This is a genomic window from Paenibacillus sp. 2003, from assembly GCF_031455635.1.
GTDB lineage: Bacteria > Bacillota > Bacilli > Paenibacillales > Paenibacillaceae > Paenibacillus > Paenibacillus amylolyticus_B.
Map to the genome: position 1 here is coordinate 230,687 of NZ_JAVDTB010000001.1, position 57,671 is coordinate 288,357.

Below are 57,671 nucleotides of genomic sequence, written 5' to 3' on the forward strand. Positions count from 1 at the left end.
CGCAGGACACCGCACAAGTGATATTGCTGTAGACAAGAGCACAGCGATCAGCACGACCGAAATGGGCGATTTGATCGTGGCGGCTATTCAGAAACAAGCGTAATTATATTACCAACTACAGGCAGCCCTTTGTTTCCAGTTATGGAATGTACAGAGGGCTGTTCCTTTATCATTTTTGCCACGAAAAATCCTTATTTATAATGATTATAAAAAAATAATGTTTATAATCTTGACTTTGGGAAGTCCGGATGATAACATTTTACTTGTACTTGTTATCAAGTATCAGATCATTTTAATTACAGGAAAAACGTTCGCGTTTTTCTTGATGATGAGCAATCCGCAAGGATGCTTACATAATCCCAAAGGAGGAATTTTTAGTTATGGCAGAACGTTTGGTAGGTAGACCAGCACCGGATTTCGCAATGGAAACAGTATCGGGAGACGGACAAGATTTCGGTTCCGTTAAACTGTCCGATTATCGTGGCAAATGGCTTGTATTCTTCTTTTATCCTTTGGACTTCACATTTGTGTGCCCAACTGAAATTACAGCTTTGAGCGTTGCTTCCGAACAATTCAAAGCTTTGGATACAGAAATCCTTGGCGTGAGCGTAGACTCCGTACACAGCCACAAAGCATGGATTAACACACCAGTAGACAGCAGTGGTCTGGGTCAATTGAACTTCCCGCTGGCTTCTGACATCACGAAGCAAGTGGCTAAAGATTACGGCGTTCTGATCGAAGAAGAAGGCGTAGCATTGCGCGGTCTTTTCATCATCGATCCAGAAGGCGAATTGAAATATCAAGTGGTTAACCACAACGATGTAGGCCGTAGTGTTGAAGAAACACTTCGCGTACTGCAAGCACTGCAATCCGGCGGATTGTGTGCAATGAACTGGAAACCAGGCGACACTAACCTGTAAGCCAGGTTAACTTGAACGGTTTTTGTTCAAGCCCTCATCCCGTTAGGGATTGAGGGCTTTTTGCACCCTTTTGCCGGAAGTTATCACGAAGTTAATTAAAAGTGTTTGAACAAGCAGCTAAGCGTGTTAATAATATATTAGAAGAAAGTCTTCTTTTTATCTGTTGAAAGAGGAATTGATGGCCTTTAAGGCGAATAGGGTATGGAAACCCGGTAAATATTCCGGTGCTCTGCATTTATAATCTGTACATGAATGTGATACACTGATGGAACTATTCCTTTTCGGAAGTGCTGGAAGTGTACGGGATGGCATTTTAACGAAAAGTCCCGGCACGTAATAAGGAGGGTGAACAAAAATGAGTTACTGTTGTGGGGCAAGTATGGTTGGAACGAAGGGCACGCTGAAGCATTACCGCACCCAGGTTCATAATGTTCCCCTGCTGTTTTGCCCGGTGTGTCATCGGGTTGAGGTGCATTATAAAGTGGAAAACGAATACGAAATTCTGGCTGAATATGCGCATGGAGACGGTGCATCCGAGATCGACTTTCAAGATTATGTTACAGAAGATGAGGATGCCATTTTCGAAAATTGTGTAAACCGTGAGAGCGAGGATGCCATGGTCATTGTGCAGCGCCAGATTGATATGGCTCTGGATTTGCTCAGGCTCGCCAAGGAAACCAAAGACGAGAAGTGGGAAAGCGAACTTAAACGTCGATTAGCTGTGATGAGTCAGCGCAGACTGAAAATTCAGCATAATAAGACCGGACTATAGATGATCTCGGATATATCACAATTTAAAGATATTAAAAACGAAGCTGATTTGCCCTTTGGGTGAAACGGCTTCGTTTTTGTGCTTTGTTTCTGGAACTAATTCGAGGTTTTTTTTAAAATAATTTCCATTCGACACTTTCTCCGATTGACTCTCTTCTATAAACTTGTCTATGATAAAAGCAGACTTGCAAAAGAGGCGGAGCAAAAAATGTTCGTGTTTGGGAATAGGAGAAGGTCAGAATGGAACAAACGTATATGATTTTCCGGATCGACTGTTGGTTACCGGGAATAGACCAGCTTGAGTTCCGGACATGCCATCCATATTTTCGGCGCTCAGCCCCCCAACGAAAGGGCACCGGTAATGAAAAATAAAATCGGCCCTTCCTGTTTCTGTGATGATATGATGTCCGAATGGCAAGTTTATCATTTACGTGAAAAGGAGGAACCTGACATGATTAGTGAATTTCAGGATACAGTGCCTCAACCAACGGATGGATTCCCGCCTGTGCATCTGGATAACAACAAGTACGAGAATGTACTGGAACATCTGGATAGCGGTATTATGTTGTTTGACAGTCACGGTGTATTGACGTTTATTAACGTTCAGATGGCAAAGTTGTTGGAACTTCCAAGAAGTCTGTTGAGCGGCTGCACCCTGATGCAAATGCTGCATCATCCGCAGATGAGCCGATTCAAGAAAAAGAAAATTTTACGTATTTATCGGGAAACCATTTTTCACCGTAAGCGCTATCATGAGTTGATCGATGAATACGGAAGGCATTGGCTGGTTACTGTGACGTACGGTGATCAGATGGATGGGGACTTTTTGTTCAGCGTCAAAGATGTATCTGATTATAAACAAATTGAACAGACCGCTTATCAAAATGACAAACTTGCGATGCTGGGGCGGATTTCAGCATCTATTGCTCATGAAATTCGTAATCCGTTGACTGCAATCCGTGGGTTCATCCAATTGCTCAGACCCCATTTGCTACAGCTCGGCAAAGATGAGTACGCGCGGATCATACTGACGGAGATTGATCGGGCGAACGACATCATCTACGAATTTTTGAATTCTTCCAAACCGTCAGCTCCACAGAAGACCGTGATGTCAGTCGACTCTTTGCTCAAAGAGGTGGTCTTGCTGACGGAAAGCGAAGGTTTGATGAAAGGATGCGAGATCGTACTGGATGAAGGGGATGCCCCGTTGAATGTGTCCATTGATGTCAAACAGATTAAGCAGGTTATTTTGAATATGGTGAAAAATGCAATGGATGCCATTGAGGAAGTTGGCGAAGAACATACGGGTCTAATTCGAATATCTACCGCCACGGAAAACAAGTTCGTGCAGATCTCTATCGCGGATAACGGTCATGGAATGGACCATAACACGCTTGTACGTCTGTTTGATCCATTCTTCACGACCAAGGAGAGCGGAACGGGGCTTGGACTTTCGGTGAGTTACCGAATCATCAAGAACCATGGAGGTACCATTTCTGTGGATAGCAAAAAGGGCGAAGGTACGCGGTTTATGATTATGTTACCTTTGGTATATTGAGAAGAGCGGGGAGTTCAGGAGTTGGCCATTTGCCAACTCCTTTGTTTTATGTTGCCAATAAGGGTTATAGTTAGTAATGAATGCGAATACATAAGCTCCATAACGGAAGGATGAGATGCAGATGGAAATCCAAGGAATGGAACAAATGAATCAACAATTGATGGATCACGTGGGAAAAGTGATTGTGGGAAAAGAGCATACCATAGAGCTGGTGATGACAGCGATCATAGCGTCAGGACATGTGCTGCTGGAGGATGTACCGGGTACCGGGAAAACGATGCTTGCCAAATCGGTAGCCTCTACATTGGACTGCACATTCCAGCGGATACAGTTTACACCGGACTTGCTGCCCTCTGACTTAACAGGAATTCATTTTTTTAATCAAAAAGAAGGGGATTTTGAATTCCGACCAGGCCCCTTGTTTGCTAATCTCGTACTAGCTGATGAGATTAACCGTGCTACACCGCGTACACAATCGAGCTTGCTGGAGTGCATGGAAGAGCGCCAGATTAGTATCGACGGTTCAACGAGACAGCTGGAACGGCCATTTATCGTTATCGCTACCCAGAACCCTATAGATAACCAGGGAACTTTTCCGCTACCTGAAGCTCAGATGGATCGTTTTATGATGAAAATTCGCATGGGTTATCCAAGCAGTGAAGAGAGTGTAGAAATTTTGAGACGTACGGTAGCCAGCCGTTCTGTTGATGATCTCACAGCAGTGATCAGTCGCGAAGAACTTTTAAAGGCGCAGGATACGTATAAAACAGTGCAAATCAACGAAGATTTGCTACGATATATCATTCAGTTAACCGAAGCGACAAGGCAACATCCCGAGCTCTCGCTTGGTGTAAGTCCACGAGGGGCTCAGGCATTACTCAAGGCAAGTCAGGCATGGGCTGCACTGCATGGCAGAGACTTTGTTTTGCCTGATGATATTAAAGTACTGGCGGAACCTGTGCTGGCCCACCGACTGGTATTCCGTAACCGGATCAGACAACAAGAGGGCTTGGCTGAGCGTATCATCCAGGAACTTCTGAATCAGACAGAAGTGCCTACGGAGAATCTCGCTAGAAGCGGGCGTTAATCTTATGGCATTATTATGGCTTGTCCTTGTTGGAGGCATTGTCGTAGTTATACATGGTGTGTGGTTTGGACGACCAGCACTGCGAAAGCTCAAGTACAGCAGACAATTCAGCAAGCTGCGTTGTTACGCTGGAGATGAACTTGAGATGGTGGAGACGATATCAAATGAGAAACGAGTCTCCGTTCCGTGGCTCAGACTTGAATCGATGATGCCAGTGTCGTTTGTATTTCGTTCCGGTTCAGGTATGGATATTAGTCAAGGCGAAATCTATCAGAACCATAAGAGTATTTTTACGTTAAAACCGTTTACTCGTATTACACGTAAGCATCCTTTTACATGTACTCAGCGTGGAATTTATCCATTAAATACAGCGACGATGACAGGTGGGGATCTCTTTGGCGTGTGGCGTTCCACCAAACCGATTCCTTTGCAAATGTCTATGATTGTGTATCCTTCATTAGTGAATGCAGAGGATCTTCCTGCAATTTATCAGGTATGGCAGGGAGAAGTTGAAGTATCACGATGGATCGTTGAAGATCCTTTCTTGATCCTGGGTGTTCGGCCTTATGGTGCAGGCGACCCCATGAATCGTATTCACTGGAAAGCGAGTGCACGTACAGGTGAATTACAAGTCTACAAGCAGGGATGGACGGCTGATCCGCAATCCTGGATTGTAGTCAACATTCAGGAATCTGCAGATATGTGGAGTGTTGTCACTCGACCGGAGAAGATTGAACGGGCACTTCGTTACGCTGCCACGGCTGCAGTGGATGCCATCGGTAGAGGGTTGCCGGCAGGTTTCGCCCATAATGGCTATCATGTGGGTGGTGGCCGAGATACACTTCGGATTGAGCCGGATTATGGCACGCCCCATCTGGAACGGTTACTGGAAGCTATGGCTGAGACAGAGTTGAAATGCATGGTGCCCATGGAGCAATTTCTGAACGATGAAGTACGTTTGAATGAAGAAGCACAGCAAATCCGCAGCTATCTGCTGATTACATCCTATGTATCTGCCGCTATGGAGCACGAGATTGCACGTCTGCACGAACAAGGACATCGTGTAACGATTCTCCCGGTAGAGGACGTGAAGGGTAATACAAAGGCGGTGAGTGCATGAGGAACAGACCGGTAGCGACGACCAAAGGACTCATAGCAATGCTTGCCGTCTTGATGGCTGGCATATACCTTTTTCCGATATTTACGCTTGCTTCATTCTACGCAATGGAACATTTGCCGTTCACATTATTCATCCTGGTCATTCTTGTAGGTTGGTTAGGACAGTTCATTCAGCATAAAATTCCAGGTTTTAGCGAGAAGAATACATTCATTCGTGGAGTAACGGCACTCGTTATAGGAATTCTCTTCGCACTCGTTGTTGGGATGAGCCTCATTCTCCCGTTGCCGGATATCATCACATTGGTACTGTGTGGAGTCATCTCGGCTTATGCAGGTCTGACCTTCCAGCCAGTCTTTCATTCTGTGTTGTTATGGCGCTTGCAGATTATGGGTGTAATCAGTGCAATCGTGCTTATGATTGCTTCGAATTCGTTAGAATTCATGCAGCCGATACAAACCTATACCCTATGGATTTATATTGCGGGAGTGATCAGCTTTGCCTTTTGGCTGGTTGGACGATATATGCTGCAACTGGATCAGGCAATACTCAATGATGGCAAGAGAAGATTGGTATTAAGAGATTTTGCACGTGCGAATCATCAGCGGTTCATGTGGATGTTTATTGTTATCGTCGCGATCGGTGCTTTCCCAAGTCTGGCTGCCTGGCTGGGGCCGCTGCGTGACCGCTTGCTCGCATGGATCAGGGGATGGTTTGGTCCGATTTCCGGCGAGGAGCCACGATTACCAATGGACAACCCCAATCAGCCGCTAAATATACCGAATGACTGGAGAGAGCCGCCATCCGAGCCCTCAGTCTTCTGGAACATCCTCGGGTGGGTAGTGATGTGTGCTGTAGCAGGAGCTATCCTGTGGCTACTTATGAGGTTGGGACAAAAAACGATAAACAGACTTATGGATCGATTCAAGGGGATGTTACAACCAGGTGAAAAGAAGGCAGAACCACGGACGGAGTATATCGATGTCAGTGAGACGCTTGATGCGCCAGCAAAAGTCCGAAAGAATTGGTTTCGGAAGAAAGAAGCGCCACCTGCACAAGATGCTGAACGTGTTCGGTATTACTATCGGACTTGGATTGAAAGAGCCGCTCATCGAGGCGTGGAAATACAGGGGAAGCACACTCCGCTGGAGGCTGCACAGACCATTATTCAGAATGGTGTGAAGTTAGAAGAAGATGAGCTGTCTGCGAGACTGCCAGATACGTATAATGCCGTTCGTTATGGAGCGAAAGCTCCCGATCGTTCCGATATGGTTGAGATTGACCGAATCTGGAGATCTTATCGAAGTAAATAAGTCCGGAATCCCTTTACTTTTCTTGTCACGTTCAAGTATCATGAGAGGAATACACAAGTTGGTCAGAAAAGGAGCAGACATTAATGAAGACAAATCATTGCAAAATTGTAGATTGTACGATCCGTGATGGCGGATTGGTGAATAATTGGGACTTTAGCGTGGACTTTGTTCAACAGCTATATGCTGGATTGAATGAAGCTGGCGTTGATTATATGGAAATTGGATATAAGAACTCTCCGAAGTTGCTTAAAGGTGCCGAGGAAGCAGGACCATGGCGTTTCCTGAACGATGATTTCCTGCGCAAAGTTATCCCTCAAAAAGGAAATACCAAACTGTCTGCACTGGTTGACGTTGGACGTGTGGACGAAAATGATATCTTGCCTCGCAGTGAGAGCATGCTGGATCTGATCCGGGTTGCCTGCTACAGCAAAGATGTGGACAAGGCACTTGCACTGGTTCAAACATTCCATGATCGTGGATATGAAACTACACTGAATATTATGGCACTCTCCAATGTTATGGAGAATGAATTGCTGGAAGCATTTGAATTGATCAAAGAAAGCGCTGTGGATGTTGTCTACATTGTAGATTCTTACGGTAGTCTGGACCATAATGATGTGAAATATCTGGTAGAGAAGTTCAAGACTCACTTGCCTAACAAGCGTCTTGGTGTTCATACACATAATAATATGCAACTTGCGTTTTCTAACACATTGGTTGCGGCAGAACTTGGCGTTGAGCTGCTTGATGCTTCTGTGTATGGTATGGGACGTGCGGCAGGAAACTGTCCAACCGAATTGCTCGTAGCTCATCTGAAAGGAACGAAATACAATCTGCGTCCAGTACTTGGTGTATTGGAACAGTTGATGGTTCCACTGAGAGAAAAAGAAGAATGGGGTTACATTCTGCCTTACATGATTACAGGTGCGTTGGACGAGCATCCACGTTCAGCGATGGCGATTCGCTCATCGGAAGACAAGGATAAGGTTGTTGATTTTTATGATAAATTAACAACACCAGAAGTGAATTTTGATAAGTAATATAGTCTGAAATACAGTTGTAAAATAGGAAAACATGGACTCTAACTGGAGATCCATGTTTTTTTAGTTCTTAATGCCTTGTTTTTCTCTATATTTATGAATAAATATTCCTAGGAGTAACTATTTTTTAGTTCACGTATACAAAATTAAATGTTATTATGTACCAGATAGCATGTGTATGCATGTGAATTGAACGTTGGTTAATATGTTTTTTGTCGAATCGTGTAGTAAGCTGTTAAGTTTGGTTAATGTAATTCAGGATAGGTGATCCCGGGAAGGAAAACACGGCATGAAGGTTAATCTGCAAGATCAGAGAAAAATAAGTTGGGTCGCTGTGTGCGGCTTATTGTGTTTCCTCGCAAGTCAATGGTTTCGTTCTTCTTCAAGCTCTGATCTGATCATTTCGGGTTACCCGGTTTTGACACTCTTGGGTGGATTCGCTGCGGCAGCGGCTTGTATCGGCATCTACAATCAAAGCTGGTTGTTTCGGACACAGAAGCTAACTCTTCGGAGGACATTATTGACAACACTCTTTTTATTGATTGGTCTGTTTGAACTGGTTCATATTGTTTCATTTGCAGAAGAGATTCCAAATGGAGCCATGATGGAATCGGAGTTCTCCTTAATGATGTCAACCATGGGATCTTTGGTATGTTCCGTAGGTTTACTGCTCGTGTATACCTTAAATGAGAAAGAAATTGCATTACCACGCAAATTCTTACTGTTCAGTGGGACATTGGGTACCTTTGTTATTTTGTACATACTGGCTATTCAGGAATGGAGCATGTTGCCAAGTATGCTTGATGGCGAAGTGCTTGGTGGTATCTTTACCCGAGTTCATCTTATGGTCGGATTGCTCTATGGCATTATTGCAGTTCTTTTGTTTGTTCAATGGAAAAAAACCAAAGACGGTGATTTACCAACCATTCTATGTGGCATTCTGTGTTTCTTTTTTGGTGAATGTTATTTTGTTTCAGCAACTGGGGTGAACGATCTCAATCTGTTATTAGGATTGCTGAGTAATTGTATGGCATATTTTTTTATTCAAAAAGGGCTGTATACGTCCGTAGTGGACACGCCTTTCCTGCAACAGCAGGTCGCGGAAGCCAAGATGAACTATATTGCTCATCATGATGATGTAACGGGACTTCCAAACCGTCGTCGCCTTTCACAGCGGTTGAAAAAGATGATGGATGATGCCGTGGTGCAGGAACAGCTTGTTGGTGTATTGGTCCTGAATATTAATCGGTTCAAAACCATTAATGATTCGCTTGGACAGCAAGCAGCTAACCGGGTTTTGCGTCAGGTAGGTCAACGACTGAAACATTTGTCACTTCCAGGAGAAGAAGTCTTTGGATTGGGAAGAGATGAGTTTGCATTAACGATGACAGATTTCAGTTCAACCGATACGGCGCTGCGCCGGACAAGATCCATTTTGCAACTTTTTGAGAAGCCCGTCTTGGTTGATGGCAATGAGTATCATCTTACACTTGGGATCGGGATGGCCATTTTCCCGCATGATGGGGAGTCACCACTGGAGATTATTCAGAATGCAGATACGGCTTTGCACAGTGCTAAGGAACAAGGAATGGAACTGAATCGTTTTGCCCATGCGATGCAGATGAAGGCACAGGAGCGTTTGCAGCTTGAGAATGATCTGCGCAAGGCGTTGGATCGAGGTCAGTTCTACCTGGTCTACCAGCCGCAGGTTAATCTGCAAAGTGGGCTAATCGTTGGCATGGAAGCCTTGGTGCGTTGGCAGCATCCGCAGCGAGGCTCGGTATCTCCGGCGGAATTTATTCCTCTGGCAGAAGAGAGTGGGCTCATTGTGCCACTTGGCGAATGGGTGCTTCGTGAAGCGTGTGCACAGAACAAACAGTGGCAGGAAGCCGGTTATCGTAAACTGTGTGTTTCGGTGAATCTGTCGATGAGACAATTCAGGCACTCCCATTTGTTGGACAATATCAATGGCATTCTCAAAGAGACGGGACTAGAACCTGTATGGCTTGAACTGGAGATTACAGAGAGCATGACATTTGATAAAGACCGGTCATTCGAACAATTGCGCAAAATCAAAGAAATTGGTGTGCATATCAGTATTGATGATTTTGGAACGGGATACAGCTCGTTGCACTATCTGAAGGACCTGCCGATTGATCGGCTCAAGATTGACCGTTCATTCGTTAATGAAGTCATGGAGGACAGTAATAACGCTGCGATCGTATCTACCATCACTTCAATGGCGCATCATTTACAACTGAAAGTCACAGCTGAGGGTGTGGAAAACGAAGATCAGATGGTCTTTCTTCGCAATCAACACTGTCACGAGGCACAGGGGTATTTCTTCAGCAAACCGATTAAAGCCGCTGAATTTGAAAAGCAGTTTTTGAGGGATGTGGATAAGCCTACAGGCTAGGGAACAGCGGGGGCGCGAGGGTGCTCCTGCTTTTTTTGATGCATGCGTAATGAAAAAAATGGGAAATATGACTTGCATGCTATAGAGGATCATGGTATATTATTATTTGTAAAATCACTGTTAAATTCCTAAGGAACTTAACATTTAAATCTTCAATCATGCGGGTGTAGTTCAATGGTAGAACTTTAGCCTTCCAAGCTAATAGCGTGGGTTCGATTCCCATCACCCGCTTAACGAAGCAGTACCGGAGTCCTTGCGATGCAAGGGCTTTTTTTCTGTCTTGAAAGAAAATTGAGAATAAAAGTAATCAGAAGGTTGTTTTGTCATCGGAGTGGCGAGTAAGTAAGTATTCTTTAGTTTAATTTATATAACCTTTGCTTTTTTACAATGATCTGGTACAATAACGGAGAAATTGATACTACACATGAATGAGAGGTAACCATACGTCCCATGAAGTAAAACACATGAATTGAACCCCAGTTAACTGCAGACGGTTTTATGACGCAGTCAGCCAGAGCGGCTGAGCAATGAGGGGATTCGTGTGTCCAAATTCAGCTATGGGAAAAGGTATGGAACAAGTGAGCCTTGAAGGTTTACGTGTACCCTGTGTTTGGGGTTTATTTGTTCATGCCGTAGCTTACCTTAGATCTGTCTTTGAATGCTTGGTCCAACCCTGAATTGCCAAACCGCCGGCTGATGCCAGCGGTTTTTTTTGTTCAGCAAAAAGGATGCAGGAAGGATGAGGCCTCATGATGACATTGGTACGCTTACATGAAGTATCAAAAGAGTGGAACGGTAATGAATTGTTTACAGGATTGAATTTGGAGATTAATGAGGGCGAACGACTCGCCATTCTGGGTCGAAACGGATGCGGCAAGACAACGTTGTTACGCATCATTTTGGGTGAGGAGCATGGTGGCGGAAGGATTGAACGTCATATCCCTCAGCAGGAATGGGGGTTCATGCGCCAGCGCTCGGAGATTGAGGCCGGGATGAATGTACTGGATGCGGTCCGGCGTGAGAGCGGTCAGATCTATGAAGTAAAACGGAACTTGGAAGAACTGGAACAACGTCTGAGCATCAGCACTGAAGCGGATGAAGAGCTGCTTGCAGCTTATACACAAGTGATGGAGCAATATGAACAGTTGAACGGTTATATGTGGGAGACTGAGGTAGAGAAAGTACTGACTCGCCTTGGATTATCCGCAGAGCATTGGAATAGACCCTATCATTCCTTGAGCGGTGGACAAAAAACAAAGGCTCGTTTGGCAGGACTGCTTGTCAGCAAACCCAAATTCCTGATTCTAGATGAACCGACGAATCATCTGGATGAGGGAAGCATGCGCTGGCTTGAAGAGTGGTTATCCTCATATGAAGGTACGCTGTTATTTGTATCACACGATCGTACGTTTATTGATCAGGTAGCAACAGGAGTCATTGAGTTCAGTCCAGATGCCCTGACCAAATACAAGGGCGGATACTCCGACTACAAGATCCACAAAGAGCGTGAATTACGCGAACAGGAAACGATCTACCGCAGGCAGGAATTGGAACGTAAGGCGCTGGAAGAAACGATTCGAAATTATCAGGAATGGTTCCATAAAGCGCATAATTCGGCAACCGATGTGGAGGTGAAGATCACCCAGAGCTTCTACAAGGCCAAAGCCAACAAAAATATTTCACGATACCATGCGAAACAAAAACAGCTGGAGCGTTTGGAGCGGGAACGGGTGGATAAACCTCGTGAAGCTGCAAAGTTGAACATGGAATTACAGATGAATCCACTCGCTGCACGCCAGCTTCTTGCACTCGAAGAGGTGAGTTTTTCATATACGGGAGAGAAACCATTGCTGCGTGATCTTCGAATTACTGTGGAACGCGGAGACCGTCTTGCCGTAAGAGGCCCCAATGGAACAGGAAAAACTACACTGTTGAAGCTGATGATTGGTGAGCTGGAACCTTCGCAAGGCAAGGTCACACGGCATCCACAGCTGAGAATCGGTTACTTTTCACAGGAACTGGAGGGACTTCCCGAGCATCTGACCCTGCTGGACAGCTTGCTTACCCTTCCATCCATGACACAAAGTGCGGCACGGACCATTCTGGGATGTTTTCTGTTTTCCAGAGATGATGTGTTCAAGCGCATTGGGGATTTGAGCATGGGGGAAAAGTGCAGAGTGGCATTTTTGAGATTGTATTTTGGCGGAGCAAATCTGCTAGTGCTGGACGAACCGACGAACTATCTGGACATTGATACCCAGGAAGTCATGGAGAATGTATTAAAACAGGCTTCAGGTGCTTTGGTGCTTGTATCCCATGACCGGATGCTGACAAAGACACTCGCGAATCGATTGTGCGATCTGGAGGCTGGAGGCACAGCAACTCTGTTTGAAGGAGGCGTGACGGATTGGGAGCAGTCCACCAAACTTCGGAAGGTGGCGCTGGAGACTCGGGAATCCGATGACGAGAGGTTGCGATTGGAGATGCGCCTGTCGGAGTTGCTGTCTCCTGTGAGCAATGCTGGAAAAGACATTCTGACACAGCGCGAGCAATCGAATGAGCGAGCAGTCGAGGCAGCTGAGATTCGCGAAATCCAGCAGCGCCTAAAACAATTGAAAGATAAGGGTGCAAGCATAAATTAGAACATGGACGGCTTGCTATTTCGATCTATTTTGCATATAATTATGAACGATCATCGATGATTATATCGATATGGGTATGTGTTCAAAAAGATCGGTTTTCAGGACCAAGAAGATGGGATGAAGATAGAAATGGAGTAGCGGAGCGTAGGGAAAACTACGTGAGCAACGGACATTTCGGCTGAATGCCATATTCGATGCTGATGATGCCGCCAGGCATCATTCGTAATCAAAAGCGGACTTTTTGACAACCTCTAGAGGTTTAACTAACAAGTAAACGTGATGATGGAGACAAGTAAGCAGTGCCTCTGGACAGGGAGGAAGCGCCGTAGATTGAGAGCGTTTCTGTAGAACAAGGCTGCCGAAATTCACTCCGAAGCGGTTCCCTGAACCTGTTTGTGTGCAGACACAGAGGCAACAGTAGGGGCAAACGGTTAACGGTCGTTATTCCGTACAAAGTGAGACAGAACCGGTTGCAGGCCAGAAGGGCCACGCAGCAATGGATGTCTAACAAGGGTGGTACCACGGTCTTTTCGTCCCTTCAGGGGAGAGAAGGCCTTTTTTTGTTGCAAAAACACCACAAAAAGGGGGCAATTACACATGAAAGAACGTTTAGAGGCATTGAAGATCGAAGCGCTGGAGCAGTTGTCTGGTGTGAATGATCCGCAGACGCTCGGTGATCTGCGTGTAAAGTATTTGGGGAAAAAGGGTGCATTAACTGAGATTTTGCGTGGTATGGGTGCGCTTAGTGCGGAGGAACGTCCAGTTATTGGTCAAGTAGCCAACGATGTTCGGGCTGCCATTGAGGAAGTCATCGACAGCAAGCAGGATCAGTTCCAGAAGGAAGAGACAGCGAAGCGTCTGCAATCCGAGAAAATTGATGTGACCCTGCCAGGACGTCGTGGACGTCAAGGCGGACTGCACCCACTGACCAAAGTGGTACAGGAGATCGAAGATATTTTCATCGGTATGGGATACCGCATTGCGGAAGGTCCTGAAGTCGAAATGGATTATTACAACTTTGAAGCATTGAATCTACCGAAGAATCACCCGGCGCGCGATATGCAGGATTCCTTCTATGTTACCGAAGACTTGTTGATGCGTACCCATACATCGCCGGTTCAAGTACGTACCATGCAGAGCATGAAGGGCGAAGTGCCTGTCAAAGTCATCTGCCCAGGTAAAGTATACCGCCGTGATGACGACGATGCGACGCACTCTTTCCAATTCAACCAGGTTGAAGGATTGGTCATTAGCGAAAACATTCGTATGAGCGATCTGAAAGGGACCCTGCTGCAATTCGTGCGCGAAATGTTCGGTTCCCACACGGAAATTCGTCTGCGTCCAAGTTTCTTCCCGTTCACAGAGCCAAGCGCGGAAGTGGATGTAACTTGTGTACAATGTGGCGGTAGCGGCTGTCGGGTATGTAAACAAACAGGCTGGCTCGAAATTTTGGGCGGCGGTATGGTTCACCCGAAAGTACTGGAAATGGGTGGTTATGATCCGGAGAAATACAGTGGTTTTGCATTCGGAATGGGCGTAGAACGTATCGCCATGCTGAAGTATGGAGTCGATGATATCCGTCACTTCTACAACAGTGATCTGACCTTCCTGAAGCAATTCGGACGGCTGTAACTTTACAATAAATAGATCAACGTATATAGAGCAAGCGTTATGAACCGGGAACACCAATTTATAGATGAAGGAAGTGAACGTCCATGAGAGTATCGACAGATTGGCTGTCTGATTATATTTCCCTTGAAGGTGTGACGCCACAGGAATTGGCGGAGAAAATCACCCGTGCGGGTGTCGAAATTGATGTAGTGGAGAACCGCAACAAGGGCGTAAATAAAGTTGTTGTGGGATATGTGAAGAGCAAGGAGAAACACCCGGATGCAGACAAACTGAATGTATGTGTCATCGATGCCGGCCAGGAAGAAGATCTGCAGATCGTGTGTGGTGCGAAAAATGTGGATGCAGGCCAAAAAGTAGTCGTAGCCCTGGTTGGAGCGAAGCTCCCTGGTGGATTGGATATCAAAAAAGCCAAACTGCGCGGTGTTGTCTCCCTTGGCATGATCTGTTCCGCCAAAGAGCTGGGCATGAACGACAAATTGCTGCCAAAAGATCAGCAGGAAGGTATTCTCGTTCTGCCAGAACAAACGGAGGTTGGCACGCCAATCAGCCAGGTTCTTGGTCTCGACGATCATGTGCTTGAACTGGACCTGACACCGAACCGTTCCGACTGTCTCAGCATGCGTGGTGCTGCCTATGAGGTGGGTGCTATCTTGGGTCGTGAAGTGAAGCTGCCGAGTCCCAAAGACCAACTGGTTGAAGTTGGAGATGCAGCTGCGAATCATATCTCTGTAGAGATTAATGCACAGGAGCAATGCAGTCACTATGCAGCTCGTTATGTAACTGGCATTAAGCTGGGTGCTTCCCCGCTTTGGATGCAAAACCGTCTGATGGCTGCTGGTGTTCGTCCGATCAATAACATCGTTGATATCACGAACTATGTCATGCTGGAATACGGCCAACCGCTACATGCATTTGATGCGGATAAGCTGGAAAAAGGCCATATTGAAGTGCGGATGGCCAACGAAGGCGAAACGATTGTTACGTTGGATGGCCAAGAGCGTAAGCTGGAGCCACATATGTTGCTTATCACAGATGGCGTGAAACCAGTAGCCATCGCTGGGGTTATGGGTGGCGAGAATTCCGAGGTATCGGAAGGTACGGTGAATCTGTTGCTGGAATCCGCCAAGTTCGACGGCGGAACCGTTCGGAAAACGTCGCGCCAACTGGGGCTGCGTTCCGAAGCAAGCATGCGTTTTGAGAAGGAAGTAGACCCGGGTGCGGTGATTACGGCTTTGGATCGTGCGGCTGAACTGATTCAGCGTTATGCTGAAGGTGAAGTGCACCAAGGAATCGTGGAAGCTGGAGCAGAAGCTGCGGAGAAACGTGTAATTCAATTGTCGCTGGACCGACTGAATCGTTATCTGGGAACCGATCTGTCTTTGCTTGAGGTAAAAACCATCTTCGCTCGCTTGCACTTTGCATGTGGTGATGCTGATCAAGGATTGCTGGATGTGGAAGTGCCAACACGCAGAGGGGATATTACGCTCGATGTAGACTTGTTTGAAGAGATTGCACGCCTGTACGGATACGACAACATTCCAACCACATGGATTGAAGGACCGACGACTCCAGGGGCATATACACGCTCTCAAGCGATGCGTCACACGATTCGTGGATTGCTCTCAGGCAGTGGCTGGCAGGAAATGATCAGTTACTCCTTTGTACACCCGGATAAAGCGACCCTGTTCCCGGCGTTGACACAAGGAAGTAAAGCCGTGAAACTCGCGATGCCTATGAGTGAGGACCGCAGTGTGCTTCGTACGAGTATTTTGTCGCAAATGCTGGATGCAGCGGTGTATAACATGAACCGTAAACAGGATTCACTGGCTGTATTTGAAGTGGGCAATGTGTTCTTCACCGAAGAAGATCAGTTGACCAAGCAACCGCATGAAATCCCAGTACTGGGGCTGCTGCTCACCGGGAATCGTGCAAGCCAGCAGTGGAATGTTGGAGCGGAGAAAGTAGACTTCTTCGATCTGAAAGGTGCTCTTGAGCATCTGTTCGCCTATGTGGGGCTTGAACAACGCATTCGCTTGGTAGCAAACAGCCCTGAAGGATTCCATCCGGGACGTTCCGCATCGGTTTACCTGGAAGGCAAGGATGGCGGGGAAGGCACATTGATCGGTACATTGGGTCAATTGCATCCGGAACTGCAACAGCAGTATGATCTGAATGATGTGTACATCGCAGAGATTGCACTTGAATCGATCTACAGCGAAGCAGACGCTGACATTCGTTATCGTGAGCTTCCGCGTTTCCCAGCCATGGAACGTGATATCGCGGTTGTTGTGAATGAGGATGTTGAAGCTGGAGATTTGCTGCGCGCCATTCGTGAATCGGCGGGTGAATTGTTACAAAACGTACAGGTATTCGATGTGTTTACTGGCAGTAAACTGGGTGAAAACAAGAAGAGCGTGGCGATGGCACTGGTATACCGGAATCGTGAACGTACACTGACCGATGAGGAAGTTACTGAAGTTCATGCCCGTGTAGTGGCTCGTCTGGAAGAGCAATTCGGAGCGGAATTGCGTAAATAGGACAAAAGAAGATTTTTTGAACAAAGATTAGCAGGAATTGTTTGAAGTCACATCGAATCCTTAGCATTAGAGGATCGATGTGACTTTTTTGTGATTACAGCTTAGAATCAACATACAGACTTGAAGGAGGGCACAACTGTGACTACACCTGATCGTACACGCGTCACCGTAGAGATCTACGGGACTTCCTATAAACTGGTTGGCAGCAGTGCCGACTATATGAAACAAGTAGCTAACCTGGTAGATGAGCGTATGGGCGCAATCTCCAAGCAAAATTCCCGTCTGGATACTCCGCGTATTGCGGTACTGGCGGCTGTACATATGGCTGAACAGTCTCTTCAGACTCAGGAAATCCGTAATGAACTGAAGATGCTTACTGGAGAACGTACAGAACTGAGAAACGAATTGAATCGGTTAAACGCCATACAAAATGAACATCAACAAGAATTGGAACGGCGTGACCAGGCTCTTGCTGATTTGCAAAAGCTGAAGATTGAAGCAGAGCAGGCGTTGCAAAAGTCCGAATCGGACAAAAATTCAGAGATAGCCAAGTTGAATAAGCTGCTGGAGCAAGAACGCGCTCAAGCAACGGAGCGAGTGCAGAAATTGCAGGCTCAAGCGACGGCACAACTGAAGGAAGCAGAAGCCAAGGGAACGAAACAGCTGAAGGAAATGGAAGAGAAAGCGTCTAACCAGCTTAAAAATGCACAGGCACAGGCTGCTTCCCAGCTCAAAGAAGCTCAGAACCGTTCTGCAGCTGAATTGCAGCAGGCGCAGGCCAAAGCTGCGGCGCAATATAAAGAGTTGCAGGACAAGACTGCAGCTCAATTAAAAGAAGCCGAAAGCCGTGCCGTTGCAGAACGTCAACAGATTGAAGCCAAAGCTGCGCAGCAGGTTCAGACAGCCAAGGAAGAAGCCGAGTCTGCCATTCTGTTAGAGTTGGAACAGGCTGAGAACAACCTGAAGAAAGCTCAGGAAGAAGCAGCGCTGCAATATAACGAACTTAAGCAACAGATGGAACTTCGGCTCCAGCAGGCTGAAGAAAAAGCGCTGGAACAGACTCAGGCTCTGACGGATCGAGCGAATCAGGAGCGGGCTGACTTGCAGGAACAAGCGGAGCAGAAGCGCCTGACTGAGATAAATCAGTTGAATGCGGAGTTCAAGGCGTTATCCGAGCAGTTGGAACTCGAATGGATGGAGAAAGAAGCAGCCCTCGAGGAACAATTGCAGCAAGCCAAGGAAGCAGCAGCGTCCCAGGCGAAAGCAGCCGAAGCGGCGGCAGAGGCCTTATTGCAAGAAGAACGGGGCAAGCTCAAGCTGCAACTTGAGGAACAACGTAAACAGGCGGAGACTCGACTATTAGATGTCGAAGAGCAATTAGAAGAAGTAATGACCCAACTCATCAGTGCACAGGACATGGTTGCAGAGCAAGAACAGCAGCTTCAGCACGAGCGTGGTCAATTGGAATCGTTACGTCATGAGCATGGGGTCCGTAAACAGGAGCAGGAAGTTCAGACTCGCCGAATTACGGAACTGGAGCAACAACTTGAGCAGTTGAAAGAGGACCGTTCCCAGTTGCAGGAGCTTCTGCGTGAAACGGAACAGGCTGCCCAGCAATCCCGTGATTCACAGGAACAATGGAAGCAGAAGTATAATGAAACTGTGGATAGAGAAACCTCTCTCACAGCACAGCTACGCAAACTTCAGGAGCAACATGCACAGCTTGAACAGGAAGCCCAAAAGCTTCGTGAGGCTGAAGTGAAGTCGGAAGAGGAACAGCGCAGACTGCAAAAAGTGCTTGAACAGGCTCATGCTGCGGTGCGTACATTGCAGAATGAGATCGGCACACTTACGGAACGTGAGCAGTCCTGGAAGGACCTTGCTGAGCAGCGAATGGCTGAGATTGGAGACCTGGAGAATCAGATTCTTGAAGTTGCTGAACAAAATGAAACGTTGGAGTCTGGTGTGCAATCCCTTCATGATGAATTGTCCGTGGTGAAGGAAGAGTCTCGCTTCAACCATGAAGAGGCTGTGCAATACCAGAAGGATGCAGAGCTTTTGGAAGAGAAACGCAATCAGCTTGAAGTTGAGCTAAATGTTGTTCGGGAAGAGCTGAACCGACTTCAGGATAACTATAAACAAATCCGTAATGATTACAGTGATGCATTACAACGGGAAGAGAATTACAGTTCCAAGCTGGATGAATTGAGCAAAGAGAAACAAGAGATTGTGAGCGTGCTTGAAGAAGCGAGACAGTCTTCAGCTAAACTTTCCGAGCGCTACTCGGAGCAAGAGAGCCGGCTAGCCCAGACTGAGGAAGAAGCGTTGGAGTGGCAGATCAAATACGAAGAACTGTCAGCCAAACAGACTGAGTTGGCATCCCGTCTGGAGCAGTTGACAAGACGTGAAGAAGAACTTCGCTCAAGCGTTGAACAAGCAGAGCAGAACGACCAGGTATGGCAACGCCGTGCAGATGAATGGGCGGCTCAGGAACAATCCTGGCAGGAACGCTGGGCTGCACTTGAGAATGAACTAACGGTTTGGAAGAGAGAAAGTGCGGCAAGTAGTGAGTTGCTGGAGGGACTGGAGCAAGAACGACAGCAGCTGGACAAATTACGTACAGAAGCGACCCAAGAGAAAGAGATCATGGAAACTGAACTGCTTGAGATGGGGGAGCGTTACGAACTAGCGGCCAATCAATTACGTTTGTTACAGGTTGAACGTGAAATGGAGCAGGAGAAGGCAGAGCAGCTGAACACGGAATATCGTCAGTTGCATGATGAATATACGAAATTGCAGACGGAATATAACGAATGGATTGAATTGATTGAACAGGACCAGACCTAGCGGAATGAATGTAGCAGAACTGGCTCGTGGGCAACGTACTCTGGTACAATTTGTTATACTAAAGAAGGAGCTCCCGTCGCTGCGGGGGCTCCTTGTCTTGAATACTATTCTTCAACGATAATTTTGGAGATCATACTGCTGTGTCCTGAACCACAGAAGACAGAACAGGACATTTCAAACTCACCAACTTTGTCCGGGGTTATGACTTTGGAGCTATTTCTGGTATCCAGTTGAAGATTCAGCTCAGGCACAAGGATACCGTGATTTCCGTTTTCATTTTCATAAACAATGTTAACCGGAACGCCTTTTTTAAGATGGTACTCAGGTTGATCGAATTCATAGTTACTCGCCTTGATGACCAATTCTTCACTGGCTGTAACTCCAGCATCAGCATCGGATCCATTGCTGCCAGATTCTGCGGACTGTTTCGTCCCTCCACATGCAGTGAGGACCAGAATTAACATACAGGCAGCAAGCCATGTTATGCCTTTCTTCATCATGTGCCTCCTTAAAGCGTGATATGGATAAAATTTGAATGATTGCTCCAGTCATCATACCGCAATATGTGGATGCCTGTACACGCTACGTATGTCGTTTTTTTGAAAATTGAACGTGTACGGCAGAGCGTGCGTACTGCCCGAATGAAATAAACCCCTTCCGGCACAGGGCCTTCAGAGGTTTAGGAGAATTCATGGGGACGTTAAGTTGACGTGGAGATTAACTTTTGGAGCTTCGTCCGGCATCAAAAGGGGTGGATACCGGGATGAAGAGATCGATAATCCCGATGACCAACGCAGCGAGAATGGCACCGAGCAGGCTGACTTCAACATGATCTACAACATATTGACCAAGCCAAATCACCAGTGCGCTAACGATAAATCCGACAATACCGCGACCAAACGGGTTGACTCTTTTGCCGAAGATACCTTCAACGATCCAGCCGAGCAGGGCAATGACGAGAGCAAGCAGCAGGGCGCTCCAGAAGCCACCAACGGCGAATCCGGGAACGATCCAGCTAACCACCATTAATACAATTGCAGCGATGATAAATCGCACGACATGTCCCAGAAAATTCATGGTGTTTACCTCCTTTTATTCGGATTGAACTGAGCAGGGCAACTCCAAGGGGATGGAGAGGTTGCACAATCCTGACACCTGTAGTTTGTGGTGCTATGGTTGAAGTTATGTGTGGAAGGATTCGTTAAATAGCGTAAGAAAGTTTCTTTCGTTATAATACAGATATAGTTTGGAAGGAGTTGTACACTTGGACACGAAAATTTTACACACACTGGAATATCGCAAAATTTTAAATACATTGCTTAGCTTTGCTCAGACCACCATGGGAAAAAAGAAAGCGGAGCAACTTGAACCAAGCAGTGAACTTGAAGAAGTGAAGCGGTTGCTGCAGCAAACCGATGAAGCCTTCACATTTGATCGCCTGAAAGGCTCACCGTCGTTTGGGGGAATTGTAGATATTACGGCTTCCATCAAACGTGCTGAAATTGGAGGCACACTTAACCCTCACGAACTTTTGGGAATATCCAATACAACCTTTGCGGCGCGGCGATTGAAACGTCAGATTGGTACTTTGCATGAAGATGAGCCCATCGAATCTTTGTTCTATATCAGTGATCAACTGTCAGAGCAAAAAACGCTTGAGGATGCCATCAAAATCTGTATTGACGATAATGCAGAGGTTGCCGACAGTGCAAGCGTAACGTTGGCGCAGATTCGTCGTGAGCTGCGAGGCGGAGAAGCGCGGATTCGCGAAAAACTGGATTCGATGATTCGATCCTCTACCGTATCCAAGATGCTTCAGGATCAGCTCATCACCATCAGAGGAGACCGTTTTGTTATCCCGGTGAAAGCTGAATACCGTTCGTACTTTGGCGGGATTGTGCACGATCAATCCGGTTCGGGTGCGACATTGTTCATTGAGCCGGAATCCATTGTTGCCATGAACAACAAATTGCGTGAAACCCGGATTCGGGAAGAACGCGAAATAGAAATTATTTTGCAGAAATTGACGGCACTTGTCAGTGAGCAGGGAGAGTGGTTGTTGTATGATGTCGACTTGCTGGGATCACTTGATTTTATCTTTGCCAAAGCACGTCTGGCTCGTGAACTGAAAGCAACATTGCCTCGCATGAATGACCGCGGGTTCCTGAAGCTCAAGAAAGGTCGGCATCCGCTGATTGCGATCGAAAACGTGGTTCCAATCGACATTGAGCTGGGCAATGATTACACATCCATTATCGTGACAGGTCCGAATACGGGTGGTAAAACGGTAACGCTCAAAACGATTGGATTGCTGAGCCTGATGGCAATGTCCGGTTTATTTGTTCCGGCTGAGGATGGCAGTCAGTTATGTGTATTTGATGCGATCTATGCAGACATTGGGGACGAGCAGAGTATCGAGCAGAATCTGAGTACTTTCTCCAGTCATATGACCAACATCATTCGCATTCTGAAAAACATGACGCCAAAAAGTTTGGTATTGCTCGATGAACTTGGAGCAGGGACAGACCCGGCTGAAGGTTCTGCACTGGCGATCTCCATGCTGGAGCATATGCACCGGACGGGATGTCGCATGGTTGCAACCACTCACTACAGTGAACTGAAAGCATACGCATATGAGCGTAAAGGTGTCATTAATGCCAGCATGGAATTTGACATCAATACACTGAGTCCAACCTATCGCCTTCTGGTGGGTGTACCTGGACGAAGTAATGCATTTGCCATTGCAGAGCGACTGGGACTGCCCGGCTACATTCTCGACTACGCCCGTGGCGAAGTGAAGGAAGAGGATCAACGGATTGAGCACATGATTGCTTCTCTTGAAGAGAACCGTCTTACGGCTGAACGAGAGCGTGAGAAGGCAGAGAACTTGCGCCAGGATATGGAGAAATTACGCAGTCGTCATCAAACCGAACTGGAGAAGCTGGAACAGCAGCGTGATCGCCGGATTGAAAAAGCAGAAGAAGATGCACGCAGCATTGTGGACAAGGCTCGCGCGGAAGCGGAGAAGATTATAGCAGATCTTCGACTGTTGGCTATGGAAGAAGGTGCTTCCGTGAAGGAGCACAAACTCATTGCTGCCCGCAAACAGCTGGACGAGGCTGAACCGGAGAAACGCAGAAAAACGGTCAAGAAGACGGCAACCGCGCCGAAGACTCGTGCCATCGGTCCTGGTGATGAAGTGCTTGTCTACAGTTTGAATCAAAAAGGCCATGTTGTAGAGATGTCGGGCAGCAAAGACGCTATGGTACAACTGGGGATTATGAAAATGAAAGTATCCCTGGATGACCTGGAACTGCAGCAATCGGCTCCCGCAGCCAAACCGAAACAAAAACCAGTTACAGGCATGAAACGTACACGTGATGACAATGTGAAAAGTGAATTGGATCTGCGTGGTACCAACCTGGAAGAAGCCCTGATGGAGACAGATCGGTTCATTGATGAAGCTTTCCTTGCCAACCTGGGCCAAGTTTATATTATTCATGGTAAAGGTACAGGAATTTTACGTTCCGGTATTCAGGATTACCTGCGTAAGCATAAACATATTAAAAGCTACCGGCTGGGCAATTACGGAGAAGGCGGGAACGGTGTGACCGTTGCAGAATTGGAATAGCCGGTCCATGAATCAATGATATTCTGCGACCTTATTCATGAAGGTCGCAGATGGGGAGAGGGGAACGGTGCGTGATAGAAAGCATTGACCAATTGCTGTCTCATCCCTTGGGGATGGTACTCGGTTTTTTCTCGGTAGCGATTATGGAGCTGCTTGTATTTCTGGCTTGCTTCGAACTGGTGACCAAGTATAAATGCTGGACGGAGATCAAGAAGGGCAATGTGGCCGTTGCGATGGCTACAGGAGGCAAGATCTTCGGGATCTGCAACGTATTGCGGTTCTGCATACAAGCGAAATCTTCGGTGTATGAAGCCATGACGTGGTCATTTGTAGGGTTTATCCTTCTGCTCATTGCCTATTTTTTGTTCGAATTCCTGACACCCGTGTTCTCCATTGATAAGGAGATCGAAGCGGATAACCGAGCTGTTGGATTGATATCCATGATTATTTCAGTCTCGCTGTCATTTGTTATTGGCGCGAGCATTATCTAGGGGGACCGGTCATGAAGATATTGATACGGATTCTGTTTGCGGCATCGATCGTGTTTTTTGCCATCGGTGTGATCTATGTAATGAATACATGATGATTTGAAGAGAGAGGTTGATTCAATATGGAAACAACAATATGCCCTTGGTGTCACACGGAAATTGTATGGGATGAGGAACTTGGTCCTGAAGAAGAGTGTCCATACTGCCACAATGAATTAAAGGGATATCGAACGCTCAACATTAACATCGGTGACGAAGAGAACGATGAAGCTGAGGACGACATCTATGATGTGGATGATGTAAAGGATGAGGAGCAGACTACGGATCTTTCAGATCTGTGGGGGGATGAAGTTGAACTCAAATTGCCGGAGTTGCGAACGTTGACCAAATATGCGGATGAAGGTAATGACCTCATTCAGTATGAACAAGGTGTCCAGAAGCAACTTGATCATCAGGAAGAAGTGCCGGAGTGCCCGAATTGCCGGGAATTCATGATTCTCGCAGGTACGCAAGCTGCAACGCAGGATAACTTCATGCCAGTAGCTAACGCAGCTTCAGGCGAAGGATCACTACTGTCACCACCGTTTAAAGTATTGACCTATGTATGCTCCGGATGTTTCCAAGTTCAATACAGTCTGTCTGAGGAAGATCGTCTGCGTCTGATCAAGAACCTGAGTACGCAGGAATAAACATTTCGGAGATTCTAACCAATTGTATAACAATCCTGAAGATTCATCATGTTTTCCTCTTGCTTGGGGCACGTTAACCCTAAGACCTACCTGTGCACAGTTCACTTCAGGTGGATGAAGGAGGAGCAGATGAAGATTACTTTAGGCCGACAATCCATTCTGCTTTTGGGCGTGAATGGATTGTTTGCGTTAGCCGGAGCGCTGTCGGGAACCTTTTTGAATGTGTTTCTGTGGAAAAGCCGTCCGGATTATGCCATGTTGGGGTGGTTCACTCTCAGCCAGCAACTGGCCATTGGACTGACATTCTGGCTTGCTGGCAAATGGGTCAAGGAACATAATAAAATGAGTGCACTACGATTAGGTACTGCGCTGTCCGGCATATTTTATATGATAGTCCTCTGGGCTGGTTCCAAAGCTGTAGACTGGATATGGCCTCTGGGTATACTACTGGGTTGTTCCCTGGGACTATTCTGGATTGCATTTAATGTTGTGTATTTTGAAATAACGGATCGGAAAAACAGAGATCTATTCAATGGCTGGGTCGGATTACTTGGCTCGATGACAGGAATTATAGGTCCATGGTTCTCCGGTCTGATTATTACCCGAATGGCGGACAATACAGGGTATCGACTCATATTTACGGTATCACTCGTCATTTATGTTATCGCGGTAGTCTTTAGTTTTTTTCTCAAAAAGAGAAAGGTAAGCGGAACATACCGCTGGTCCGAGCCTTGGATTCAGCTATCCAAGCGGGATAGTCCCTGGAGGACCCTAGGCTTGGGTTTATTCGCTCAGGGTGCGCGTGAAGGTGTTTTTGCCTTTCTGATTGCACTGCTTGTATACGTGGCCACTGCACAGGAGTATAAGTTGGGACAGTTCTCACTCATCACTTCTGCCGTGGCATTAATAAGTTATTGGGCAGTAGGGAAATGGTCTAAACCACAGTATAGATCCAGAGGCATGTTCATCGGAGCTCTGATTCTGCTGATTGTGCTGATTCCTCTTCTGTGGAAAGTGACCTATGTTACGCTGTTAATCATGGGGATCGGAAGTGCAGTTGCGATGCCATTGTATATTTTACCTATGATATCAGCGGGATTCGACATGATGGGTACAAGTGGCGAAAATGTGGAGAAAAGGGTTGAACTTGTCGTTTTGAGAGAGTTATGCCTGATGCTTGGCAGACTATGTGGGTTGGTCATATTTATTGTGACTGTCTTAAATGCTCCGTCTCTACGCATGTTAACCTGGCTTATTATTGTCCTCGGTGCTTCTCCGCTAATTGGATGGATCTTTATGCGCAAGTTATTGAACCAAACGGAGGGGCAAGAGCCTTCGGCTTAGCAGGTTTCCCAATATACAAACAGGGTACAGCGGCGGGAAAGAGAACTTTCCGTGTGCTGTACCCTGTTTGTAGTTTTATTGGTTCAGTTGTTGGTTATACAGGAGATGGTTTACTTGTACGTGTGAGTGAGAACAGATCCATATCGGGGTTTGGGTTGCCCGTAATGGCATCCACAATCAGGGAGGCAGCAATCATACTATATACGGTACCGTTGCCTCCATACCCTTCAACAAAGTACGAATTCGGATAGTCTGGGTGTGGACCGATTAACGGAAGACCATCATGGGTGCTTCCAAAGACAGCTTCCCAAGCGTAATCGATTTCGAGATCTGGTAATGGGAAATACTCAGCAATCTTCTGAAGCAAAATCTCACCTTTATGAACCGCCTTGATAGCCCGTTGTTCTTCTCGAGGACGATTCTCATCAAGTCCACCTGCAATAATTCTTCCGTCTGGAGTTGTGCGCATATATAGATAAGGTCGTTCGGTCTCCCATATCATGCATTGTTTATGCCAGCTGCTCAGATCCTGTAGTGGCTTGGTAGCGATAGCATATGTGCTTTGAAGGTATGCTCCTCTGTCCTTTTTAATTTCTTGTGTTTCATAGCCTGTTGAGAAAATAACATGTTTGGCACGTACAGTGCCATGAGGTGTGTAACATAGGACACCATTTTCATCATAATCACAATGGGTGAATTCACTATGAGCATAGACTCTTGCTCCTTGACGTGAGGCTGAGTGGAATAGCGAGTGAACCAAACGATATGGATTAACCTCAGCATCCCCGCTTGTGTATAGTGCAGCAAGTTTGCTGAACGGGAACAGTGCACTTATTTTTTCCTGATCCCACAGCTCCACATCAAATCCATAATGTTTCAGGTTACGATATTCTTCCTCCAGCAACGTTACATCTTCCTCATGGCTTGCACAATACAGACTTGTGCGAGGCACAAACCAAGGATCAATCTCAAGCTTCGATGAAATTCTTTCAAGATGGTGCATGGCATCCCGGCATAATTCGTAGAATCGAACACCGGTTTCTTCCCCAAATGTCTGGATACAAGAGGTGAGCGTTTTGTCATTTGCATATTGGAGCAGGCCCGTATTTGCCATGCTGCTGCCATAACCGATATCTCTTTTGTCAATAACAACGGTGTCAATTCCCTGATCCGTCAAAAGCTTGGCAGACAACGCGCCTCCCATTCCACCACCGATGATTAGACAATCACAGGACAGGTTTTCTTGTAAAACAGGATAATGGGGAGGGGAAGCAAAGGTAGTTGGCCAAAATGTTTCTCCGTTAATAAGTTCCATAATTGATCACCTCTGTTGAATGTAGTTGAAGTATACTTTTTCAGGTTAGGGTAACAATAAATTCGCAATAACTTTAGATTAAGGAGGTCAGACATACATGCAAAACTCACAAATGCAAGCACTGAGCCCCAAGGAACTGAACTATATTGCGGATTCAATTTCCAATGAGGAAATGTTAATCAAACAATGTGCAGCTACAGCCTCCATCACACATAATCCGCAAATTCAACAGGCGCTGAATCATTATGTTCGCTCACATGAACAGCATCTGAACACTCTTGTCAATACGTTACAGCAACATCAATCTCTTGCACCGGCGCAATCACAGTAAAGCTCAAAACATGACAAGTTATTTCGAAGCATAGGAGGAAAATAAGTGTACACTCAATCTTTGTCATCTGGTGGGAATTTTATGCAGGAGCAAGATTTGTTGAAGTCGATTCTTGCAGATTTAAGACGAACTTCACGTGAATATACAACGGCAACTACTGAATCTTCCTGCCCCACGACCCGGAGAATGTTCAATGATTTAACGAACGATACATTAAGACTGCAAGGTGAACTGTTCAACCTGATGCAACAAAACAACATGTATTCCGCTTCATCCAAAGCACTTCGTCAGGATGTGGACAAACAAATCCAGTCTGCACACCAGACCCAACAGAAGTGTCAGCAATTCATTCAAGAAAAGAACACGCAGAACAGTTCATATAGCCAAGCTCCTAATGTGTCTCAGCATCAACCGAATTACGGTAACCCTTATTACATGTAACCTTTGCAAAAGAGGTTTGAAGCACCTAACGTTACAGGACCATACCACCGCTTGCCTGAATTCAGGGCAGGCGGTCTTTTGTCTATGCATCAACGTCAAATTCATGTAATATAAGTATTAATTCATTTTCAGGAACCTGGATGATGCTGGAGGGAAAACCATGAAAGATTTGAACGATCTGCAATTAAAAGTTCTGGATCTGCTAAAGGAAGACGCGAGAAGGACTCCCGCACTGCTGTCGACGCTGCTGGGGGAGTCGGAAGACAAGATTAAGAACGCCGTGGCACAGCTAGAACAAGACCACGTTATCGTAAAATACGCAACCGTCGTGAACTGGAGCAAAATAGATGATGAAAAAGTAACGGCCCTGATTGAGGTGCAGATCACGCCGGAGCGTGGTCGTGGTTTTGAAGGGATTGCCGAACGCATCTATCTCTATCCGCAAGTGAAGTCCGTATATCTCATGTCCGGTGCATACGATCTGCTCGTTGAAGTGGAAGGTGGCAACCTGCGTGAAGTCGCTAATTTTGTGTCGGAGAAACTGTCTCCGATAGACTCTGTACTTTCAACCAAAACGAATTTTATTCTTAAAAAATATAAGCAGGACGGGATTATCTTTGAAGACCATCAGGAAGACAACCGTCTCATGATCTCGCCGTAAAGGAAGATGTGTCATGATAGTGAATGAACAGACAACCGGGAACAACAAGAAAATGACATCTTATCTGGCACCCCTCGTGCAGCAGATACCTCCATCCGGAATTCGTAAATTTTTTGATCTGGTTGGAGACAACAAGGATATTATTACATTGGGTGTGGGTGAGCCTGATTTTGTTACCCCTTGGCATATGCGTGAAGCTTGTGTATACTCGCTGGAAAGAGGCATGACCAGCTACACATCCAACGCAGGTATGCCGAAGTTGAGAGAAGCCATCAGTGAATATCTGGATACGCAGTTTGATACCAAATACGATCCCAAGGATGAGATTATTGTTACTGTGGGTGGCAGTGAAGCGATTGACCTGGCTTTGCGAGCATTAATTGTACCTGGCGACGAGATTCTCATCCCTGAACCTTCATACGTGGCTTATTCACCAATCGCTTCAATCGGTGGCGGTATACCGGTTGGTGTTGAAACCTACGCGAAAGATCAGTTCAAGTTAACGGCCGAAGCACTTGAAGCTGGCATCACTCCGAAGTCGAAAGTGGTTATTCTGTGTTATCCGAGTAATCCTACTGGAGCCATCATGACGTATGAAGAGTGGCTGCCTATTGCTGAAGTGATTAAAAAGCATGATCTGATTGTGATCGCTGATGAAATTTACGCTGAATTGACGTATACGCAAAAACATGTTAGCTTTGCAGCTATCCCTGACATGAAGGAGCGGACCATTCTCGTAAGCGGATTTTCAAAGGCTTTTGCAATGACAGGTTGGCGGATTGGGTACATGTGTGGTCATCCTGAGCTTATTGCAGCCATGCTCAAAATCCATCAGTATACGGTAATGTGTGCGCCGGCCATGGGTCAGGTTGCTGCACTTGAGGCGTTGACGAATGGTTTGGGTGAAAAGGATCGGATGGTAGAATCGTATAATCAGCGTAGACGTTTAATTGTGCAGGGATTCAGGGATATTGGACTTGACTGTCATGAACCTCAGGGAGCATTCTATGCATTCCCAAGCATTCAAAAGACGGGTATGAGTTCCGACCTGTTTGCTGAGCGATTGTTAACGGAGAATAAAGTGGCTGCTGTTCCGGGCAATGTTTTTGGACCTCAGGGTGAAGGCTTCTTGCGTTGTTCTTATGCTACTTCTGTAACCCAATTAAATGAAGCTTTGGAACGAATCGGAAACTTTGTTTACAAACTGCAAAAAGAGGGTTAATACTAAAGTAGAATCTTTTTACAAATGTAACATTGTTATCATTGGAAAAAAATAACTTTCTTTTACAAAATAATGTGATATAATTTCAATTTGAAATAAGTTTTCATAAATTTGGAAACCATTTTTCCAAGGAGGGGTTAGCTTTGTTTTGTGTTGAATATGATTTACCGACGAATCGTGGGCACGTTCTGGCAGAAGGCGATCATGGCGACCGATGGTCGGTGAAACCCGATAACGCATCTTTGCATGACATTTCCTTGGAAGATGAAATTCATATGCTTCGTCGCAAGATGGAACAGATCTTCCTCGAAGAGAAATCATTCACATCCGATATTGTAATTGAAATCAGCAGTTTGCTGGATTTAAAGATTAATGAATATATGAAGGCTAACCCGATTAAAGGAAAATAACGTTTATGCTGGATTGAAACGTTTCATTAATTGAATTAGAAAGGGAGACCTGAGAGGGTCTTCTTTTTTTTTGTGTAAAGCAACAAGGGTAATCCCTCAATAAAACAGGTTATTTTTTTGCGTGGAACAATTGTGATATATTGGACGTAGGAGACTAAAGGGGGAACTGGAATGAAGAGATTTTGGGGGCTTACTGCAATCATTTCTATCGTTTTTCTGCTTGCTGGTTGTGGAGGTAAAGATGGTTTTTCCATATTCATCATTGATAACCAAGGAAATCCATCTGTAATCTCAGAGCAGTTACAGGCCAATCTGCAACAGAAACTGGGTGAGGAACCCAAGGTGGAAGTGATTACCAGTGCAATGTATGATGTTCAGAAAATTATGGTAGAATATGCGGCTGGAGGACATGATATCTTCATTTTGCCTGAATCCGACATGAAACAATACGGAAGTAATGGCTCCAATGTTCCGCTGGATGATACTTTTGATCCCAAGAAGTTTGAACGGGGTGTATTTGAGGGTGGAGTATTGGTAGAGAAGGGTGAAGGAGATGAAGGTTCAGATATCAAACAAGAATCACATCTTTACGGCATCCCACTTGAAGATATGAAAATGTTTAAAGATGTAGAATATGCTGCGAGCAATTTGTTCGCCACCATTCCAGTGTCATCTTCCAATGTCGAAGAATCCAAGAAAGTGCTGAAGGCGCTGACAGAGTAAAGAAAATTCAGAATGGCTATGGAAGGAGGGAAGCGGATTGCTGATTACGGTCACAGGCGGCATAGGTAGTGGTAAAACCCGGTTTGCCCTCAAGTACGCAGCCGGGATTAGCCGGGAGGGTGTATATTTATCCACTGGTGATCATGATCCCGTTATTCCCGAATTGCCATCCGCTCATTATCGTGCCATTCATGCCGGGAACGGTCAGCATCTGACAGAGGTGATCACCCAGATTAATCGGGAATCCAATCTGTTTTTGGCGGATCAGCGTATTGTAATTGTAGACAGTCTGACTTCCTGGATGGCTGCCGGGTTCAGGGCAACAGCGGATCTGGATCATCAGCGTTCAGAGACACAGCTTTTGCTTGATGCTTTATTGTCTTATCAGGGGAAGTTGCTTGTGATTACCAATGAAATGCATGGCACATTGCATCCTACCGAGGAAGAACGAATATTTACAGCGAGAATGGCTTCGGTTAACCGGATGCTGCAGATACATGCTGAAAAGATGTACTTGCTGGTATCTGGTCTGGCTATCGATCTTAAAAGTCAGGGCATGCGAAATGAAGATGAACGATAGCGAGATGACATAAACGGGTGACATAAAGAAGCCTCCTTAACCACGAATTGGTGGCGGGGAGGCTTTATTTATTAATCTATTCTATTTATTTCTGCTTTTTGTTACGTCTGATCCACCAGATGATACATCCGATGACAATGATGGCCAGAATGACGTACACTACAATGGAATAGACGTCCATAAAGTGCAAAATGCTCTCCCATGATGCGCCAAGCGCAGCACCAACGCAGACAAGAATGACATTCCAGATCAATGTACCAATGGTTGTAAAGAGAAGGAATAAACCAAATTTCATATTGGACATGCCTGCGGGAATGGAGATAAGACTACGGACGAGGGGAACCATTCGGCAGAATAATACGGTCCACATGCCATATTTGTCAAACCATGCATCGACACGGTGAATATCCTCTTTTTTGATGCGCAGAACATGTCCCCAGCGTTCCACAATTTTCTCAAGACGTTCGACGTCAATGAGTAGTCCAATACCATACAGGAGAACAGCACCAAGGACGGAGCCAATGGTTGCGGCGATAATAACTCCTGGAAGAGTGAGACTGGTATAGGTGGTCATAAAACCGCCAAACGGCAAGATGATTTCGGATGGAATCGGGGGAAATACGTTCTCAAGAGCAATAATGAGTGCAATGCCTATGTAGCCGTATTGTTCCATGAAATCGGTTATCCAGTTTTGCATAATCGTCTCCTTTACTTTTGGTTTCCTTCGATTTGTCGTATACTCGGCAGAGCACACCAATTCTTATATACGTGTGAAGCGATAGAGGGGTTTCTGAAAAAATGGCATTCCCGTATTCATTATTATATTACCAATTGGAGGGATAACGATGGGCATATATACACGAACAGGTGACGAAGGACAGACTTCGGTCATCGGTGGACGCGTCATCAAGGATGATGACCGAGTTGAGGCTTATGGCACGATTGATGAGTTGAACTGTTTTGTCGGTCAGGCGATCAGCCTTATTGACTCTGCTCAAGGGGAATTTGAAGATCTGCGTGAACATCTGCTGGAAGTTCAGCAGGAACTGTTTGATTGCGGGTCGGATCTGGCCTTCGTGAAGATTAGTGAAACCAAATATAAGGTGAGAGATGAAATGGTCACACGTCTGGAACAATGGATCGACCAGTATGATGCAGAGAATCCAAAAGTGGAACGGTTCATTATTCCAGGTGGCAGTCAGCTGTCTTCTGCTCTTCATGTGTGCCGTACTGTATGTCGTCGCGCAGAGCGTCGCACGGTAACACTCGGACAACACACAGATATTAATCCGTCTGTACGGAGGTATCTAAACCGACTGTCTGATTATTTCTTCGTGGTTGCACGGACGGCCAACGCGAGACAACAGGTGGCGGATATTGAATATGTGCGGAGCAAAAAAGTCTTCCGCCGCAAAGAATGAGCCAATATTATTCGCCGATTGTCTACACGGTGACCGAACAAGAAGATGGCTGGCTGCTGAAGACCGTGCTTCAGCGCCGACTGCTGGTGTCGCGTAAGCTTTTGTCCAAAATCAAGCTGACTGAACAAGGTGTCATGTTAAATGGAGAGCGCGTTTATATTAGCGTCAAGGTAGCTGCGGGTGATGTCGTTGAAGTTCGGATGGAGCAAGAGGAATCAGATGATATTTTGCCTGAACCTATCCCCTTTACCGTTCTGTATGAAGATGAGCACATGCTTATTGTCAACAAGGATGCGGGCATCATCGTTCATCCGACACATGGACATTATACGGGTACTTTGGCAAATGGCGTTGTTCATTACTGGAAAACCAAAGGCGAGCGCTTTCGGTTTAGACCGATTCATCGACTTGATCAGGAAACGTCAGGTGTGCTGGCCATAGCCAAGAACCCTTATGTGCATCAGCATGTGTCTGAACAGATGATTGCAGGAACAGTGGATAAGAAATATATTGCACTTGTGCACGGCAGCCCTGTCCCGGAACAAGGGGCGGTGGACGGACCGATTGACCGCGATCCTGAAGAGCCACACCGCCGAATCGTTACACCTGATGGCTACGCTGCAAGAACGCTGTACACGACCGTAACACGTTGGTCAGGGGGCAGCGCCAGTGCAGTAAGTCTCAAGCTGGAAAGTGGCAGAACCCATCAGATCAGGGTACATATGACGTCCATCGGCTGTCCATTAATCGGTGATCGAATGTACAAGACACTACCTGTCCACGAGATCGATGAGCAGACCATGGCTGTCCGGGAAGTACGGGACAGCTGGATCGAACGCCAGGCATTACACGCTTGTGAATTGACGTTTGAACACCCAATTCTACAGGAACGCATAACGTTCCAGGCTCCTTTTCCAGCAGATATGGCCGCGCTGGAGAAGCGTTTGAATGATGAGGCAGCTCCCAGAGAAGAACTGTAATAAGCCTGCGAAGAGGTCTTTAGATTTACTTAGATACACACTCTGTATCGTAGCTTTCTTTAAGGCCCGTTCTGCTTGAGGTTCAACGCTGTTTGCTTAAATCTTGTTTGTGAGGGATGCTTCATGCACCCGAACAGTATGCCGTAGGCTAATCTTTATGGTTTAATGTATTGATGTTTACCAATTTCATGTTAAATATCTCAAGAATTCAAATCTTACAGCTTTTAAGGATATAAAAGCTGTAAGATTTTGACCCAAAAAAATATAGCGAATGTGTCTTTTTGATCTCATTCGCAAAAGTCAGTAAAATTACATGGCGATGGTATCGATTTGGAGCGACTTTTGGATTTGCGAAGCAAACCAAGGGAAGCGAGAAGTCGAAACCGGAGCCACACCGGAGCCACAGGAGGAACACATACCATGAGTAACTTAAAAGTATATCAGTATGCCAAATGCGGCACATGCCGCAAAGCTGTAAAATGGCTTGAAGCGCAAGGACATGAGCTGGAGTTAATCCCTATTTTTGACTCACCGCCATCAGAATCTGAACTAACAGAACTCATCCAAAAGAGTGGACTGGAAGTGAAAAAGTTCTTTAATACGAGCGGGGAAGTGTATAAAGAACAACAATTGAAGGACAAGCTTCCGGGCATGTCCGCTGATGAACAGATTCGTTTGTTGGCTTCCAATGGTCGTCTGATCAAACGTCCGATCGTTACGGATGGAGAAAAGGTAACGGTTGGATTCAAGGAAGAAACGTATGAGCAGGAATGGAATAACGCATAAACGCGCTGAATATCAGCCTTGAATTGTTCAAAATTCAGGGCTTTTTTGGCTGATCGATGGTTGGCGGAACTATGCTATAATGATAGAATTAGTTCGATATTTTATATGCTAGATCAGGATAGGAGAGAACAAATTCAAGTGAATCAACGTAATGAACCTACTTTGTTGCTGGTAGACGGTATGGCGGTGTTGTTCCGTGCTTTTTATGCGACATCTGCAAGCGGATATATCAGACGTACAAAGGCAGGATTGCCTACCAACGCAGTCTACGGATTTATCCGTTATTTCTGGGATGCGGTTCAGACTTTTGGGCCAAGTCATGTCGTATGTTGTTGGGATATGGGCGGTAAGACGTTCCGCGGTGAAGAATATGCAGCCTACAAAGGTAACCGGGCCGAAGCTCCGGATGACCTGATTCCCCAGTTTGCCCTGATTCGTGAAGTGATGGATAGCCTGGGTATTCCAAATATAGGTGCACAAGGATTCGAAGCCGACGATTGTATCGGGACGCTAGCGAAGTATTATACCGAAGAGACCGATATGAATGTTATGGTACTGACGGGGGACCACGACATGTTGCAACTGATCAATGACCGCACAAGTATCATTATTATGAAAAAAGGCCATGGCAACTACATGGTGTATAATCCTGAAACGCTCATGGCAGAGAAACAGCTGACACCTCGTCAAGTGATTGACATGAAGGGTCTGATGGGAGATGCCAGCGACAATTATCCCGGAGTACGGGGAATTGGTGAGAAAACAGCGTTGAAGCTTGTACAGGAATACGGCTCCATTGAAGGGATTTTGAGTAACATGGATAAACTGACCCCTTCGGTGCGTAACAAGATTGAGAATGATCTGGACATGCTTCATCTGTCCCGCAAACTGGCAGAGATTCATTGTGCTGTTCCGGTTGCCTGCGCGCTGGATATCTGTGAATTGCGTCTTGATCCGGATATGGTGATGGACAAGTTTGAACAACTTGAGATGAAGAGCCTTGGCTCTTGGATGGGAGTGGCAATAGGGTGAGCAACATGCAGAACGTACGAACAGGCAAAAAGTGGTGGACAGGGGCTATGGCCCTTGTCCTGGCCTTGCCCGTAATTCTTTCGGGAGCATTAAGTGCGCCACAGACAGTGGATGCCAAAGCAGCAATTAGCACCAAAGTACAGAAAGTAAAAGCAGCAGGACGTAATTTTACCGTACAGACCGTTTCGATTCCGAAGGGAACACCGGTTACCGTGGGACTCGCGAAGAAGCAAGTTGGCCAGACGGCAACATTGCCATCAATTGTGCAGGCTTATGGCGCACAAGCAGCCATTAACGGAGCATTTTTTGAAGCATACAACGGAGCACCAGATCCATACGGCATGTTAATAGCAAATGGTAAGGTCATACATATTGGAAGATACGGAACATCCATTGGATTTAAGGAAGACGGCTCGGCGATCATGGATTCACTTCAGGTGAGTTTGACAGGTAAAGTAACGGATACAAAAGGTAAATCACGCAGTTGGTATGCAACCTTTATTAATCGAACACCTTCAGCGAACGCGAGCATAACAATGCTGTATACGCCTGAACGAGGTGCCACAGTCGGGTTCAAAGGTGGCACTGCGGTTGTCATGCAGAAAGGTATCGTGACCAAAAAAGTGCCCAATACAAATGTAGCGATTCCTAAGAATGGCTCGGTATTGGTCTTCACTGGTAATCAGAAGTCTTCTTCGGATCGTTTCACCGTTGGTTCGACCGTAGAAATGAATTATAAGTATACGAACGCAGCAGGCAAAGAAATCCCTTGGCAAGATGTAGTGACCGCTGTTGGGGCAGGACCACGTCTGGTGAAAGACGGCAAGGTAGCTGTAAATCCGACGAGCGAAGGTTTCAAGGATGCCAAGATTCTTAATGCTTCCGGAGCCAGAAGTGGTATCGCCATCATGGCGGACGGCTCTGTTATGCTGGCTACCGTTTCCGGAGCGACAATCAAGGAGTGGGCAGCGGTGATGCAGAAGCTTGGTGCCAAACAGGCCATGAATCTGGATGGCGGTGCTTCCTCGGGCATGTATGCTAGGGGCAAAATGCTAACTTCTCCAGGCCGGCTTTTGAGTAACACACTTGTATTTGGTGGTTCTGTGCGTTAAAAGAAAGTGATTATGGGAGGTATGATGCCAAATGACACTCACATCTGATCAAAAGCCAGGGGAGGGAAATACAGCTGTTCTGGCCATTAATGTAGGACTGCCGCAGCCGCTCCCTGGGCAGAAGCGTGAAGTGCTGAGCGGCATTGTGAAACAGCCTGTATCCGACGCGGTTTTCCTGTCATTCACTGGAATGACAGGGGACGCGCAGGCGGATCTGGTGCATCATGGCGGCCCTGACAAAGCCGTTTGTGTATACGATTACAGTCGTTATCCGGCGCTGGAACAACTGATGGATCGCAAGCTGGATTGGGGAGCTTGTGGAGAAAATCTGACAGTTGAAGGCTGTGCCGAAGAAGACGTCCGGATTGGTGATGTGTACGAGTTGGGCGAAGCCACAGTGCAGGTCAGTCAGCCCAGACAACCTTGCTTCAAGCTGGGGGCGCGGTATGATTATAAGGAGCTGCCTGTTTATTTTCAGGAGAGTGGATATACCGGCTTTTACTTTCGTGTACTGCAAGAAGGTGAGGTAGGGCCTTCATCGATATTTCGACGGATCAGCACCGATCCCGCATCAATGACGGTTCTTGAAGCCAATCGAATTATGCATCAGGGGAAAGAAAATGTCGATGGTATCCAGGCGTTGCTGGCCATTCCTTCGCTGTCAGACAGCTGGAAGCAAACGTTAATGAAACGTTTGTCCAAGCTGGAGAACAAGTAGCAGGGTAATTATAGTGTCATCAAGTAAAGCAATCCGAATTTCTTTTTAAACTAACTTGGGAGTGTGACTAACATGACGATCTTAGGCGCAATTGAAGCAGGCGGAACCAAATTTGTATGTGGTATTGGCACAGAAAACGGAGAAGTTCTGGAACGCGTAAGTTTTCCAACAACAACACCGGAAGAGACAATGGCTCAAGTGATTTCGTTTTTTGAAGGCAAAGGCATTGAAGCTTTGGGTGTAGGTTCATTCGGTCCGATTGATCCGATTGAAGGAAGCCCAACATATGGCTATATCACAACAACACCAAAACCACATTGGGGACAGTATAACGTGATTGGCAAGCTCAAGGAGCATTTTGATGTGCCGATGACATTTGATACGGATGTGAATGGTGCGGCACTTGGAGAAGCAACCTGGGGCGCTGCACAAGGCCTTGAGAGCTGTCTGTATATCACTGTGGGTACAGGTATTGGTGCAGGTGCTGTGGTTGGCGGTAAAATGGTCCATGGATTGTCACATCCAGAGATGGGACATATCATTGTACGCAGACATCCGGAGGATACATACGAGGGTTTCTGTCCGTATCATGGTGACTGCCTCGAAGGCCTTGCAGCAGGACCGGCCATTAACAAACGTTGGGAGCAACCGGCTTATGAACTGCCTGCAGATCATAAAGCTTGGGAGATCGAAGCACATTACCTGGCACATGCACTGATGAATTATGTTCTCATTCTTTCTCCGCAGAAAATCGTCATGGGTGGCGGAGTAATGAAGCAGGAGCACCTGTTCCCGATGGTGCGTAGCAAACTGCAGGAGTTGCTGGCTGGATACGTTCAGCATCCGGCACTTCAATCCGACATTGACCAGTATGTTGTTTCACCAGGACTTGGCGACAATGCAGGGCTGTGTGGTTCGCTGGCGCTTGCCAAGTTGGCATTGAATAAGTAGGTCATTAAGGGATTGACGAATTTTACCATTGTGGTATGATATGGGCAACAGCATAGTACGGTTAATGAGGAAGCACCTCTCTTGCATGGATTTTGCAGGAGGGGTGTTTTTTTTTGTGCTGCCTATAGGTAGTATCTCTAACTCGTATAAGCTGAATATTCAAAGGGAGGGAACGAAAATGGAAGTCATTTTCATGAACAGATTGTCCAGAATGTCAGATCAGAATGCAGAGTATGCACAGTTATGGATTGGGGAAGAGGAAGATAGTTGGCAGCTGGGATGGAGTCGCTACGAGGAAGGAGAGCGTGAGGACAGCATCTGGTATGAAGGGACTTCTTGGGAGGAGCTGCTTCATATTTACCGTCATCAGCTTGCCATACAGATGAGTGAGGGGTACCGACCGCAGTTGCAGGGGTTATTTCATGAGAATGATGATCTGAAGTCACGCAGTTATGGTGGACAGCGGCTCCATTGTTACAGTGAGTTATACGGCAATGAGCAATTATATACGGATCTGTGCACATGGCGCAGGAAGAGAGCTGTGTCTGACCGGAAGGCACCGTATTTTATTGCAACAAATCGTTTGCTGCGTTTGATCAGTGCCTTTGTTCCGCAATCGCTGGATGAACTGATGCAACTGCCGGGCGTAGGAGAGAGCAAAGCAACTGAGTATGGTACGGAATGGATGGAGATTACAAACGGGTTGGAGCGTTCAACGACATTCCCGCTGGACTGGGTATACACGGCGCTGAAGGAAGAAGAGTATGAGAGTTGGTTATACAAGCAGAGAGAGCAGAAGTATAAGCAGGAACTTGATAAGTTCACCACGCGTAAGCAGGTGCTTGAAGGCATGAAGGAAGGGTATACGTTAGAGGAGATTGTTAATCGATCCGGATTATCCCGACGTGAGTTGGTTGAGCTGTTAGAGGCACTGGATCACGAAGGTTATGACACCGATTGTCTTCTTGATGTGGAGCTGGCAGTGATGCCAGAGAACGAACAAGAGGCCGTATGGAGTGCGTATGAGGAGCTGGGAGATACGTTCCTGAAGCCAGTATTACATAAGGTGTATGGAGGAGAGAAACCCGATGGAGGAAGTCTGGAGCAGGTCTATGAAAGACTGCGCATGATTCGAATCCGCTTTCGTCGGCACACAGAGACAGAGAAGAATGTTGGTTAATGATCAGAAATGAAAAAAGACGAGGCGTTTTCTCCCGGAGGAGCGCTTCGTCTTTGTTATTTCATACGAGTTCATACCCAGTCTTTCTTGCGGAAAATGAAGAACATGCTCAGGCCCAGTGTAACCATCAGGCCAATCACAACAAAATAGCTGTATTTCCAGTTAAGCTCTGGCATATTCGTAAAGTTCATGCCGTATATACCGGTAATGACCGTCAGCGGCATGAAGACCGTGGTAATGGCGGTAAATACACGCATGATCTCATTCGCCCGGTTCGCAATACTGGATTGGTAGGCTTCTCGCAAGTTGCCCATCAGGTCGCGATAAGTCTCAAAGGTTTCAGATATTTTTACAGCATTCTCATAGATGTCACTGAAATACTTTTGCAGTTGATCATCAATGAGACGCAGATCTTTTTTGTTCAAGGTGTTAATGACCTCTTTCTGAGGTCCGAGCACTTTTTTCAGCCACAGAATCTCACTGCGTAGCCCGATAATTTCATTCAGATGTGACTTTTTGGTGTGCATCAGAATGTCTTCCTCAAGCTTCTCGATCCGTGCTTCAATTCGGTCACCTACGGTGAAATAATTATCAACAATCAAGTCAACCAGCAAATACAGCAGACGATCCGGTGTACTGATTTCCTGTTCCCACAGGATTGGTTTCAGTGTGCGCAATTCGCTGACCTTTTGCTTGGTAACACTAATAATGAAATGTCTGCCGAGGAATAAGTTCACCGCACGTAGAAATATCTCTTCATCATCGAAACGGATGCTATTAATCACAATAAAATAATGGTTCTCATAAATTTCAATCTTCGGACGTTGTTCTTCGTCACTAAGACAGTCTTCCACAGCCAGATCATGCATCAAGAACAGCGGCTGAAGTACCGCCAAATCGTCTACGTCTGCATCAATCCAGTAAAATCCTTCCGCTGGTGGAGTCAGCGCCTGCTGAATGTCGTCCACCGGAATAAATACACCGTTGTTTACCAACCGGATTTTCATCGTTAATCTACTCCTTCTGCACCCGCCAACTTGGCGGATATTATCATTATGGGCGCAAAAAGAACAAATCAGCCGGTCGGCAGCGGAGCCTGGAGATCAGGGCTGCGTACACTATATAATCAAACGGAAGTCACGTCCCGCTGCCGGCATGCTGATGTCAATTCTCTATGCAGTTTGTCGGAATTCGGCTGCCAGTCAGGCCTCGGGTCGCCATCCATTTAATATGTCACCTCTCACATAAGGGTTTATAACACCTTGTTTAGTATACCGCTGGTACAAGGTGCTTTCAAGCGCAAAAATGTGTCTATTTCGCGCCCTGAGGCAGTGTATGACAACGGATGATGAACGGTTCCGATCTGGGAAGCAGACATCGAACTGCATCTTGACGTGAGGGCATTAATGTAATAAAGTAGACGGTGAACCATATTAAATTACAATCTAATACAGCGAAATCTTATCAAGAGTAGGTGGAGGGACTGGCCCGATGAAACCCGGCAACCGGCGGTATACCGCACGGTGCTAATTCTTGCAGCGACTAAGTGTCAAGTGGCACTGTTGTAACTGAGAGATGAGAGAGGCGCATATCTATTTTACATATGACCTTTCTCGAAATCCGAGGAAGGTCTTTGTCATATGCCCCGACTTCTCAGCAGTGATTTTCGCTAAGGAACTTGAGGTTGTTTGTAACGTTGAATGAAAGAGCAATTCAATGTTTTTACAAGCTCGAGGCAGTCTATAACTGTATTGATGTGAAGACATCAAGCCAAGGGTGGCTGCATCTATCTATGCACAAGGAGGAGTTAGACTTACTATGCCAATCAAAATACCCGATACTCTACCAGCAAAAGAAGTACTTGAAGGAGAGAATATCTTCGTCATGGATGAAACTTCTGCATATCAGCAGGATATTCGTCCACTCCGTATCGCTATATTAAACCTGATGCCCACAAAGGAAACGACCGAAACACAATTGCTTCGTCTGGTGGGAAACACGCCTATTCAGGTGGATGTCGTTCTCGTACATCCCAAATCCCATACGTCAAAGAATACGTCTCAAGAGTATTTGGATTTGTTCTATAAAACCTTCGATGAGATTGAGCACCGCCGTTTCGATGGAATGATTATTACGGGTGCCCCGGTGGAACAGATGGATTTCGAAGACGTGAACTATTGGAATGAAATCCAGGAGATCTTCGAATGGACCAAAACCAATGTGACTTCAACCCTCCACATATGTTGGGCTTCCCAGGCAGGTTTATACCATCATTTTGACGTACCCAAGGTTGCACTTGATGAAAAGTGTTTTGGCGTTTTCCCACATACCATTAATAAACCACATGTTCCGTTGTTGCGTGGATTCGATGAAGTATTCAACGTTCCACATTCCCGTCATACGGAAGTGAGACGCGAAGATATTGAAAAGAATGAGAATTTAGAGATTTTGGCTGAATCCGAGGAAGCGGGGATCTTCCTGGTTGCTACCAAAGACGGCAAACAGATTTTTGCCACAGGACATGCCGAGTATGACCCGTTCTCATTAAAGTGGGAGTATGACCGGGATGCAGCCAAAGGGTTGGATATCGCATTGCCTAGACATTATTATCCGAATGACGACCCTTCCCGTGTGCCACCGGCTACTTGGCGCGCTCATGCCAACTTATTATTCTCTAACTGGCTCAATTACTATGTGTATCAAGAAACACCTTACGATATTGGCCCGCAAATCTAATCGAGATTACAGGAGGATGCAGCAATGGAAGACAACAACAAGTTGAAAATCGAAAGCCGCTTAGCACAAATTGGGTCCATCAATGAACCGGTAACAGGCGCCATTAACTTTCCGATCTATCAATCCACTGCGTTTCGCCACCCGAAGCTTGGACAAAGCACGGGGTTTGATTATATCCGTACGACTAATCCAACCCGTAAAGTATTGGAAGAAGCCGCCGCAGCGCTGGAGTCCGGTGATGCAGGGTTTGCCTGTAGCTCGGGAATGGCCGCGCTGCAAACGATTTTTGCCATGTTTGGTCAAGGGGATCATCTGATTGTATCGCTGGATCTGTATGGTGGAACCTATCGTCTGCTGGAACGTATCCTGTCCCGTTTCGGCGTAACTGCAAGTTATGTGGACACGAATGACCTTGCAGCACTGGAGAAGGTTCGTCAGCCGAATACAAAAGCTGTATTTATTGAGACACCAACCAATCCACTGATGATGATCACAGATGTGGAAGCCGTTGCTTCCTGGGCGAAAAGTTACAACCTGTTGACCATTGTTGACAACACGTTGTTGACTCCATTTTTCCAACGTCCGATTGAACTGGGTGCCGATATCATCATTCATAGCGCTACCAAATATCTGGGTGGACACAATGATGTGCTCGCTGGACTAATTATTACCAAAGGTGAGGCGTTATCTGCAGAGATGGCGTTCTTGCATAATTCCATTGGAGCGGTATTGTCTCCAAGTGACTCCTACCAGTTGATGAAAGGTATGAAAACGCTGGCTCTTCGCATGGAGCGTCATGAGCACAATGCACTTACTATTGCTAAATACTTGCTTGAGCACCCAGCGGTGGTTGAAGTGTATCATCCAGGCCTATCCGATCATCCGGGGTATGAAATACAGAATAAACAATCCACCGGTAACACAGGTATCTTCTCTTTCAAAGTGAAGGATGCACGTTATGTTGAACCGTTGCTGCGTCATATCAAACTCATTGCTTTTGCCGAAAGTCTCGGCGGAGTCGAATCACTCATGACTTATCCGGCAGTACAGACTCATGCGGATATTCCGCTTGAAATTCGTGACGCCGTAGGTGTGGATGACCGTTTGCTCCGGTTCTCCGTAGGCATTGAACATGCGGATGATCTGATTGCAGATCTCGGCAATGCTCTGACAGTTGCACAACAGGAAGTGGAAGGAGGCGTGCACTCATGAGTGAGTCCAACAACAAGCCCAATTCCGAGTTGAAATTTGATACCAAATTGCTCCATTTTGGCGATGAGATTGACAAAACGACCGGAGCCTCCAGTGTACCGATCTATCAAGCATCAACATTCCATCATTTTGATATCTTCAATCCGCCTCAACATGATTACAGTCGTTCGGGTAATCCGACACGCCAGGCTCTGGAAGATTACATCACACTGCTGGAGGGCGGCGCACGAGGTTTTGCCTATTCTTCGGGGATGGCTGCGATTTCAAGCGTGTTCATGATGTTCTCCGCAGGAGACCACATGATTGTAACGGAAGACGTATATGGAGGTACGTATCGTTTGCTTACTTCCATATTAAGCCGCATGCAGATCGAGACGACCTTTGTAGACATGACCAATATAGATGAAGTAAAAGCGGCACTCAAGCCAAACACCAAAGCAGTTTATATGGAAACACCGTCCAACCCTACACTGCGAATTACGGATATCGCTGCCGTAACTGACTGGTCGAAGGAACATGACCTGATCACGATACTGGATAACACTTTTATGACACCTTACTATCAGCGTCCAATTGAGCTTGGTGTGGACATCGTCGTACATAGTGCTACGAAGTTTCTCGGAGGTCACAGTGATGTACTGGCTGGGTTAGCTGTTGCTCGCACGGAATCACTTGGCGTACAACTGAAACAGTTGCAAAATGGACTTGGAACTGTACTCGGGGCACAAGAATCCTGGCTTCTGATGCGCGGGATGAAAACCTTGGGGGCTCGCATGGCTCATAGTGAACGGAGCACAGCCAAACTGGCGGCATGGCTTAATGAGCGCAGTGATATTACCGCTGTCTTTTATCCTGGATTGGAGGATCATCCGGGCCGTGAGGCACATGAGCGCCAGTCCACAGGATATGGAGCTGTCGTTTCATTTGACGTCGGTTCAGGTGATCGCGCAAAAGCAGTTCTTAACCGGGTGAAGCTACCTATTGTTGCTGTAAGCTTGGGAGCTGTGGAGAGTATTCTGTCCTACCCAGCTATGATGTCTCATGCGGCAATGCCGGCTGAGGTTCGCCGTGACCGTGGCATTACAGATGGGCTGCTGCGCTTCTCCGTAGGTCTGGAAGATATCGAAGATCTCATTGTAGATTTGGAGCAAGCACTTCAGGAATCCTAGTAAAAGTGGATGACCGAATACGCCGATGCGTATCACTTAATCTCGAATAAACTCCATTCCATATGTAAAAATTTTTACTTATTTTTAAAGCACCTGTACATAAGGTGCTTTTTTTCACATGTAACCTGTGTTACGATATGTGGAGTACAGAAATACGATGTTGCCACCAGAACTTGCTTCTCTTGAACAAGTTGGGACGGATCGTTATATAATTTCTCTTCATGAGGGAGGCTTTTTTACGATGAGTACGGTAGACCGTATCTTAGATAAAGCCCTTCGGGGCGAACGTTTGGACTTGGAAGACACGATTCAGCTATTTGAATCCAATGAAGTGGACAAAATCGGGGCAGCTGCTAATGTCATTATGAAACGCATGCACCCTGAACCATACAGAACATTTGTAATTGGGCGTAACGTCAACTACACAAACGTGTGTGATGTGTACTGCCGTTTTTGTGCTTTCTACCGCAGACCTGGTTCAGATGAAGGTTATGTGCTTCCAGACGAAGTTATTTTCCAAAAGATTCAGGAAACGGAAGATGTGAATGGTACCGAGATTTTGATGCAAGGTGGAACGAATCCAAACTTGCCTTTCAGCTATTATACAGACCTGTTGAAAGCCATCAAAGAGCGTTTCCCAAACATCACGATGCACTCTTTCTCACCCGCTGAGATTATGAAAATGGTTGAAGTATCCGATGGCCTTACATTGGAAGAGGTTGTTCGTGCCATTCACGAAGCTGGACTGGATTCCTTGCCTGGCGGCGGCGCTGAAATTCTGGATGACCGCACACGTCGGAAAATCAGCCGCTTGAAAGGTTCATGGCGGGATTGGATGGACGTTATGCAAACTGCACACCGCATCGGTATGAACACCACGGCAACAATGGTTATCGGCCTTGGTGAATCGATGGAAGAGCGTGCATTGCACCTGCTCCGTGTACGTGAAGCTCAGGACGAATGTATTGCGAACAAGTATGACTCCGAAGGTTTCCTGGCGTTCATTCCTTGGACCTTCCAGCCAGACAATACCAACCTTAAGCTGGAGCGTCAGACTCCGGACGAGTACTTGAAGACTGTTGCCATCAGCCGACTGGTGCTTGATAATATCAAGAACATTCAATCCTCTTGGGTAACGATGGGTCCTGAGATCGGTAAGAAGTCGCTTGAATTTGGCTGTAATGACTTCGGTAGCACGATGATTGAAGAGAACGTTGTATCTGCTGCTGGTGCAACTTACAAAGTTAACATTGAATCCATTCTCCGTTTGATTCGGGAGTCCGGTTATATCCCGGCACAACGTAACACTCGATATGACATCGTGCGTATGTTCGATGAAGAGAATGCCGTACATGAAGATTTCGTAATGCAGAACTAATCCTGATTATTTAATACTACTCCTATAAATGCTGATCGTTAGATAAGTATTTATGAAGCCAAGCCCGCTGACTACTCCGTTTGGAGAGACGGCGGGCTTTTTGATTTCTTTCTGCGGTTCGAGGTCATCAAACAGTACATGTTACGCAATTGGCGATATTTTATATTGAAATTGAACTGTTACAATGAAAGGGAACTTGTGTAGTCAGACACGCTGGAAGGGGTTAAACCGATGAAGAGAAGAATACTTGGCAAGACGGAACTGGACGTACCTGTATTGAGCTTTGGAGCATCCTCACTCGGTTCTGTATTTCGTGACATTGACCGAGACGAAGGGATTCGCACTGTACATGCGGCCGTAGATGCGGGGATGAATTACATAGACGTTTCGCCTTACTACGGGCTGACAAAAGCGGAGACAGTGTTGGGTGAAGCCATCCGCAGCTTGCCGCGCAGTTCATATATGTTATCAACCAAAGCCGGACGGTATGGGGAAAATGAGTTTGATTTTTCACGTCAGCGAATTCTGAATAGTGTGCAAGAGAGCCTGGATCGACTGCATACAGACTATATCGACATTCTGTTCCTGCATGATATTGAATTTGTGCCAGCAGAGATTATTATCGAAGAAGCTTTTCCAACGTTGCTGCGTCTGAAAGAGCAGGGAGTTATACGACATGCGGGCATTTGTGGATTACCCTTACCGTTGTTCGAGAAGGTTCTGCCACAGATCGATGTGGATGCGATCATCTCGTATTGTCATTTTTCATTGAATGATACCTCATTATTATCGTTATTGCCCCTGTTGGAAAAAAAAGAGATTGGCCTCGTCAATGCTTCACCTCTTTCTATGGGCTTGTTGAGTACCCGAGGGGCTCCTGCCTGGCATCCGGCAGATGATCGTGTGAAACAGCTCTGCCTTAAGGCTGCCCGCTTCTGTGCAGAACAAGGCAGTGACATTGCCAAGCTGGCCGTGCAATTCTCTACGTCGAATGAACGAATTCCAACAACACTGGTGAGCAGTGCCAGCCAGCGCAATATCCTCAATAATGCAGTCTGGGTAGAGGAACCGATCGATCAGAGCTTGCTGGATGAAGTGCTGCGCATTCTGGCCCCATTGCATAACGAGACGTGGTCAAGCGGACGACCTGAATATAATACGAAGCCAAGCAACACGTCAGCAGAAGCATCCAAGGGGGAACAATGATGAGAGCCATTGTATGTGAAGAAATAGATCAATTGAAACTCCAGGACCTGCCTCAACCGGAACGAGCAGAAGGAGAGGCGTTGGTTGCCATTCGGCGGATTGGGATCTGTGGAACGGATCTGCATGCGTACAAAGGCAACCAACCTTTCTTTACCTATCCTCGTGTTCTGGGTCATGAACTGGCGGCTGTTATTGAAGAAATCGGTCCGAACGAGGCAGGATTAAAGTCTGGGGATCAGGTAAGTATTATTCCGTATCTGCACTGCGGGCACTGTATTGCATGTCGCAGTGGAAAAACCAATTGTTGTGCGTCCATGCAAGTCATGGGTGTGCACGTAGACGGAGGCATGAGAGAAAAAATCAGTGTTCCTGTCTCACATCTGCTCTCAGCAGAAGGTTTGACGCTGGATGAAACGGCAATGGTAGAACCATTAAGCATTGGAGCCCATGCCGTCAGAAGAGCAGGAATCAAGCCTGGTGAGCATGTGGTTGTGATTGGAGCTGGCCCCATTGGACTTGGCGTGATGGCATTTGCCAAACAGGCGGGGGCACGTGTTATTGCCGTTGATCGTAATCTGGACAGGCTGGAGCTTAGCCGGACTTGGGCTGGAGCGGATGACTTGGTTCAGGCTAATGAACATTCTGTACAACAAGTGGCTGAAATCACGGGAGGTGACTATGCTACGGCTGTCTTCGATGCAACCGGTAACGTGAATTCCATGAATGAGGCCATTCAATATGTTGCGCATAGTGGTCAACTCATTTTTGTTGGACTGGTGAAAGCAGATATTACCTTTCATGATCCTGAGTTTCACAAGCGGGAGATGAGCATCCTGGGCAGTCGAAACGCAACCCGTGAAGATTTTGAACAGGTCCTGTCAACCTTGCGTCAAAAGAAATTAAGTATGGATGGATATATCACACACCGCGTGGAATTTGATGAGTTACCTACTGCAATAGATCAATGGCTATTGCCAGATTCACATGTAGTCAAAGCCATCGTTGAACTATAATCACAAGTAAATCGGATAACAAAAAAACGCTCTCTGACCTTGGTGGACAATAGCATCCATCCATAGGGGAAGAGAGCGTTTTTTTATTTTTCCGGATTTGTCACAATACCCGCATGTGGATCAATGTGACGCACAATGGACTTCAACCAGATCATCTCCAGCACATGTACCTCATAATAAAGTGCACCTGGGATCTGCCTGATCCATCCTTCCGCCATCGCGAGTTGTGTTGAGTCAGAAGTGGCTTTCAGCGTTCCAGGTTCACGGCGCAGCCGTTTGCGTACTGCTTTTTCAACTTGAGAGCTTTGTGTGGTCAAAATGCACACTTTGCGTTTGGAAGAGAAGCCCCTGAAAGCAATGTACACCATTTCATAAGCAATAAGATAGGCGATTACGGAATACATCGCTTGGTCCCAGCCAAAGACAACACCAGCGGCTGTCAGTATCAACAAGTTAAGCAGCATGATTATTTTTTCGATAAGCATCCGTTTTCCGCTAAATACACGTTCAGGTGGGCGGGAAGACGGATCACCGATTTCCAGCGTATCCAGTGTCCCGCCATACCGCACGACGAGTCCAATTCCGAGTCCGAGGCATAATCCGCCAAACATGGCGGCAGCCAGCGGATGCTCTACAAGTGGCGGCATGGGATGAAGCACAATGGCACCGATCGAAAAGACAACCAGACCCAGAACAGTAACCAGTACAAATTTCTTCTGCACAATCTTGTAAGACAGAAATATAAACGGAACATTGAATAAAAATAGGAACAAACCAATCCTCATTTCGGTCCAGTGGGCGAAGAGTGAGGAAATGCCTGTAATGCCTCCAATAATAATCTTATTGGGGTGTAAGAACAATTCAAGTCCCACGGAGGCCAGAATTCCGCCCGCAATAACGAGAAACAGGTTTAACCAGCGGCGGGTAGACGATATCCTGGTCTTGGCGGTGTTTGGCACCGGATTAGCCGATATCAGAGGTGCTTTCATAGGTCATCCTCCTTAGTGCGGCTTTCGAGCCATTCTCCCTGGGTTAGTCACAGAAAGATCGGCGTAAGAGCCGCGAAGTACGTCAGTATGTCTGTTCTTTACAGACACAGGGAATTATCCTTCTTTCTGCAGAACCTTTGGTTCTTCTTTCTTTTTCCGAGGATCTTTGAACTTGAATATTTTATCCAATAAACGGAATACATGTTTGGACTCTTTGGTTAATAAAGGACCCAGAATGGCCAGAATTAGGACATACAGCGCGGCAAACGGTTGAATCATTGGCAACAGTCCCCCGGCTTTACCCATGTTGGCCAAGATGATGGAAAATTCACCCCGTGACACAATGGTTAATCCAATATTCGCCGATGCTTTGGGCGATAGTCCTGCACTACGCCCGGCCATCATACCCGCCAGGAAGTTACCGAACAATGTAATAACAACTGCAATCAGAGCTAACCATACGGCTTCGCCACCCAAGGACAACGGATCAATGGACAATCCAAAGCTGAAGAAGAAGATGGCTCCGAAGAAGTCACGGAACGGTAGAATCAAGTGCTCAATCCGTTTCGCGTGTTCTGTTTCAGCAAGCACCAGACCAACCAGTAATGCACCGATCGCTTCGGCAACATGAATGGTTTCAGAGAAACCAGCTACCAGGAACAAGGCTCCGAATACAACGAGAGAGAATAGCTCATTCGATCGAATTTTAAGCAATTTGTTTAGTAGCGGTGTTGCTTTGCGTCCAAGGATAATCACGATAAGCATGAATCCGAGGGCAATAAGTGCGGACATGATGACGCCTCCGATGGAGGATGAATCACTAAGCACAAGTCCCGACAAAATCGAGATATATACAGCGAGGAATACATCTTCGAACATAATAATCCCCAATATCATCTCTGTTTCCGGATTGGCCGTTCGTTTCAAATCCACGAGCACCTTGGCCACGATGGCACTGGAAGAGATGGTAGTTATACCTGCGATAATAAGTGCTTCTGCAACTGGGAAACCGGACATAAAACCGAATATTAATCCCAGCGTAAAGTTAATGCCGATGTAGATCGAGCCGCCTACTGCAATAGAGCGACCCGATTTAATTAAACGACCTACCGAGAATTCAAGTCCAAGGTAGAAAAGAAGGAACAGGATACCGATCCGACCCATAAATTCAATAAAAGGCTGACTCTCAATAAAGCGGAAGTCCAGATGCCAGATTTTCATGGCATGTGGCCCAACGGCCATCCCGATCAGAATATAAAACGGAACGACCGAAAATCTTAGTTTTGCCGATAAAAGGCCAGCTGCCGCAATGAGCACAAGGGCCAGACCTACTTCGAATATCAAATGATCCATCTATTTACCCCCTTCCAGTCAGGAGGAGGGATTTAAACAGTTTCTGCTGATTGCGTTCGCCAACGGCTACCACCGTGGATTCTGCACTGATAACTACCTCCGGACCTGGGCTGATATGTTTTTTGTGATTTTTCTCTACAACGGCGATAACCGTTGCCCCAGAGTTTTGACGTACGTCCAATTCACCGATGGATTTGCCGATACTCCCAAAGGATGGTTCGATTTTGTACCACTCGATAATCAGGTCGTCAAACGTTACTTCAATATTTTCAAGCTGCTTTGGTTTGTAAGTTAATCCGCCAACAATAGCAGCAATCTGTCGTGCTTCGTAATCGTCAAGTGTGATCATCGAGATGCTTTGATCGGGATCATCATACTCGAAGTGGTACATTTCCCGGCGACCGTCATCGTGAATAATAATGACAATTTTATCACCGCTGCTTGTTTCAATCTGAAATTTTTTGCCGATTCCCGGCAAGTCTGTTTCGCGTACATCCATGGATTGTTGCCTCCTTATAATTAGGGGCTGGCCACAGAAGACAGGCTTATTTCCCGAAAATTATTAATCTGCTGCTCAAAGGAACATCAAAAGATGCGGGTAAACAGAGCCAGAAATTCCTGACACAGCCATATGATTTGAATTTGTCGGTGTGGGTACAACAAAAATAGGTACTGTCATAAACATGGGTTTATCTAACGTGTGCTAAAAGGGTTATAAGTTATGCACAAGCACACCGTCTTTAAATACAGAGGTGTCTCCATGCAAAAGCAACCTGTAAATACGTCGTAACGGCTAGTGAAGAGCGTTCACGTATTTAGGTGCTATAGGGGTGAGGGATACATACATGCTGGTAAACTTAATAGGTAGCAGAAATAATCTGCGTTTAAACAGACAATACCACGGTTTAAAGGACAGACCCGTTGTAGGGATTCGCAGCATCAATAACAATGCGAGGACAAGAAAGACAGGCTTATTATGCGTAACCGCAATCAGCTTGGACATGACTTGTGGGTATTTGCGAATGACAGGTTTCTGCTGGGATTCGGGTATTTGCAACAGCACTTCCTTGTTGGAAGTTGCTTCTACAGACACCCCAACGGCAGATTCGGTCTGCATCGGAATAGGGAAGCACAAGGCTTGGAAAACGCACAAAATGATAATGATAGTGTAGTGGAGTATTCTAGGTTGTTGTCTCATTTTGGCTTCCCTCCTTTTCCGTGAAACATACTGTTATAAAAATAATAACACATTTTTGTCTTAACTCCAAACCTCTTCATAATATACTGAGAAATCATGACACGCTTTCCATCAATCCGCTTCGTATATCCCCATCGGCCTTGCCATATACTTTGAACAGGAAGGAAAGGAGTGATTCTTGTGGAACTGTTTGCTGTATGGACCGATGTATCGGGGCAAGAGGAAGCGGATCAATTTTATCGTTGTGTCAAGGAAAAAACCAAAGGTTTACATATAAGTAAAAGAGGATTCCGGCTCACCTTCAAACATAATGATGGAAGAGCAACCTGGGTATGCAGAGGGAATGAGAATCACGAAGACTTCCAGCAATGGCTTCCCCGGATCAGTGATCTGCTCTCCCTTGGACTCGCCGACTTCATTATGGAGACACAAGAACGGAGCATGGTAGAGGATATGATCGCGAAGGCGTGTTCTGTCATGGATGAGCATGAGGTGGAAAAGGTCAATCGAATCTGCATGCCACTTCTATTAAATGGTGATCTGGATCAGCCCGGACTTCGGGAACGCCGCCGTACTACGTTAGCCAGTGGCCTACGGCAGGACCTGGAGGATGTTCACTTTTTTCACCTTGAAGGCATTATCAATTTCCGTATACGGCCATATAAGCAGGAACTTCAGGAATTAGTGGAGTATGCGCTGGATGAATTTTGGATGGATCGGCAGTATGAAGAGTTTATGGGGCTGTTAAAATATTTTGTGTTTTTTCAAGAAGCCAAAGTACCTCTGGTTCATCTTGTACACAAGGGAATGCATGAATTTCAGGTCCTGGATGCTGGACTTAATCTGTTACCCGTGCAAAAGGATGAACAGGTTGTTGTGGAAATGCCGGGTCTGGAACTGGAGATGGATATCGAAGATATGATTGTAAGTACACTCATCTCGATCTCTCCTGAGAAGGTCATGCTCCATACACGCACCCCGGATCTGCCAATCATCTCGACCATATGCCAGATCTTTGAAGACAAAGTGCAAATATGTCATCATTGCCCGGAATGCGAAGTGCTGCGCTCAGGATTGTTGACAGGTCTTGACGCAAGTGATCTCGGCAATTATAATAACTGTTGATCCATGAATTTTTCATGTGAACCATTGAAACAAAAGCGTTGACAAAGACAACAACCACACGCAAGATCGGTGCAGAGAGAGGAACCTAGGCTGAAATTTCCTCCGGATATCACGTATGGTTTACCCCTTTGTAGCTGCAATTTTGAAAGTGGAGTTAGAATATCGCCTTTATTGGGGATTATCCGCGAGTAAGGATCTGCCGGGTCATGCCCGTTATCGTCATGCCAATGAGGGCTGTATTTCCGAATATGGATGAATCAGCTGAATTAGGGTGGAACCACGAGTATATATCACTCGTCCCTTTGCCGGGACGGGTGTTTTTTGCGTTCCTTTGCAAAATGACTGGAATAGCAATAGATAATCAGTCCATAAATATCTGGACACGAAGGTTACATTAACAGGAGGAATGAGACAAATGGCAGTGAACATTAAATTACCGGATGGTTCGGTACGTGAGTACGCGGATGGCAGCAGCATTGAGGACGTAGCCGCTTCAATTAGCAGCGGATTACGCAAAAATGCCGTAGCCGGCAAGCTGGATGGTATCGTGGTGGACTTGTCCACAACACTTCATGAGGGAGCATTGGTGGAGATCGTAACTCTGGATTCACCAGAAGGACTTGAAGTGATGCGTCATAGTACAGCTCACTTGATGGCTCAGGCAGTGAAACGTTTATATGGTAATAAAGAGGTACGCCTCGGTATCGGCCCTGTCATCGAAGATGGTTTCTACTATGATATGGACCTCGAACATGCCCTCAATCCTGAAGATCTGCAAAAGATCGAGAAGGAAATGGAACGTATTGTGAACGAGAACTTGCCAATTGTACGTAAGGAAGTTAGCCGCGAGGACGCGATCAAAACGTTCGAAGAAGTGGGCGATCCTTACAAACTTGAGTTGATTCGTGATTTGCCAGCAGACAGCGTGATCACGATTTATGAGCAAGGTGAATTCTTCGACTTGTGTCGTGGTCCTCACGTACCATCAACTAGCAAAATCAAAGTGTTCAAACTGATGAATGTCGCGGGTGCTTACTGGCGTGGAGATAGCAAAAACAAAATGCTTCAACGTATCTATGGTACGGCTTTTGTGAAAAAAGCACAGCTGGACGAGCATTTGCACTTCCTCGAAGAAGCTCGCAAACGGGATCACCGTAAGTTGGGTAAAGAGCTGGAAATGTTCACATTCTCCCAACTGGTCGGTCAAGGCCTTCCAATCTGGTTGCCTAACGGTGCGAAGTTGCGCCGTACTCTGGAGCGTTATATTGTGGATCTGGAAGAAAGCCTTGGATACCAACATGTATACACACCGGTTCTGGGTAACGTGGAATTGTACAAAACATCTGGACACTGGGAGCACTACCAGGAAGATATGTTCCCGAAAATGGTTATGGATAATGAGGAACTCGTTCTCCGTCCAATGAACTGTCCTCACCATATGATGGTGTACAAGTCCAGCATGCACAGCTACCGTGATTTGCCAATCCGTATTGCAGAGCTTGGTATGATGCACCGTTATGAAATGTCGGGGGCATTAACAGGTCTGCACCGTGTACGTGCAATGACACTGAATGACTCACACATTTTTGCACGCCCGGATCAGATCAAAGAAGAGTTCGCTCGTGTTATCGAGTTGATTCAAACCGTGTACAAGGATTTCGGTATCAACGAATACCGTTTCCGTCTGTCCTATCGCGATCCGAAGGATACCGAGAAATACTTCCAGAACGACGAGATGTGGGAGATGTCCCAACGCATGCTACGTGAAGTTGTGGAAGAGCTTGACCTTCCATTCTATGAAGCAGAAGGTGAAGCAGCGTTCTACGGTCCGAAACTGGATGTTCAGATCAAAACAGCCCTGGGCAAAGAAGAGACATTGTCTACGGTTCAACTGGACTTCCTGTTGCCTGAGCGCTTTGAACTTGAATATGTGGGAGATGACGGACAGAAACATCGTCCGGTCGTTATTCACCGCGGTGTAATTAGTACAATGGAACGTTTCACAGCATTCTTGCTGGAGAATTTTGCAGGAGCTTTCCCGCTGTGGTTGTCTCCGGTTCAGGCAAAAGTGATCCCGGTATCCGGAAACTTCGACGATTATGCGCGTGAAGTGGAAGCGAAACTGAAACGTGCGGGAATCTCTGCTGAAGCCGATCTGCGGAATGAGAAGCTTGGATATAAAATCCGTGAGGCACAACTTGAGAAAATGCCTTATATGTTTGTTGTTGGTGAGAATGAGCGCAATGCAGAAGCAGTATCTGTGCGTAAGCGTGGAGAAGGCGATCTGGGCATGAAACCGGTCGATGAGATTATCGCTCAATTGAAAGAAGAAATTGCTACACGTTTGGTATAAATGAACAAATGATGTATCAGATAACCAGTGCATAAGTTGCGCTGATCACTCTGAATAACGCCTGGATAACATGGGATTGACCTATGTTATTCAGGCGTTTTTTCGTAGTGTTTGCAGTAAAAAGTATAGATTAATTGCTTTTTGGAAAACCTTTGCAGTGAGGGGGAGGTTATACAATGAAAAAGCAATTCTCAATTCAAAAGAAACATATACGGGGTTTATTGGTTGGCTGTGCGATGTTCGCCGGGATGATGATTAACCTGAATCAGGCGGATGCCTATACATTTGAAGAGGAAAGTACAGTACTGCATGTCGAGAATCAGAGCAGCAGCAGTGAAGGTCCGATTATTGAAACTTCGAGCATGTCTGATCAAGAATTTCCAGAACAGGTCAGCCATCAATACAGCGATGAAGCCCAGCTGACGACCATGGTGTATATGGCTTTATTGTGGTCACCACAACCAATGGTCATTCCAAGACCTGAACTTCCAGAAAAACAAGTGGCAGATCCGTCTATGCCGGTGCTTGCTCCGCGTTCAGAACAAATTCTGGGTACACAAAAGGTTACAGCAACGGGATATACGGCCGGTGTGGAGTCTACAGGAAAAGGACCCAAACATCCTCAATACGGAATTACGTATTCCGGTGTCAAAGTACGTCGTGATAAAGAAACAGTTTCCACGATTGCAGCTGATCCGAAGTTGTTCCCAATGGGTTCCATTCTGTATATTCCGGGCTATGGATACGGAATTGTTGCAGATACCGGTTCAGCGATCAAAGGTAATAAAATCGATCTGTATTTCCCGACAACCAAGCAAGTGTACAAAGAGTGGGGCAAAAAGGATGTGGAGGTACAGGTGATCAGGCAAGGCGCTGGAAAGTGTACAGAAAAGATGCTCAGCGAGTTGGCTGATGCGATCGATGTGTACAAATCTGTACCGGATTCCTGGCTGGACAAGGCCATTTAATTTCACATGTGAACATGAATAACAGAAGTGCTCTCTCCACATAATATTGACTGGGGACGAACCCCGCGGTGCAGCAATGCATCGTAAATATGAAGAGAGAGGTGATTCGTTGTGGCTAAGAAATCACAAGGGTACCAAACGCCGAACGAGAAGTACAATGCAGAGTTTGGAGAAGAGAATGCAGCAGCTAAAGTGAAGCAATCCGCTCAAAACAAAGTTCAAGATAATTTCCAAACACCTGATGAAAAATTCAATGCCGAGTTCGGTGTAGAAAACACAGGCCAAACTGGCCAAGCGCAAGGCAAAGCAGGAAAATTCAAAAAATAATTGAAGATTCATTAATCTAATGATGATTCAGCACCCTGGAGCAGCAGCTCCGGGGTGTTTTACATATGCGAAGTTTTTTACATTAATATCCTCCCATCTCAGTCTCGAGACCGAGATGAATTCCATCTGCCGCCGCTGTTCTCATTGTCTTGTCTGAGTTACACTGGATACATAATACAGACAAAGGAGACATGAGCGATGAAACGATCGACGCGTGACCGCTGGTGGGTTGGCATACCTCTTATTGCTATTGGTGCGATGATCTTGTTCAGACAATTGGGATATGACATTGATGTAGGATATATTTTCAGAACATATTGGCCGTTATTTCTAATCTGGTGGGGGGCCAAAGGAATCTCCGAGATTCGTCGCAACGGGGGTTACGCCTTTATTGGACCCGTAATTGTACTGGCGATCGGTGGTTACTTTCTTGCCCGTAACCTGGGATGGATTGATTACTCCATGGGGGAGTTCATTCGTTATCTGATCCCGGTTATGCTGATTGGCGGAGGATTGTTTGTACTGATTGGACCACGACGTCGTGATCGGAAACATCATGACAAGATGCAGCCACCTCCCGCACCTGAGCAACCTTATAAACCATTAGCTCCGGAGGATCTGGAGATGCCGTCGTCGTTTGACGAACAGTTCGAGAAAACATTTGGCAAACCAAAACAGGAACAGAAGAACGATGCACATGGCCCTCATTTCACAGGGTCAACGGATTCATCATCACAAGGGCATCAATA

Annotated in this window: 52 protein-coding genes, 1 tRNA gene and 1 riboswitch (2 of these 54 running past the window's edge); of the genes, 44 read left to right on the forward strand and 9 right to left on the reverse strand. The window is 46.2% G+C overall.

What is annotated here, in order from left to right:
* The 14 genes from leuB to J2X75_RS01330 all read left to right on the forward strand — a co-directional run.
* Positions 1 to 103: the final stretch of a 3-isopropylmalate dehydrogenase gene (gene leuB / locus J2X75_RS01265; protein WP_017689651.1), read on the forward strand. The gene continues 983 nt to the left of window position 1, outside the view; the window shows 103 of its 1,086 coding nt (coding positions 984-1,086); the start codon falls outside the window, past its left edge; the stop codon is at positions 101 to 103.
* A 277-nt stretch (positions 104 to 380) separates the two neighbouring features.
* Positions 381 to 920, forward strand: a complete 540-nt coding sequence (locus tag J2X75_RS01270) for a peroxiredoxin (RefSeq protein WP_310333844.1) — start codon at positions 381 to 383, stop codon at positions 918 to 920.
* A gap of 355 nt (positions 921 to 1,275) precedes the next feature.
* Complete coding sequence (locus J2X75_RS01275) at positions 1,276 to 1,692, forward strand: hypothetical protein (RefSeq protein WP_017689649.1); 417 nt, start codon at positions 1,276 to 1,278, stop codon at positions 1,690 to 1,692.
* A 450-nt stretch (positions 1,693 to 2,142) separates the two neighbouring features.
* Positions 2,143 to 3,249 (forward strand): PAS domain-containing sensor histidine kinase, encoded by a 1,107-nt coding sequence (locus J2X75_RS01280; protein WP_076209212.1) that lies wholly within the window; start codon positions 2,143 to 2,145, stop codon positions 3,247 to 3,249.
* 121 nt (positions 3,250 to 3,370) lie between these two features.
* Entirely contained in the window at positions 3,371 to 4,336 is a 966-nt protein-coding gene (locus J2X75_RS01285) for an AAA family ATPase (RefSeq protein WP_310333847.1), read from the forward strand.
* A 4-nt stretch (positions 4,337 to 4,340) separates the two neighbouring features.
* A complete protein-coding gene (locus J2X75_RS01290; protein ID WP_047842250.1) occupies positions 4,341 to 5,456 on the forward strand; it encodes a DUF58 domain-containing protein in 1,116 nt (371 codons plus the stop codon).
* Positions 5,453 to 6,766, forward strand: coding sequence for a DUF4129 domain-containing protein (locus J2X75_RS01295; protein WP_310333850.1), 1,314 nt, complete (start codon positions 5,453 to 5,455; stop codon positions 6,764 to 6,766). The genes J2X75_RS01290 and J2X75_RS01295 overlap by 4 nt, the downstream gene beginning before the upstream one ends.
* A gap of 83 nt (positions 6,767 to 6,849) precedes the next feature.
* On the forward strand, positions 6,850 to 7,806 hold the full coding sequence (locus tag J2X75_RS01300; protein ID WP_047842252.1) for an aldolase catalytic domain-containing protein: 957 nt from the start codon (positions 6,850 to 6,852) through the stop codon (positions 7,804 to 7,806).
* 289 nt (positions 7,807 to 8,095) lie between these two features.
* Entirely contained in the window at positions 8,096 to 10,222 is a 2,127-nt protein-coding gene (locus tag J2X75_RS01305; RefSeq protein ID WP_307538300.1) for a bifunctional diguanylate cyclase/phosphodiesterase, read from the forward strand.
* A 160-nt stretch (positions 10,223 to 10,382) separates the two neighbouring features.
* Positions 10,383 to 10,453: transfer RNA gene (locus J2X75_RS01310), tRNA-Gly, on the forward strand.
* Positions 10,454 to 10,971: 518 nt separating this feature from the next.
* A complete protein-coding gene (gene abc-f, locus J2X75_RS01315) occupies positions 10,972 to 12,864 on the forward strand; it encodes a ribosomal protection-like ABC-F family protein (protein WP_310333855.1) in 1,893 nt (630 codons plus the stop codon).
* 597 nt (positions 12,865 to 13,461) lie between these two features.
* Entirely contained in the window at positions 13,462 to 14,496 is a 1,035-nt protein-coding gene (pheS, locus tag J2X75_RS01320; protein WP_124113690.1) for a phenylalanine--tRNA ligase subunit alpha, read from the forward strand.
* A gap of 83 nt (positions 14,497 to 14,579) precedes the next feature.
* Positions 14,580 to 17,033: a phenylalanine--tRNA ligase subunit beta gene (gene pheT / locus J2X75_RS01325; RefSeq protein WP_310333856.1), complete on the forward strand. Its 2,454-nt coding sequence runs from the start codon at positions 14,580 to 14,582 to the stop codon at positions 17,031 to 17,033.
* Positions 17,034 to 17,171: 138 nt separating this feature from the next.
* Positions 17,172 to 19,880, forward strand: coding sequence for a hypothetical protein (locus J2X75_RS01330; RefSeq protein WP_310333857.1), 2,709 nt, complete (start codon positions 17,172 to 17,174; stop codon positions 19,878 to 19,880).
* 104 nt (positions 19,881 to 19,984) lie between these two features.
* Here the strand turns inward: J2X75_RS01330 and J2X75_RS01335 are convergent, their stop codons facing one another.
* Positions 19,985 to 20,380 carry a cytochrome C oxidase subunit II gene (locus J2X75_RS01335; RefSeq protein ID WP_397382916.1) on the reverse strand — a complete coding sequence of 132 codons (396 nt, stop codon included), beginning with the start codon at positions 20,378 to 20,380 and terminating at the stop codon, positions 19,985 to 19,987.
* 217 nt (positions 20,381 to 20,597) lie between these two features.
* Positions 20,598 to 20,957 carry a phage holin family protein gene (locus tag J2X75_RS01340; protein ID WP_017689637.1) on the reverse strand — a complete coding sequence of 120 codons (360 nt, stop codon included), beginning with the start codon at positions 20,955 to 20,957 and terminating at the stop codon, positions 20,598 to 20,600.
* Positions 20,958 to 21,144: 187 nt separating this feature from the next.
* Between J2X75_RS01340 and J2X75_RS01345 the strand changes: the two genes are divergently transcribed.
* From J2X75_RS01345 to J2X75_RS01360, 4 genes are all read left to right on the forward strand, one after another.
* The gene (locus J2X75_RS01345) at positions 21,145 to 23,511 is read left to right on the forward strand and encodes an endonuclease MutS2 (protein WP_310333860.1); all 2,367 of its coding nucleotides are present in this window, start codon (positions 21,145 to 21,147) and stop codon (positions 23,509 to 23,511) included.
* A 50-nt stretch (positions 23,512 to 23,561) separates the two neighbouring features.
* The gene (locus tag J2X75_RS01350) at positions 23,562 to 24,002 is read left to right on the forward strand and encodes a DUF350 domain-containing protein (protein WP_100529513.1); all 441 of its coding nucleotides are present in this window, start codon (positions 23,562 to 23,564) and stop codon (positions 24,000 to 24,002) included.
* 119 nt (positions 24,003 to 24,121) lie between these two features.
* A complete protein-coding gene (locus J2X75_RS01355) occupies positions 24,122 to 24,688 on the forward strand; it encodes a hypothetical protein (RefSeq protein ID WP_310333862.1) in 567 nt (188 codons plus the stop codon).
* A 129-nt stretch (positions 24,689 to 24,817) separates the two neighbouring features.
* Positions 24,818 to 26,032: an MFS transporter gene (locus J2X75_RS01360; RefSeq protein ID WP_310333864.1), complete on the forward strand. Its 1,215-nt coding sequence runs from the start codon at positions 24,818 to 24,820 to the stop codon at positions 26,030 to 26,032.
* A gap of 94 nt (positions 26,033 to 26,126) precedes the next feature.
* Here J2X75_RS01360 and J2X75_RS01365 read toward each other — a convergent pair whose 3' ends face one another.
* Entirely contained in the window at positions 26,127 to 27,347 is a 1,221-nt protein-coding gene (locus J2X75_RS01365; RefSeq protein ID WP_310333866.1) for an NAD(P)/FAD-dependent oxidoreductase, read from the reverse strand.
* A 97-nt stretch (positions 27,348 to 27,444) separates the two neighbouring features.
* On the opposite strand from J2X75_RS01365, the gene J2X75_RS01370 reads away from it, so the two are divergent.
* The 7 genes from J2X75_RS01370 to J2X75_RS01400 all read left to right on the forward strand — a co-directional run bounded on the left by J2X75_RS01370 (position 27,445) and on the right by J2X75_RS01400 (position 31,715).
* Complete coding sequence (locus J2X75_RS01370) at positions 27,445 to 27,678, forward strand: hypothetical protein (RefSeq protein ID WP_091032761.1); 234 nt, start codon at positions 27,445 to 27,447, stop codon at positions 27,676 to 27,678.
* Between the two features lie 45 nt (positions 27,679 to 27,723).
* The gene (locus tag J2X75_RS01375) at positions 27,724 to 28,119 is read left to right on the forward strand and encodes a spore coat protein (RefSeq protein WP_310333869.1); all 396 of its coding nucleotides are present in this window, start codon (positions 27,724 to 27,726) and stop codon (positions 28,117 to 28,119) included.
* A 160-nt stretch (positions 28,120 to 28,279) separates the two neighbouring features.
* The gene (locus J2X75_RS01380; protein ID WP_024628343.1) at positions 28,280 to 28,780 is read left to right on the forward strand and encodes an Lrp/AsnC family transcriptional regulator; all 501 of its coding nucleotides are present in this window, start codon (positions 28,280 to 28,282) and stop codon (positions 28,778 to 28,780) included.
* A 13-nt stretch (positions 28,781 to 28,793) separates the two neighbouring features.
* Positions 28,794 to 30,002 carry an aminotransferase class I/II-fold pyridoxal phosphate-dependent enzyme gene (locus J2X75_RS01385; protein ID WP_036610094.1) on the forward strand — a complete coding sequence of 403 codons (1,209 nt, stop codon included), beginning with the start codon at positions 28,794 to 28,796 and terminating at the stop codon, positions 30,000 to 30,002.
* A gap of 188 nt (positions 30,003 to 30,190) precedes the next feature.
* Complete coding sequence (locus J2X75_RS01390; protein WP_176872852.1) at positions 30,191 to 30,412, forward strand: aspartyl-phosphate phosphatase Spo0E family protein; 222 nt, start codon at positions 30,191 to 30,193, stop codon at positions 30,410 to 30,412.
* 171 nt (positions 30,413 to 30,583) lie between these two features.
* The gene (locus J2X75_RS01395; protein WP_310333874.1) at positions 30,584 to 31,135 is read left to right on the forward strand and encodes a hypothetical protein; all 552 of its coding nucleotides are present in this window, start codon (positions 30,584 to 30,586) and stop codon (positions 31,133 to 31,135) included.
* Between the two features lie 37 nt (positions 31,136 to 31,172).
* Entirely contained in the window at positions 31,173 to 31,715 is a 543-nt protein-coding gene (locus J2X75_RS01400; RefSeq protein WP_310333875.1) for a bifunctional adenosylcobinamide kinase/adenosylcobinamide-phosphate guanylyltransferase, read from the forward strand.
* A gap of 85 nt (positions 31,716 to 31,800) precedes the next feature.
* On the opposite strand, the gene J2X75_RS01405 is transcribed toward J2X75_RS01400, so the two are convergent.
* A complete protein-coding gene (locus tag J2X75_RS01405) occupies positions 31,801 to 32,412 on the reverse strand; it encodes a DedA family protein (protein ID WP_310333877.1) in 612 nt (203 codons plus the stop codon).
* Positions 32,413 to 32,560: 148 nt separating this feature from the next.
* Between J2X75_RS01405 and J2X75_RS01410 the strand changes: the two genes are divergently transcribed.
* From J2X75_RS01410 to J2X75_RS01445, 8 genes are all read left to right on the forward strand, one after another.
* Complete coding sequence (locus tag J2X75_RS01410) at positions 32,561 to 33,136, forward strand: cob(I)yrinic acid a,c-diamide adenosyltransferase (RefSeq protein ID WP_036610088.1); 576 nt, start codon at positions 32,561 to 32,563, stop codon at positions 33,134 to 33,136.
* Positions 33,133 to 34,116, forward strand: a complete 984-nt coding sequence (locus J2X75_RS01415; protein ID WP_310333878.1) for an RluA family pseudouridine synthase — start codon at positions 33,133 to 33,135, stop codon at positions 34,114 to 34,116. The genes J2X75_RS01410 and J2X75_RS01415 overlap by 4 nt, the downstream gene beginning before the upstream one ends.
* Before the next feature lie 420 nt (positions 34,117 to 34,536).
* A complete protein-coding gene (locus J2X75_RS01420; protein WP_017689621.1) occupies positions 34,537 to 34,902 on the forward strand; it encodes an arsenate reductase family protein in 366 nt (121 codons plus the stop codon).
* Positions 34,903 to 35,040: 138 nt separating this feature from the next.
* Entirely contained in the window at positions 35,041 to 35,934 is an 894-nt protein-coding gene (locus J2X75_RS01425; protein WP_017689620.1) for a 5'-3' exonuclease, read from the forward strand.
* A gap of 5 nt (positions 35,935 to 35,939) precedes the next feature.
* Positions 35,940 to 37,046, forward strand: coding sequence for a phosphodiester glycosidase family protein (locus J2X75_RS01430; RefSeq protein WP_310333880.1), 1,107 nt, complete (start codon positions 35,940 to 35,942; stop codon positions 37,044 to 37,046).
* A 31-nt stretch (positions 37,047 to 37,077) separates the two neighbouring features.
* Positions 37,078 to 37,764 carry an MOSC domain-containing protein gene (locus J2X75_RS01435; RefSeq protein ID WP_310333882.1) on the forward strand — a complete coding sequence of 229 codons (687 nt, stop codon included), beginning with the start codon at positions 37,078 to 37,080 and terminating at the stop codon, positions 37,762 to 37,764.
* A 72-nt stretch (positions 37,765 to 37,836) separates the two neighbouring features.
* Complete coding sequence (locus tag J2X75_RS01440; RefSeq protein ID WP_047842269.1) at positions 37,837 to 38,715, forward strand: ROK family protein; 879 nt, start codon at positions 37,837 to 37,839, stop codon at positions 38,713 to 38,715.
* Positions 38,716 to 38,893: 178 nt separating this feature from the next.
* Positions 38,894 to 39,895 (forward strand): HRDC domain-containing protein, encoded by a 1,002-nt coding sequence (locus J2X75_RS01445; RefSeq protein WP_310333884.1) that lies wholly within the window; start codon positions 38,894 to 38,896, stop codon positions 39,893 to 39,895.
* A gap of 71 nt (positions 39,896 to 39,966) precedes the next feature.
* On the opposite strand, the gene corA is transcribed toward J2X75_RS01445, so the two are convergent.
* Positions 39,967 to 40,902, reverse strand: coding sequence for a magnesium/cobalt transporter CorA (gene corA / locus J2X75_RS01450; RefSeq protein ID WP_062833460.1), 936 nt, complete (start codon positions 40,900 to 40,902; stop codon positions 39,967 to 39,969).
* A 451-nt stretch (positions 40,903 to 41,353) separates the two neighbouring features.
* A riboswitch (SAM riboswitch) is annotated at positions 41,354 to 41,477 on the forward strand.
* A 236-nt stretch (positions 41,478 to 41,713) separates the two neighbouring features.
* Here corA and metA point away from each other — a divergent pair.
* The 6 genes from metA to J2X75_RS01480 all read left to right on the forward strand — a co-directional run bounded on the left by metA (position 41,714) and on the right by J2X75_RS01480 (position 48,609).
* Positions 41,714 to 42,631, forward strand: a complete 918-nt coding sequence (metA, locus tag J2X75_RS01455) for a homoserine O-acetyltransferase MetA (protein ID WP_036610071.1) — start codon at positions 41,714 to 41,716, stop codon at positions 42,629 to 42,631.
* Positions 42,632 to 42,655: 24 nt separating this feature from the next.
* The gene (locus J2X75_RS01460; RefSeq protein ID WP_310333888.1) at positions 42,656 to 43,843 is read left to right on the forward strand and encodes a PLP-dependent transferase; all 1,188 of its coding nucleotides are present in this window, start codon (positions 42,656 to 42,658) and stop codon (positions 43,841 to 43,843) included.
* A complete protein-coding gene (locus J2X75_RS01465) occupies positions 43,840 to 45,012 on the forward strand; it encodes a trans-sulfuration enzyme family protein (RefSeq protein ID WP_036669808.1) in 1,173 nt (390 codons plus the stop codon). Before J2X75_RS01460 ends, J2X75_RS01465 begins: the two co-directional genes overlap by 4 nt.
* 241 nt (positions 45,013 to 45,253) lie before the next feature.
* Positions 45,254 to 46,390, forward strand: coding sequence for a cyclic dehypoxanthinyl futalosine synthase (gene mqnC / locus J2X75_RS01470; protein ID WP_310333892.1), 1,137 nt, complete (start codon positions 45,254 to 45,256; stop codon positions 46,388 to 46,390).
* A 231-nt stretch (positions 46,391 to 46,621) separates the two neighbouring features.
* On the forward strand, positions 46,622 to 47,596 hold the full coding sequence (locus tag J2X75_RS01475; RefSeq protein WP_310333893.1) for an aldo/keto reductase: 975 nt from the start codon (positions 46,622 to 46,624) through the stop codon (positions 47,594 to 47,596).
* Positions 47,596 to 48,609 (forward strand): zinc-binding alcohol dehydrogenase family protein, encoded by a 1,014-nt coding sequence (locus J2X75_RS01480; protein ID WP_310336615.1) that lies wholly within the window; start codon positions 47,596 to 47,598, stop codon positions 48,607 to 48,609. Before J2X75_RS01475 ends, J2X75_RS01480 begins: the two co-directional genes overlap by 1 nt.
* A gap of 83 nt (positions 48,610 to 48,692) precedes the next feature.
* Here J2X75_RS01480 and J2X75_RS01485 read toward each other — a convergent pair whose 3' ends face one another.
* The 4 genes from J2X75_RS01485 to J2X75_RS01500 all read right to left on the reverse strand — a co-directional run bounded on the left by J2X75_RS01485 (position 48,693) and on the right by J2X75_RS01500 (position 52,149).
* Positions 48,693 to 49,598, reverse strand: coding sequence for a YitT family protein (locus J2X75_RS01485; RefSeq protein WP_310333894.1), 906 nt, complete (start codon positions 49,596 to 49,598; stop codon positions 48,693 to 48,695).
* A 114-nt stretch (positions 49,599 to 49,712) separates the two neighbouring features.
* Positions 49,713 to 50,951, reverse strand: coding sequence for a cation:proton antiporter (locus J2X75_RS01490; RefSeq protein ID WP_076289901.1), 1,239 nt, complete (start codon positions 50,949 to 50,951; stop codon positions 49,713 to 49,715).
* 4 nt (positions 50,952 to 50,955) lie between these two features.
* Positions 50,956 to 51,450, reverse strand: coding sequence for a cation:proton antiporter regulatory subunit (locus tag J2X75_RS01495; protein WP_036610059.1), 495 nt, complete (start codon positions 51,448 to 51,450; stop codon positions 50,956 to 50,958).
* 294 nt (positions 51,451 to 51,744) lie between these two features.
* Positions 51,745 to 52,149, reverse strand: a complete 405-nt coding sequence (locus tag J2X75_RS01500; RefSeq protein WP_150364804.1) for a hypothetical protein — start codon at positions 52,147 to 52,149, stop codon at positions 51,745 to 51,747.
* Positions 52,150 to 52,329: 180 nt separating this feature from the next.
* On the opposite strand from J2X75_RS01500, the gene J2X75_RS01505 reads away from it, so the two are divergent.
* The 5 genes from J2X75_RS01505 to liaF form a co-directional block, all read left to right on the forward strand.
* A complete protein-coding gene (locus J2X75_RS01505; RefSeq protein ID WP_124113713.1) occupies positions 52,330 to 53,274 on the forward strand; it encodes a putative sporulation protein YtxC in 945 nt (314 codons plus the stop codon).
* Between the two features lie 415 nt (positions 53,275 to 53,689).
* Positions 53,690 to 55,627: a threonine--tRNA ligase gene (thrS, locus tag J2X75_RS01510; RefSeq protein ID WP_221822992.1), complete on the forward strand. Its 1,938-nt coding sequence runs from the start codon at positions 53,690 to 53,692 to the stop codon at positions 55,625 to 55,627.
* Between the two features lie 428 nt (positions 55,628 to 56,055).
* Entirely contained in the window at positions 56,056 to 56,595 is a 540-nt protein-coding gene (locus J2X75_RS01515) for a 3D domain-containing protein (protein WP_081595013.1), read from the forward strand.
* Positions 56,596 to 56,706: 111 nt separating this feature from the next.
* A complete protein-coding gene (locus J2X75_RS01520) occupies positions 56,707 to 56,922 on the forward strand; it encodes a hypothetical protein (RefSeq protein WP_124113715.1) in 216 nt (71 codons plus the stop codon).
* A gap of 198 nt (positions 56,923 to 57,120) precedes the next feature.
* Positions 57,121 to 57,671, forward strand: the 5' portion of a protein-coding gene (gene liaF, locus J2X75_RS01525; protein ID WP_310333900.1) for a cell wall-active antibiotics response protein LiaF. It continues 478 nt past the right edge of the window; only the first 551 of its 1,029 coding nucleotides appear in the window; the start codon lies at positions 57,121 to 57,123; its stop codon lies off the right edge, out of view.

Coding starts and splice junctions, on each gene's coding strand:
- J2X75_RS01340 (WP_017689637.1), bottom strand. CDS start 20,957: ATGAATTTTCTGGGACATGTCGTGCGATTTATCATCGCTGCAATTGTA.
- J2X75_RS01275 (WP_017689649.1), top strand. CDS start 1,276: ATGAGTTACTGTTGTGGGGCAAGTATGGTTGGAACGAAGGGCACGCTG.
- J2X75_RS01300 (WP_047842252.1), top strand. CDS start 6,850: ATGAAGACAAATCATTGCAAAATTGTAGATTGTACGATCCGTGATGGC.
- J2X75_RS01280 (WP_076209212.1), top strand. CDS start 2,143: ATGATTAGTGAATTTCAGGATACAGTGCCTCAACCAACGGATGGATTC.
- J2X75_RS01480 (WP_310336615.1), top strand. CDS start 47,596: ATGAGAGCCATTGTATGTGAAGAAATAGATCAATTGAAACTCCAGGAC.
- J2X75_RS01465 (WP_036669808.1), top strand. CDS start 43,840: ATGAGTGAGTCCAACAACAAGCCCAATTCCGAGTTGAAATTTGATACC.
- J2X75_RS01490 (WP_076289901.1), bottom strand. CDS start 50,951: ATGGATCATTTGATATTCGAAGTAGGTCTGGCCCTTGTGCTCATTGCG.
- metA (WP_036610071.1), top strand. CDS start 41,714: ATGCCAATCAAAATACCCGATACTCTACCAGCAAAAGAAGTACTTGAA.
- pheS (WP_124113690.1), top strand. CDS start 13,462: ATGAAAGAACGTTTAGAGGCATTGAAGATCGAAGCGCTGGAGCAGTTG.
- J2X75_RS01385 (WP_036610094.1), top strand. CDS start 28,794: ATGATAGTGAATGAACAGACAACCGGGAACAACAAGAAAATGACATCT.
- J2X75_RS01370 (WP_091032761.1), top strand. CDS start 27,445: ATGCAAAACTCACAAATGCAAGCACTGAGCCCCAAGGAACTGAACTAT.
- mqnC (WP_310333892.1), top strand. CDS start 45,254: ATGAGTACGGTAGACCGTATCTTAGATAAAGCCCTTCGGGGCGAACGT.
- J2X75_RS01460 (WP_310333888.1), top strand. CDS start 42,656: ATGGAAGACAACAACAAGTTGAAAATCGAAAGCCGCTTAGCACAAATT.
- J2X75_RS01395 (WP_310333874.1), top strand. CDS start 30,584: ATGAAGAGATTTTGGGGGCTTACTGCAATCATTTCTATCGTTTTTCTG.
- thrS (WP_221822992.1), top strand. CDS start 53,690: ATGGCAGTGAACATTAAATTACCGGATGGTTCGGTACGTGAGTACGCG.
- J2X75_RS01440 (WP_047842269.1), top strand. CDS start 37,837: ATGACGATCTTAGGCGCAATTGAAGCAGGCGGAACCAAATTTGTATGT.
- J2X75_RS01435 (WP_310333882.1), top strand. CDS start 37,078: ATGACACTCACATCTGATCAAAAGCCAGGGGAGGGAAATACAGCTGTT.
- J2X75_RS01485 (WP_310333894.1), bottom strand. CDS start 49,598: ATGAAAGCACCTCTGATATCGGCTAATCCGGTGCCAAACACCGCCAAG.
- J2X75_RS01445 (WP_310333884.1), top strand. CDS start 38,894: ATGGAAGTCATTTTCATGAACAGATTGTCCAGAATGTCAGATCAGAAT.
- J2X75_RS01365 (WP_310333866.1), bottom strand. CDS start 27,347: ATGGAACTTATTAACGGAGAAACATTTTGGCCAACTACCTTTGCTTCC.
- J2X75_RS01270 (WP_310333844.1), top strand. CDS start 381: ATGGCAGAACGTTTGGTAGGTAGACCAGCACCGGATTTCGCAATGGAA.
- J2X75_RS01350 (WP_100529513.1), top strand. CDS start 23,562: ATGGGGAGAGGGGAACGGTGCGTGATAGAAAGCATTGACCAATTGCTG.
- pheT (WP_310333856.1), top strand. CDS start 14,580: ATGAGAGTATCGACAGATTGGCTGTCTGATTATATTTCCCTTGAAGGT.
- J2X75_RS01285 (WP_310333847.1), top strand. CDS start 3,371: ATGGAAATCCAAGGAATGGAACAAATGAATCAACAATTGATGGATCAC.
- J2X75_RS01335 (WP_397382916.1), bottom strand. CDS start 20,380: ATGATGAAGAAAGGCATAACATGGCTTGCTGCCTGTATGTTAATTCTG.
- J2X75_RS01415 (WP_310333878.1), top strand. CDS start 33,133: ATGAGCCAATATTATTCGCCGATTGTCTACACGGTGACCGAACAAGAA.
- J2X75_RS01410 (WP_036610088.1), top strand. CDS start 32,561: ATGGGCATATATACACGAACAGGTGACGAAGGACAGACTTCGGTCATC.
- J2X75_RS01430 (WP_310333880.1), top strand. CDS start 35,940: ATGCAGAACGTACGAACAGGCAAAAAGTGGTGGACAGGGGCTATGGCC.
- J2X75_RS01295 (WP_310333850.1), top strand. CDS start 5,453: ATGAGGAACAGACCGGTAGCGACGACCAAAGGACTCATAGCAATGCTT.
- J2X75_RS01380 (WP_024628343.1), top strand. CDS start 28,280: ATGAAAGATTTGAACGATCTGCAATTAAAAGTTCTGGATCTGCTAAAG.
- J2X75_RS01515 (WP_081595013.1), top strand. CDS start 56,056: ATGGTGTATATGGCTTTATTGTGGTCACCACAACCAATGGTCATTCCA.
- J2X75_RS01355 (WP_310333862.1), top strand. CDS start 24,122: ATGGAAACAACAATATGCCCTTGGTGTCACACGGAAATTGTATGGGAT.
- J2X75_RS01360 (WP_310333864.1), top strand. CDS start 24,818: ATGAAGATTACTTTAGGCCGACAATCCATTCTGCTTTTGGGCGTGAAT.
- J2X75_RS01420 (WP_017689621.1), top strand. CDS start 34,537: ATGAGTAACTTAAAAGTATATCAGTATGCCAAATGCGGCACATGCCGC.
- J2X75_RS01495 (WP_036610059.1), bottom strand. CDS start 51,450: ATGGATGTACGCGAAACAGACTTGCCGGGAATCGGCAAAAAATTTCAG.
- J2X75_RS01405 (WP_310333877.1), bottom strand. CDS start 32,412: ATGCAAAACTGGATAACCGATTTCATGGAACAATACGGCTACATAGGC.
- J2X75_RS01475 (WP_310333893.1), top strand. CDS start 46,622: ATGAAGAGAAGAATACTTGGCAAGACGGAACTGGACGTACCTGTATTG.
- J2X75_RS01290 (WP_047842250.1), top strand. CDS start 4,341: ATGGCATTATTATGGCTTGTCCTTGTTGGAGGCATTGTCGTAGTTATA.
- J2X75_RS01500 (WP_150364804.1), bottom strand. CDS start 52,149: ATGAGACAACAACCTAGAATACTCCACTACACTATCATTATCATTTTG.
- abc-f (WP_310333855.1), top strand. CDS start 10,972: ATGATGACATTGGTACGCTTACATGAAGTATCAAAAGAGTGGAACGGT.
- corA (WP_062833460.1), bottom strand. CDS start 40,902: ATGAAAATCCGGTTGGTAAACAACGGTGTATTTATTCCGGTGGACGAC.
- J2X75_RS01305 (WP_307538300.1), top strand. CDS start 8,096: ATGAAGGTTAATCTGCAAGATCAGAGAAAAATAAGTTGGGTCGCTGTG.